75 protein-coding genes and 1 tRNA gene (2 of these 76 cut by a window edge) are annotated in these 52,031 nt (G+C 70.1%); 10 read left to right on the top strand and 66 right to left on the bottom strand.

The window, feature by feature from the left end:
* Nucleotides 1-351: the final stretch of a peptidoglycan-binding domain-containing protein gene (locus ACSYGN_RS29295; RefSeq protein WP_460400818.1), read on the top strand. The gene continues 684 nt to the left of window position 1, outside the view; the window shows 351 of its 1,035 coding nt (coding positions 685-1,035); its start codon lies off the left edge, out of view; it ends in the stop codon at nt 349-351.
* Between the two features lie 117 nt (nt 352-468).
* Here ACSYGN_RS29295 and ACSYGN_RS29290 read toward each other — a convergent pair whose 3' ends face one another.
* Complete coding sequence (locus ACSYGN_RS29290; protein ID WP_460400816.1) at nt 469-1,140, bottom strand: HAD-IA family hydrolase; 672 nt, start codon at nt 1,138-1,140, stop codon at nt 469-471.
* Nucleotides 1,141-1,332: 192 nt separating this feature from the next.
* Entirely contained in the window at nt 1,333-1,914 is a 582-nt protein-coding gene (locus ACSYGN_RS29285) for a TMEM165/GDT1 family protein (RefSeq protein ID WP_460400814.1), read from the bottom strand.
* 490 nt (nt 1,915-2,404) lie between these two features.
* Here ACSYGN_RS29285 and ACSYGN_RS29280 point away from each other — a divergent pair, with 490 nt between their 5' ends.
* The gene (locus ACSYGN_RS29280) at nt 2,405-3,058 is read left to right on the top strand and encodes an HNH endonuclease family protein (protein ID WP_460403807.1); all 654 of its coding nucleotides are present in this window, start codon (nt 2,405-2,407) and stop codon (nt 3,056-3,058) included.
* A gap of 245 nt (nt 3,059-3,303) precedes the next feature.
* Nucleotides 3,304-3,903, top strand: coding sequence for a DedA family protein (locus ACSYGN_RS29275; RefSeq protein WP_460400812.1), 600 nt, complete (start codon nt 3,304-3,306; stop codon nt 3,901-3,903).
* 66 nt (nt 3,904-3,969) lie between these two features.
* Here ACSYGN_RS29275 and ACSYGN_RS29270 read toward each other — a convergent pair whose 3' ends face one another.
* Both ACSYGN_RS29270 and ACSYGN_RS29265 read right to left on the bottom strand, forming a co-directional pair.
* Nucleotides 3,970-4,206, bottom strand: a complete 237-nt coding sequence (locus ACSYGN_RS29270; RefSeq protein ID WP_460400810.1) for a DUF2277 domain-containing protein — start codon at nt 4,204-4,206, stop codon at nt 3,970-3,972.
* A gap of 41 nt (nt 4,207-4,247) precedes the next feature.
* Nucleotides 4,248-4,913 (bottom strand): TetR/AcrR family transcriptional regulator, encoded by a 666-nt coding sequence (locus ACSYGN_RS29265; RefSeq protein ID WP_460400808.1) that lies wholly within the window; start codon nt 4,911-4,913, stop codon nt 4,248-4,250.
* Nucleotides 4,914-5,078: 165 nt separating this feature from the next.
* On the opposite strand from ACSYGN_RS29265, the gene ACSYGN_RS29260 reads away from it, so the two are divergent.
* The 3 genes from ACSYGN_RS29260 (at nt 5,079) to ACSYGN_RS29250 (ending at nt 7,445) form a co-directional block, all read left to right on the top strand.
* Complete coding sequence (locus ACSYGN_RS29260; RefSeq protein WP_460400806.1) at nt 5,079-6,113, top strand: NAD(P)-dependent alcohol dehydrogenase; 1,035 nt, start codon at nt 5,079-5,081, stop codon at nt 6,111-6,113.
* A gap of 69 nt (nt 6,114-6,182) precedes the next feature.
* Nucleotides 6,183-6,527: a hypothetical protein gene (locus ACSYGN_RS29255; protein WP_460400804.1), complete on the top strand. Its 345-nt coding sequence runs from the start codon at nt 6,183-6,185 to the stop codon at nt 6,525-6,527.
* Nucleotides 6,528-7,208: 681 nt separating this feature from the next.
* The gene (locus tag ACSYGN_RS29250) at nt 7,209-7,445 is read left to right on the top strand and encodes a helix-turn-helix domain-containing protein (RefSeq protein ID WP_460400802.1); all 237 of its coding nucleotides are present in this window, start codon (nt 7,209-7,211) and stop codon (nt 7,443-7,445) included.
* Nucleotides 7,446-7,568: 123 nt separating this feature from the next.
* Here the strand turns inward: ACSYGN_RS29250 and ACSYGN_RS29245 are convergent, their stop codons facing one another.
* From ACSYGN_RS29245 to ACSYGN_RS28945, 61 genes are all read right to left on the bottom strand, one after another.
* On the bottom strand, nt 7,569-7,970 hold the full coding sequence (locus ACSYGN_RS29245; RefSeq protein WP_460400800.1) for a hypothetical protein: 402 nt from the start codon (nt 7,968-7,970) through the stop codon (nt 7,569-7,571).
* Complete coding sequence (locus ACSYGN_RS29240) at nt 7,967-8,425, bottom strand: hypothetical protein (RefSeq protein ID WP_460400798.1); 459 nt, start codon at nt 8,423-8,425, stop codon at nt 7,967-7,969. The genes ACSYGN_RS29245 and ACSYGN_RS29240 overlap by 4 nt, the downstream gene beginning before the upstream one ends.
* 86 nt (nt 8,426-8,511) lie before the next feature.
* Nucleotides 8,512-9,360: a helix-turn-helix domain-containing protein gene (locus ACSYGN_RS29235; RefSeq protein ID WP_460400796.1), complete on the bottom strand. Its 849-nt coding sequence runs from the start codon at nt 9,358-9,360 to the stop codon at nt 8,512-8,514.
* Complete coding sequence (locus ACSYGN_RS29230) at nt 9,357-10,085, bottom strand: DUF6879 family protein (RefSeq protein WP_460400794.1); 729 nt, start codon at nt 10,083-10,085, stop codon at nt 9,357-9,359. The genes ACSYGN_RS29235 and ACSYGN_RS29230 overlap by 4 nt, the downstream gene beginning before the upstream one ends.
* A 210-nt stretch (nt 10,086-10,295) precedes the next feature.
* Entirely contained in the window at nt 10,296-10,592 is a 297-nt protein-coding gene (locus tag ACSYGN_RS29225; protein WP_460400792.1) for a hypothetical protein, read from the bottom strand.
* The gene (locus ACSYGN_RS29220; RefSeq protein ID WP_460400790.1) at nt 10,589-10,774 is read right to left on the bottom strand and encodes a hypothetical protein; all 186 of its coding nucleotides are present in this window, start codon (nt 10,772-10,774) and stop codon (nt 10,589-10,591) included. The genes ACSYGN_RS29225 and ACSYGN_RS29220 overlap by 4 nt, the downstream gene beginning before the upstream one ends.
* An 18-nt stretch (nt 10,775-10,792) precedes the next feature.
* On the bottom strand, nt 10,793-11,611 hold the full coding sequence (locus ACSYGN_RS29215; RefSeq protein WP_460400788.1) for a hypothetical protein: 819 nt from the start codon (nt 11,609-11,611) through the stop codon (nt 10,793-10,795).
* A 74-nt stretch (nt 11,612-11,685) separates the two neighbouring features.
* Nucleotides 11,686-12,183 carry a hypothetical protein gene (locus ACSYGN_RS29210; protein WP_460400786.1) on the bottom strand — a complete coding sequence of 166 codons (498 nt, stop codon included), beginning with the start codon at nt 12,181-12,183 and terminating at the stop codon, nt 11,686-11,688.
* 2 nt (nt 12,184-12,185) lie between these two features.
* On the bottom strand, nt 12,186-12,620 hold the full coding sequence (locus tag ACSYGN_RS29205; RefSeq protein WP_460400784.1) for a hypothetical protein: 435 nt from the start codon (nt 12,618-12,620) through the stop codon (nt 12,186-12,188).
* 9 nt (nt 12,621-12,629) lie between these two features.
* Nucleotides 12,630-15,116 (bottom strand): LamG-like jellyroll fold domain-containing protein, encoded by a 2,487-nt coding sequence (locus tag ACSYGN_RS29200; RefSeq protein ID WP_460400782.1) that lies wholly within the window; start codon nt 15,114-15,116, stop codon nt 12,630-12,632.
* Nucleotides 15,106-18,009 carry a hypothetical protein gene (locus ACSYGN_RS29195; RefSeq protein WP_460400780.1) on the bottom strand — a complete coding sequence of 968 codons (2,904 nt, stop codon included), beginning with the start codon at nt 18,007-18,009 and terminating at the stop codon, nt 15,106-15,108. The genes ACSYGN_RS29200 and ACSYGN_RS29195 overlap by 11 nt, the downstream gene beginning before the upstream one ends.
* A 952-nt stretch (nt 18,010-18,961) precedes the next feature.
* On the bottom strand, nt 18,962-19,522 hold the full coding sequence (locus ACSYGN_RS29190) for a hypothetical protein (protein WP_460400778.1): 561 nt from the start codon (nt 19,520-19,522) through the stop codon (nt 18,962-18,964).
* Between the two features lie 16 nt (nt 19,523-19,538).
* Nucleotides 19,539-20,048: a hypothetical protein gene (locus ACSYGN_RS29185; protein ID WP_460400776.1), complete on the bottom strand. Its 510-nt coding sequence runs from the start codon at nt 20,046-20,048 to the stop codon at nt 19,539-19,541.
* Nucleotides 20,049-20,054: 6 nt separating this feature from the next.
* Nucleotides 20,055-21,041: a phage tail tube protein gene (locus tag ACSYGN_RS29180; protein ID WP_460400774.1), complete on the bottom strand. Its 987-nt coding sequence runs from the start codon at nt 21,039-21,041 to the stop codon at nt 20,055-20,057.
* A gap of 3 nt (nt 21,042-21,044) precedes the next feature.
* Nucleotides 21,045-21,272 carry a hypothetical protein gene (locus ACSYGN_RS29175; RefSeq protein ID WP_460400772.1) on the bottom strand — a complete coding sequence of 76 codons (228 nt, stop codon included), beginning with the start codon at nt 21,270-21,272 and terminating at the stop codon, nt 21,045-21,047.
* 13 nt (nt 21,273-21,285) lie between these two features.
* Nucleotides 21,286-21,759, bottom strand: coding sequence for a hypothetical protein (locus ACSYGN_RS29170; RefSeq protein ID WP_460400770.1), 474 nt, complete (start codon nt 21,757-21,759; stop codon nt 21,286-21,288).
* On the bottom strand, nt 21,760-22,575 hold the full coding sequence (locus ACSYGN_RS29165) for a hypothetical protein (protein WP_460400768.1): 816 nt from the start codon (nt 22,573-22,575) through the stop codon (nt 21,760-21,762).
* A 6-nt stretch (nt 22,576-22,581) separates the two neighbouring features.
* On the bottom strand, nt 22,582-22,986 hold the full coding sequence (locus ACSYGN_RS29160) for a hypothetical protein (RefSeq protein WP_460400766.1): 405 nt from the start codon (nt 22,984-22,986) through the stop codon (nt 22,582-22,584).
* A gap of 11 nt (nt 22,987-22,997) precedes the next feature.
* The gene (locus tag ACSYGN_RS29155) at nt 22,998-23,405 is read right to left on the bottom strand and encodes a hypothetical protein (RefSeq protein ID WP_460400764.1); all 408 of its coding nucleotides are present in this window, start codon (nt 23,403-23,405) and stop codon (nt 22,998-23,000) included.
* A gap of 73 nt (nt 23,406-23,478) precedes the next feature.
* Nucleotides 23,479-24,951: a phage major capsid protein gene (locus tag ACSYGN_RS29150; RefSeq protein ID WP_460400762.1), complete on the bottom strand. Its 1,473-nt coding sequence runs from the start codon at nt 24,949-24,951 to the stop codon at nt 23,479-23,481.
* Nucleotides 24,951-25,997 carry an HK97 family phage prohead protease gene (locus ACSYGN_RS29145; RefSeq protein WP_460400760.1) on the bottom strand — a complete coding sequence of 349 codons (1,047 nt, stop codon included), beginning with the start codon at nt 25,995-25,997 and terminating at the stop codon, nt 24,951-24,953. Before ACSYGN_RS29145 ends, ACSYGN_RS29150 begins: the two co-directional genes overlap by 1 nt.
* Nucleotides 25,997-27,349 carry a phage portal protein gene (locus ACSYGN_RS29140; protein ID WP_460400758.1) on the bottom strand — a complete coding sequence of 451 codons (1,353 nt, stop codon included), beginning with the start codon at nt 27,347-27,349 and terminating at the stop codon, nt 25,997-25,999. Before ACSYGN_RS29140 ends, ACSYGN_RS29145 begins: the two co-directional genes overlap by 1 nt.
* Nucleotides 27,346-27,525, bottom strand: a complete 180-nt coding sequence (locus tag ACSYGN_RS29135) for a hypothetical protein (protein ID WP_460400756.1) — start codon at nt 27,523-27,525, stop codon at nt 27,346-27,348. Before ACSYGN_RS29135 ends, ACSYGN_RS29140 begins: the two co-directional genes overlap by 4 nt.
* Nucleotides 27,507-29,033, bottom strand: coding sequence for a terminase (locus tag ACSYGN_RS29130; protein WP_460400754.1), 1,527 nt, complete (start codon nt 29,031-29,033; stop codon nt 27,507-27,509). The genes ACSYGN_RS29135 and ACSYGN_RS29130 overlap by 19 nt, the downstream gene beginning before the upstream one ends.
* Complete coding sequence (locus tag ACSYGN_RS29125; RefSeq protein WP_460400752.1) at nt 29,026-29,301, bottom strand: hypothetical protein; 276 nt, start codon at nt 29,299-29,301, stop codon at nt 29,026-29,028. The genes ACSYGN_RS29130 and ACSYGN_RS29125 overlap by 8 nt, the downstream gene beginning before the upstream one ends.
* 317 nt (nt 29,302-29,618) lie before the next feature.
* A complete protein-coding gene (locus ACSYGN_RS29120) occupies nt 29,619-30,062 on the bottom strand; it encodes a hypothetical protein (RefSeq protein WP_460400750.1) in 444 nt (147 codons plus the stop codon).
* Between the two features lie 16 nt (nt 30,063-30,078).
* Nucleotides 30,079-30,435 carry a DUF6221 family protein gene (locus ACSYGN_RS29115; protein ID WP_460403805.1) on the bottom strand — a complete coding sequence of 119 codons (357 nt, stop codon included), beginning with the start codon at nt 30,433-30,435 and terminating at the stop codon, nt 30,079-30,081.
* A gap of 22 nt (nt 30,436-30,457) precedes the next feature.
* Nucleotides 30,458-30,670: a hypothetical protein gene (locus ACSYGN_RS29110; RefSeq protein ID WP_460400748.1), complete on the bottom strand. Its 213-nt coding sequence runs from the start codon at nt 30,668-30,670 to the stop codon at nt 30,458-30,460.
* Nucleotides 30,671-30,672: 2 nt separating this feature from the next.
* On the bottom strand, nt 30,673-30,963 hold the full coding sequence (locus ACSYGN_RS29105) for an HNH endonuclease (protein ID WP_460400746.1): 291 nt from the start codon (nt 30,961-30,963) through the stop codon (nt 30,673-30,675).
* Between the two features lie 13 nt (nt 30,964-30,976).
* The gene (locus ACSYGN_RS29100; protein ID WP_460400744.1) at nt 30,977-31,231 is read right to left on the bottom strand and encodes a hypothetical protein; all 255 of its coding nucleotides are present in this window, start codon (nt 31,229-31,231) and stop codon (nt 30,977-30,979) included.
* A gap of 151 nt (nt 31,232-31,382) precedes the next feature.
* A complete protein-coding gene (locus tag ACSYGN_RS29095) occupies nt 31,383-31,583 on the bottom strand; it encodes a hypothetical protein (protein ID WP_460400742.1) in 201 nt (66 codons plus the stop codon).
* A 64-nt stretch (nt 31,584-31,647) separates the two neighbouring features.
* Nucleotides 31,648-32,064, bottom strand: a complete 417-nt coding sequence (locus ACSYGN_RS29090; protein WP_460400740.1) for a PASTA domain-containing protein — start codon at nt 32,062-32,064, stop codon at nt 31,648-31,650.
* A 293-nt stretch (nt 32,065-32,357) separates the two neighbouring features.
* Entirely contained in the window at nt 32,358-34,475 is a 2,118-nt protein-coding gene (locus tag ACSYGN_RS29085) for an FtsK/SpoIIIE domain-containing protein (protein ID WP_460400738.1), read from the bottom strand.
* An 88-nt stretch (nt 34,476-34,563) separates the two neighbouring features.
* Entirely contained in the window at nt 34,564-34,884 is a 321-nt protein-coding gene (locus ACSYGN_RS29080; RefSeq protein ID WP_460400736.1) for a DUF6257 family protein, read from the bottom strand.
* Between the two features lie 3 nt (nt 34,885-34,887).
* Nucleotides 34,888-35,109, bottom strand: a complete 222-nt coding sequence (locus tag ACSYGN_RS29075; RefSeq protein ID WP_460400734.1) for a hypothetical protein — start codon at nt 35,107-35,109, stop codon at nt 34,888-34,890.
* A gap of 89 nt (nt 35,110-35,198) precedes the next feature.
* A complete protein-coding gene (locus tag ACSYGN_RS29070; RefSeq protein ID WP_460400732.1) occupies nt 35,199-35,393 on the bottom strand; it encodes a hypothetical protein in 195 nt (64 codons plus the stop codon).
* Between the two features lies 1 nt (nt 35,394).
* A complete protein-coding gene (locus ACSYGN_RS29065) occupies nt 35,395-35,715 on the bottom strand; it encodes a hypothetical protein (protein WP_460400730.1) in 321 nt (106 codons plus the stop codon).
* A complete protein-coding gene (locus ACSYGN_RS29060) occupies nt 35,712-35,885 on the bottom strand; it encodes a hypothetical protein (RefSeq protein ID WP_460400728.1) in 174 nt (57 codons plus the stop codon). Before ACSYGN_RS29060 ends, ACSYGN_RS29065 begins: the two co-directional genes overlap by 4 nt.
* Nucleotides 35,882-37,162, bottom strand: a complete 1,281-nt coding sequence (locus tag ACSYGN_RS29055) for a MerR family transcriptional regulator (protein WP_460400726.1) — start codon at nt 37,160-37,162, stop codon at nt 35,882-35,884. The genes ACSYGN_RS29060 and ACSYGN_RS29055 overlap by 4 nt, the downstream gene beginning before the upstream one ends.
* The gene (locus ACSYGN_RS29050; RefSeq protein ID WP_460400724.1) at nt 37,159-37,425 is read right to left on the bottom strand and encodes a hypothetical protein; all 267 of its coding nucleotides are present in this window, start codon (nt 37,423-37,425) and stop codon (nt 37,159-37,161) included. The genes ACSYGN_RS29055 and ACSYGN_RS29050 overlap by 4 nt, the downstream gene beginning before the upstream one ends.
* Nucleotides 37,422-37,814 carry a hypothetical protein gene (locus tag ACSYGN_RS29045; RefSeq protein WP_460400722.1) on the bottom strand — a complete coding sequence of 131 codons (393 nt, stop codon included), beginning with the start codon at nt 37,812-37,814 and terminating at the stop codon, nt 37,422-37,424. The genes ACSYGN_RS29050 and ACSYGN_RS29045 overlap by 4 nt, the downstream gene beginning before the upstream one ends.
* A gap of 103 nt (nt 37,815-37,917) precedes the next feature.
* Nucleotides 37,918-38,160, bottom strand: a complete 243-nt coding sequence (locus ACSYGN_RS29040) for a hypothetical protein (protein WP_460400720.1) — start codon at nt 38,158-38,160, stop codon at nt 37,918-37,920.
* Nucleotides 38,161-38,201: 41 nt separating this feature from the next.
* Nucleotides 38,202-38,825: a hypothetical protein gene (locus ACSYGN_RS29035; RefSeq protein ID WP_460400718.1), complete on the bottom strand. Its 624-nt coding sequence runs from the start codon at nt 38,823-38,825 to the stop codon at nt 38,202-38,204.
* Nucleotides 38,822-39,124, bottom strand: a complete 303-nt coding sequence (locus ACSYGN_RS29030) for a hypothetical protein (protein WP_460400716.1) — start codon at nt 39,122-39,124, stop codon at nt 38,822-38,824. Before ACSYGN_RS29030 ends, ACSYGN_RS29035 begins: the two co-directional genes overlap by 4 nt.
* A complete protein-coding gene (locus ACSYGN_RS29025; RefSeq protein ID WP_460400714.1) occupies nt 39,121-39,717 on the bottom strand; it encodes a hypothetical protein in 597 nt (198 codons plus the stop codon). Before ACSYGN_RS29025 ends, ACSYGN_RS29030 begins: the two co-directional genes overlap by 4 nt.
* A gap of 85 nt (nt 39,718-39,802) precedes the next feature.
* Nucleotides 39,803-40,069 carry a hypothetical protein gene (locus tag ACSYGN_RS29020; RefSeq protein WP_460400712.1) on the bottom strand — a complete coding sequence of 89 codons (267 nt, stop codon included), beginning with the start codon at nt 40,067-40,069 and terminating at the stop codon, nt 39,803-39,805.
* Nucleotides 40,066-40,572, bottom strand: coding sequence for a hypothetical protein (locus tag ACSYGN_RS29015; RefSeq protein WP_460400710.1), 507 nt, complete (start codon nt 40,570-40,572; stop codon nt 40,066-40,068). The genes ACSYGN_RS29020 and ACSYGN_RS29015 overlap by 4 nt, the downstream gene beginning before the upstream one ends.
* Nucleotides 40,569-40,835: a hypothetical protein gene (locus ACSYGN_RS29010; protein ID WP_460400708.1), complete on the bottom strand. Its 267-nt coding sequence runs from the start codon at nt 40,833-40,835 to the stop codon at nt 40,569-40,571. The genes ACSYGN_RS29015 and ACSYGN_RS29010 overlap by 4 nt, the downstream gene beginning before the upstream one ends.
* Nucleotides 40,832-41,014 (bottom strand): hypothetical protein, encoded by a 183-nt coding sequence (locus tag ACSYGN_RS29005; RefSeq protein ID WP_460400706.1) that lies wholly within the window; start codon nt 41,012-41,014, stop codon nt 40,832-40,834. The genes ACSYGN_RS29010 and ACSYGN_RS29005 overlap by 4 nt, the downstream gene beginning before the upstream one ends.
* Entirely contained in the window at nt 41,014-41,517 is a 504-nt protein-coding gene (gene ssb / locus ACSYGN_RS29000; protein WP_460400704.1) for a single-stranded DNA-binding protein, read from the bottom strand. The genes ACSYGN_RS29005 and ssb overlap by 1 nt, the downstream gene beginning before the upstream one ends.
* Before the next feature lie 2 nt (nt 41,518-41,519).
* Complete coding sequence (locus ACSYGN_RS28995) at nt 41,520-41,741, bottom strand: DUF6011 domain-containing protein (RefSeq protein ID WP_460400702.1); 222 nt, start codon at nt 41,739-41,741, stop codon at nt 41,520-41,522.
* Complete coding sequence (locus tag ACSYGN_RS28990; RefSeq protein WP_460400700.1) at nt 41,738-42,040, bottom strand: hypothetical protein; 303 nt, start codon at nt 42,038-42,040, stop codon at nt 41,738-41,740. The genes ACSYGN_RS28995 and ACSYGN_RS28990 overlap by 4 nt, the downstream gene beginning before the upstream one ends.
* Complete coding sequence (locus ACSYGN_RS28985) at nt 42,037-43,356, bottom strand: DnaB-like helicase N-terminal domain-containing protein (protein WP_460400698.1); 1,320 nt, start codon at nt 43,354-43,356, stop codon at nt 42,037-42,039. The genes ACSYGN_RS28990 and ACSYGN_RS28985 overlap by 4 nt, the downstream gene beginning before the upstream one ends.
* On the bottom strand, nt 43,356-44,156 hold the full coding sequence (locus ACSYGN_RS28980; RefSeq protein ID WP_460400696.1) for a hypothetical protein: 801 nt from the start codon (nt 44,154-44,156) through the stop codon (nt 43,356-43,358). The genes ACSYGN_RS28985 and ACSYGN_RS28980 overlap by 1 nt, the downstream gene beginning before the upstream one ends.
* Nucleotides 44,157-44,254: 98 nt before the next feature.
* The gene (locus ACSYGN_RS28975; protein WP_460400694.1) at nt 44,255-45,736 is read right to left on the bottom strand and encodes a UvrD-helicase domain-containing protein; all 1,482 of its coding nucleotides are present in this window, start codon (nt 45,734-45,736) and stop codon (nt 44,255-44,257) included.
* Nucleotides 45,737-45,814: 78 nt separating this feature from the next.
* On the bottom strand, nt 45,815-47,074 hold the full coding sequence (locus tag ACSYGN_RS28970; RefSeq protein ID WP_460400692.1) for an AAA family ATPase: 1,260 nt from the start codon (nt 47,072-47,074) through the stop codon (nt 45,815-45,817).
* Complete coding sequence (locus ACSYGN_RS28965) at nt 47,071-47,271, bottom strand: hypothetical protein (RefSeq protein WP_460400690.1); 201 nt, start codon at nt 47,269-47,271, stop codon at nt 47,071-47,073. The genes ACSYGN_RS28970 and ACSYGN_RS28965 overlap by 4 nt, the downstream gene beginning before the upstream one ends.
* Entirely contained in the window at nt 47,268-47,660 is a 393-nt protein-coding gene (locus tag ACSYGN_RS28960; RefSeq protein WP_460400688.1) for a hypothetical protein, read from the bottom strand. The genes ACSYGN_RS28965 and ACSYGN_RS28960 overlap by 4 nt, the downstream gene beginning before the upstream one ends.
* Nucleotides 47,657-48,241, bottom strand: coding sequence for a zinc finger domain-containing protein (locus ACSYGN_RS28955; RefSeq protein WP_460400686.1), 585 nt, complete (start codon nt 48,239-48,241; stop codon nt 47,657-47,659). The genes ACSYGN_RS28960 and ACSYGN_RS28955 overlap by 4 nt, the downstream gene beginning before the upstream one ends.
* Nucleotides 48,242-48,331: 90 nt before the next feature.
* A complete protein-coding gene (locus tag ACSYGN_RS28950; RefSeq protein WP_460400684.1) occupies nt 48,332-48,613 on the bottom strand; it encodes a hypothetical protein in 282 nt (93 codons plus the stop codon).
* Nucleotides 48,610-48,825, bottom strand: a complete 216-nt coding sequence (locus tag ACSYGN_RS28945) for a helix-turn-helix domain-containing protein (protein ID WP_460400682.1) — start codon at nt 48,823-48,825, stop codon at nt 48,610-48,612. The genes ACSYGN_RS28950 and ACSYGN_RS28945 overlap by 4 nt, the downstream gene beginning before the upstream one ends.
* A 207-nt stretch (nt 48,826-49,032) precedes the next feature.
* On the opposite strand from ACSYGN_RS28945, the gene ACSYGN_RS28940 reads away from it, so the two are divergent.
* From ACSYGN_RS28940 to ACSYGN_RS28930, 3 genes are all read left to right on the top strand, one after another.
* Nucleotides 49,033-49,536, top strand: a complete 504-nt coding sequence (locus ACSYGN_RS28940; RefSeq protein WP_460400680.1) for a helix-turn-helix transcriptional regulator — start codon at nt 49,033-49,035, stop codon at nt 49,534-49,536.
* A gap of 97 nt (nt 49,537-49,633) precedes the next feature.
* Nucleotides 49,634-50,041, top strand: a complete 408-nt coding sequence (locus ACSYGN_RS28935; RefSeq protein ID WP_460400678.1) for a hypothetical protein — start codon at nt 49,634-49,636, stop codon at nt 50,039-50,041.
* Nucleotides 50,042-50,069: 28 nt separating this feature from the next.
* On the top strand, nt 50,070-51,416 hold the full coding sequence (locus ACSYGN_RS28930; RefSeq protein ID WP_460400676.1) for a hypothetical protein: 1,347 nt from the start codon (nt 50,070-50,072) through the stop codon (nt 51,414-51,416).
* An 88-nt stretch (nt 51,417-51,504) separates the two neighbouring features.
* On the opposite strand, the gene ACSYGN_RS28925 is transcribed toward ACSYGN_RS28930, so the two are convergent.
* A tRNA-Val gene (locus ACSYGN_RS28925) sits at nt 51,505-51,576 on the bottom strand.
* Nucleotides 51,577-51,895: 319 nt separating this feature from the next.
* Here ACSYGN_RS28925 and ACSYGN_RS28920 point away from each other — a divergent pair.
* Nucleotides 51,896-52,031, top strand: partial view of a hypothetical protein gene (locus ACSYGN_RS28920; RefSeq protein WP_460403803.1) — the start only. Its footprint extends 1,151 nt past the window's final position; the window shows 136 of its 1,287 coding nt (coding positions 1-136); the start codon lies at nt 51,896-51,898; its stop codon lies off the right edge, out of view.

Genomic DNA, 52,031 nt, shown 5'->3' with positions numbered 1-52,031 from the left:
TCACCCTCGGCCTCGGCGTCGGAGTCGGCCTCCGCGTCGGCATCGGCACCGGCCTCCGCATCGGTCACCCCGTCGAAGACCGCCAACGGCGCTACGGCGTCCGCGCAGCCGCAGTACGGCAGCGGCTCGGCGGTGCTGCGTCGCGGCGACAGCGGCCCCGAGGTCGTCGAGCTCCAGCTCCGCCTCAAGCAGTTGTGGCTCTTCGCGGGCGACGCGGACGGCAAGTTCGACAGCCATCTGGACGACTCGGTCCGCTCCTACCAGTGGACCCGGGGCCTGAAGCAGGACCCCAAGGGCGTCTACGGCGCCGAGACCCGTGCTGCGCTGGAACGGGAGACGTCGGAGCCGTAGTTCCGCCGGTCCGCCCGCCTGCGCTCGCAGGTACGCCGGTACTCGGGTACGCCGGTACGCCACAGCCCCGGCCGCGTGCCGGGGCTGTGGCCTCAGTGGTCGTACGGTCGTACGGCGTCACCCGATGTGCAGCCGCAGCGTCCCGTCGGGCAGCGGCTCCACCCGGACCTGGCGCAGGTCGTCGACCGTCGCGTCGGGGTGGTGGAAGACGGCCCGGGGGCCGACACCGATCACCTTCATGCCGGCGGCCCGGCCCGCCGCGATGCCCGCGCCGGAGTCCTCGAAGACCACGCAGTCCGCGGGGGCGACGCCCAGTTCGGCGGCGCCCTTGAGGAAGCCCTCCGGGTCCGGCTTGCTCGCGCCGACCGACTCGGCGGTGATGCGCACCTCAGGCATCGGCAGCCCCACGGCAGCCATCCGGACGGTCGACAGGGCGATGTCCGCCGAGGTCACCAGGGCGTGCGGCCTGCCCTGGAGGGCGGCCATGAACTCCGGCGCGCCCGGGATCGCCACGACGCCGTCCGTGTCGGCGGTCTCCGCGGCGAGCATGCGCGCGTTGTCGGCATGGTTCTGCTCGACGGGCCGGTTCGGCAGCAGCATCGCCATCGAGGCCTGGCCCTGGCGGCCGTGCACGACCTTCATGACCTCGTCGCCGTTCAGCCCGTGCCGGTCGGCCCACTGCCGCCAGATCCGTTCCACCACGGCGTCGGAGTTCACGAGCGTGCCGTCCATGTCGAGCAGCAGGGCACGGGCGGTGAGGACGACGGGGGCGGCGTCGGTCGGCGTCATCGGCAATCCCAAGGGCAGTCGGACGGGCGAGGGGCGCCGGTGGTGCCCCGGAGGGGCAAAGCGCCCCGCCCGCCGGTCAGGGAAAACGGGCGGGAGCTACTTTGTTTCTCAACGATACAAAATGATCGCGTATCTCGCCACCGGGGGCGGCGACCGTTCACCTGACGTTCAGCTCACCGGTAGGCCGACTGCTCAGCCCGCCACCGCCTCCCACAGGCTCCAGGCGCCCAGCACCAGCATCACCACGGCCGCGATCCGGGTGACCAGCCTCAGCGGCACCCGTCGCATCAGCGCGCTGCCGCCGATGATCCCGAGCGCGGCCACCGACCACAGGGCGAGCACCGCGCCCAGGCCGACGGAGAGCGGGTTGTGGTAATGGGCGGCCAGGTTGGCCGTCATGATCTGGGTGAGGTCGCCGAACTCGGCGACCAGGATGAGCATGAAGCCCGTCCCGGCGACCTTCCAGAAGGACTGGTCCTCCGGCTTGCGGATCTCCTCGTCGTCGCCGCCCTTGCCCAGCAGCAGCATCGCCGCGCCGCCCAGGAAGAGCACCCCGGTCAGCGCGCTCAGCAGCCGCCCGGGCAGCAGGGTCAGCACACTGCCCGCCGCGACGGCGAGCGTGACATGCAGCAGGAACGCGGCGGCGACACCGGCGAACACGTACGAGGCCCGGTAGCGGGTGCCGAGGACGAGGCCGGCCAGCGCGGTCTTGTCCGGCAGCTCGGCGAGGAAGACGACGCCGAAGGCGACCGCCGCGACGGTGATGCTGATCAAAGTTCCTCAATCGGTCGGGGCCGCCCCGCCGAGAGTGCTGGACTTCTGTGAAGACACCTCGGCACGGCAGCGCACTCGGCGCCCGCGCCGTACGGCACAGGCGTGCACTGCTTGCCGAAGGTCTCGCCGGCCGACCACACGGTGGTCCGCCCCCGGGCGCCGGCCCAGCCGTAGCTGAGCAGTATGTCGACGGTCCGGCAAAGGGCTACTCCCCTTCTGCGCGCCCCATGGTACGGGACAGGCGCGCGAGGCGGAATTCCGGTCCGAAAACGCCCCGAGGCGTACGAATGCGCCCGACGGCCCCCTTTGCGTCTCCAAGCCTCCCGAACCGACCCGGCGCCAACCACGGGTCCCGTCATACGCCTTGGCATGTCATGCACGCGACATTACTTTCTTACCGAACGCACACCTGCCGGCAACACAGAGTCGCGAGCATTCCCCTGCTCACGCTCCAAGACCCCCACCCCACAAGGGAGTTCACATGGCTCGCATGGCTCGCACGTCCAAGGTCTACGCGCGTCGACGACTCGGCATCCTCGCGGCCCTCACCGGAATCATTACCTCCGCCGCACTGTTCAACTCCCCGAGCGCCTCGGCCGCCCTCCCCACCCCGGTCAGCGCCGCCACCGCCCGCACCTACCTCGCCTCGCTCACCGTGGCGACCGAGGACCGCACCGGCTACTCCCGGGACCTGTTCCCGACCTGGATCACCATCAGCGGCACCTGCAACACCCGTGAGTACATCCTCAAGCGGGACGGTACGAACGTCGTCACCAACTCCGCCTGCACCGCCACCAGCGGCAGCTGGTACTCCCCGTACGACGGCGCCACCTGGACCGCGGCCTCCGACGTCGACATCGACCACCTCGTCCCGCTCGCCGAGGCCTGGGACTCCGGCGCCAGCGGGTGGACCACCGCCCAGCGCCAGGCGTTCGCCAACGACATCACCCGGCCCCAGCTGCTCGCCGTCACAGACAACGTGAACCAGGCCAAGGGCGACAAGGACCCGGCGGACTGGATGCCGTCGGTCACCTCGTACCGGTGCACCTATGTACGCGCCTGGGTCCAGGTGAAGTACTACTACGACCTGTCCGTCGACTCGGCCGAGAAGTCCGCGCTCACGAGCTACCTGGCGAGTTGCTGACCCAGCTCGGCGGCTCGTCCGGTGGTTTGCCCGGCGGCCCGCGGGGCGCTCCGGGGATGCCCACAAGGCAGCCCGGGGGGCCCTTCGGGCCATCCTTCCATGTATTAATCGACAAAACGCCGAACACACAAGCCTCTTGTGACCCTTCTGTCACACCTACGGCGTAGGCTGTATCGCTGTTGTCGGCCCGCCCTGCCGCCCCTTCATGGCGGCACGGCCGGGTTTACGGGGGAACGGGAGTCGCGTTGTTCGAAAGTGTCGGGGCGTTGGCCGGCAGTCCTTGGATCTATGTCACGGTCGCCCTGTCCGTGCTCCTCGATGTGTTCCTACCTGTCCTGCCGAGCGGGGTTCTGGTCATCGCGGCGGCCACCGCGGCGGCCGCGGGCACGGCGGCGGGCCATGACCCGGACATCCTGGTGCTGGCCCTCTCCGCCGCCGTCGCCTCGGTGCTCGGCGACCTGGTGGCATACCGCGTGGGCTGGCGCGGCGGTGAGCGGCTGGACCGCGCGATAGCCCGTTCCCGGCGGCTGAGCACCGCGCAGCAGCGGCTCGGCTGCGCGCTGGCGGCGGGCGGCGGCGCCCTGGTCGTGATAGCCCGGTTCGCCCCGGCCGGACGGTCCATCGTCTCCCTCGGCGCGGGCGCCGCGCACCGCAAGGTCCGGGAGTTCCTGCCCTGGTCCGCCCTCGCCGGTGTCGCCTGGGCCGCGTACAGCGTGGCGCTCGGCTGGTTCGGCGCCCAGTGGCTCGGGGCGACCTGGGTCGCCACGGGGGTGTCCTTCCTGGCGCTGTTCGGCGCGGGGGCGGGGGCGGCGTACCTCATGCGCAGGGAACAACCGGCAGCGTGACGCAAGGCCGGCGGCCTGCCCGACCTCACCGGTAGCGCCCCCGGCCGCTCCGGTGACGCCCCCGGCCTACGCGGCGCGGCGCGTCCCCGCCCCTTGGCCGCGGATCTCCAGCCCGTCCAGCAGGGCCGCGGTGGCTTCCGCGACGGCGTCCACCGCCGAGTCGAACACCTCGCGGTTGTGGGCGGCGGGGGCGCGGAAACCCGAGACCTTCCGTACGTACTGGAGGGCCGCAGCGCGGATCTCCTCCTCCGTGGCCTCGTCCTCGAGCACGGGTGGGCGCAATGTCTTGATGCTCCGGCACATGCCCCCAGTCTCGCCCGCCCGGCGCCGACGCCGCCAGTTCCTCAGCCCGCCGCCCGCTGGAGGCCATCGAGGATGAGGTCCAGCCCGAAGGCGAACTCGTCGCCGTAGGCGTACCCGGGGCGCACGACGTGAGCGGTCGCGATCTCGGCCAGGTACGGATATTCGCCGTCGCCGAAACCGCTCATGATCGACTCCGCCAGCTCCGCGGTCTCCTCCGGGGTGTCGAAGGGCAGGGTCTTCTCCTGGAGGGCAAAGCCGTAGATGTAGCTGTCGAGGACCGAGACGGCGTGGGCGGTCAGGGGGAGGGAGAAGCCGCCCTGCCGCAGACAGCCGAGCACGGCATCGTGATGGCGCAGGGTGGCCGGTCCCGGGGTGGCCCGTGACTCCATCAGTCCGATCGCCCAGCGGTGCCGGGACAGCACGCGGCGCATGGACTGGGCGCGCTGCCGCATCGCCTGGCGCCAGTCGTCGCCCGGCGCCGGTAGTTCGACCTCACCGAAGACCAGATCGACCATGCCGTCGAGCAGGTCCTCCTTGTTGGCCACGTGGTTGTACAGGGACATCGCCTCGACGCCGACGGCCTCGCCGAGTTTGCGCATGCTGAGCGGCTCCAGACCGCCGCCGTCGGCGAGTTCGACGGCGGCGTCCAGCACCCGCTGCCGGGTGAGCGTCTCGCGGGCCTGCTGCGGAACGGTACGTCGGGTCACGGCGGACGGTCACTCTCCTCTTGTCGTCGCCCAGGTCTCGTCATCGCCCAAGCGCTCTCCCCGGGCGGTCTCCGGACGTTGACGAGCTTACGTCGTAAGTGCTGTACTTACGACGTAAGTACTTACGCCGTAAGTACGGGGAGACAGAAGCCCGGAGCAGTGACCATGCCGAACAAGAGCGAGCCGATCGCCACCACCGGCGGAACCAGGACGACGATGGCCGCCGTCGTGCAGGAGCGCTACGGCGCCGAGCCGGAAGCCGTGCTGCACCCGGCCCGGCTGCCCCGGCCCGGCATCGGGCCCGGTGAGGTACTGGTGCGGGTGCGCGCCTCCAGCGTGGACCGGGGCACCTGGCATCTGATGACCGGTATGCCGTACGCGGTCCGGCCCATGAGCGGGCTGCGCGCGCCGAAGCTCCCCAACCCCGGCCGCGCCATCGCCGGTGTCGTCGAGGCGGTCGGCTCCGGCGTGACCGCGTTCGCGCCCGGCGACGAGGTCTACGGCACGGCACCCGCCGCGTTCGCCGAGTACGCCGCCGCCCGTCCCGACCGGATCGCCCCCAAGCCGGCCGGGCTCACCTTCGAGGAGGCGGCGGCCGTGCCGGTCAGCGCACTCACCGCGCTCCAGGCGGTCCGCGACCAGGGCAAGGTCCAGGAAGGCCGGCAAGTCCTGATCACCGGCGCCGCCGGTGGCGTGGGCACCTTCGCCGTCCAGCTCGCCCACGCCTTCGGCGCCCGGGTCACGGCCGTCGCCAGCACACCCAAGCTCGACGCCGTACGGGCGCTGGGCGCCGACCAGGTGATCGACTACACCCGCGAGGACTTCCTGGCCGGGCCGCGCCGCTACGACACCGTCATCGACATCGCGGGCAACCGGAGTCTGCGGGATCTGCGCCGCGCCCTCACACCCCGCGGCAGGCTGGTCATCACCGGCGGCGAGACCGACGGACGCTGGCTCGGCGGCACCGACCGGCAACTGCGCGCCCAGCTCCTGTCCCCCTTCACCGGGCAGCACCTGGGCACCTTCATCTCCTCCGAGCACGCCGACCGGCTCCACGACCTGACCGCCCTCATCGACGCGGGCACGCTCCGCCCGCTCGTGGACCGCACGTACCCGCTCGCCGAAACCGCCGCAGCCGTCCGGCGGCTTCTCGACGGCCGTGTCACGGGAAAGCTGGCGATCTCCTTGCCCGGCGAGTGACACCGGAGGCGCCGAAGCCCTCACCGAAGTACCGCGCCCCGCAAAATCGAACAGGCGTACCATTGCGATGTGGGTGCGAGCTATGACTTCCCGAGTGATCTGCTCGCCGCCCAGGAGGAGCTGCACCAGCTGAGGGCCGAACTGTCGGCCCTGCTCAAGCGGCTGCCCTGGTCGGTCGAGCCGCTGGATGGCTTCAGCGACGACAACGGCTGGCGCAAGGTGGAGCGCCCCGCCTCGCCGGGCTGGACGGCGGACGAGCAGGCCGAGGTGGAGAAACTGCGGCAGCGGGAACACGAACTGGCGGTGTTCGTCAGCACCCACCGGTACTGGGAGCAGTTCACCGGCGCCGACCGGGTGAGCGCCCGGACCGGCCTCAAGCACGCCCACCCCCAGACACCTGAGAAGCGGGACTGACGAGACGCGGGCTGAAACGCCGCAGGACCCCGGCCGGGAGAAGCGGCCGGGGTCCTGCGACGTACCCGTGTATCCGAGTGGGCGCGGACGGTTTCGAACCGCCGACATCCTGCTTGTAAGAGCGGTTGTATCGAGTTTACTTGCCGCCGAACACAGAGAGCTGACCAGCGCCGGAGAGGTGAAACCTCCAGGTCAGAAAGGCGTAGAAGCATCGCCCGGCGCATAGGTTCCCACTCTCGCTACATGGTGACTACTACCTGAGTACAGCCTTGCTACTGCACTTCATCCCCTAAAAATCCCCTAAACGATCATGGCGTTTGCGCAGGTCACAGCAGGCAAGAAGCAACCCCCGCACCCATGGGATGCGGGGGTTGCTCGCGCCGGGAGGCCACCAGAGAGGGGGGCTCTATCAGTGACCCCGGCACGACCGGGGCGCTCCATGGGAGCGCTCCATTGCGTACTTCATGTCTATCAGGGCTGGTCAGACCACGAAATCACCCATTCGAGGGAACGCGCGTTCGAGTACAGACAGTACCTACGTGTATGCGGCATATGCCAATGCCGAGTCACGAAAACGGCGAAGAATGATAATGATCACGCTATGCCCGCCTGCAACCATGATCACACGGATGTAGGGCTACCGCTACAGACATCTTGATCACGGGCTAGGACTGTGGGCGGGTGCCATCTGCCTCGCCACAGCCCGACTGGGTCATCGCCCAGCGCCAGGTCATCGGCCAGGCAATCAGAGCCTCTCGCGCGCACGCCCGCCTCACGCAGGAGGCTGTCGCGCTGCGCTCGGGCATCGACCGAGCATCCATCGTCCGTATCGAGCTGGGCACGCAGTCACCAACCACGGACACCCTGATCCGGCTGGCTGCCGCCATCGGAGTGCCCGTCCCCGACATGATCAGGTAGGTGGCCCGCCGCAGCGCCCCGACGGGGGGCGAAGGCGCTACGGCAGGCCGCCCGGCGGCCCCCAATCGGCGAAGGAGCCGCCGTGTTCCCGGGACCGGCCGGGGGAGCCCGGCCCCGGGAGGCTCACAGCCGTGTGCCGATCGCGATCCGGTCGTTTCCTGCGATCTCGAGGATGGCCTGCTGGACGATCACGAGGCGGCGCTCGTCCAGGTCCTCCGCCGCGGCGATAGTGATGTGCCCGATCCCCACGATCGACAGGACCAGACCGAGGAACGCACGCTCGGTCTCGTCCAGACCGAGCGTGTAGAGGCGTCCTGACAAGTTCTCCCAGCGCGCCATCAGGCGGCTGCCGTCCTTGGTGACGAGGACACGGCGGACGTTGTCGCGGGAGAGGAGAGTCTCCTCGGCAGCAAGTGCCCGGATAGCGATCCGGCTGCGGTTGTTCGTCGCCGACGCGATGAGCTGCTCGGTGATTCTGGCAACGTTTACGTCGCGGGTGACAGGTCTGGTGCTTGTCGTCGTCATGAGCTCTCCGTGGGAGGTCGGATGCCGCCTGGCCCGAAGGCGGCACCGAGTAGTGCTGGATCGGTCAGGCGGCCCGTCCCGTCCGGACGCTCGAGCCACATGCGGCCGCCGGCGGAGTACAGGACGGGCGGGCACTTGAGGACCCATCCGGACGGGCGGACCGTCAGCTGTCGTATGTCGTCGAGCTCGTCATCGAGGCCGGGCGGAAGGAGCCACCAGGCGCGCTCGGTCTCGACGTCGGCGAGGACGGGGCCCAGACGCTCGGACCTGATGCGCTTCATCACCTGGACGGTCCGCAGGAGCGCAGCCTCAGCCACCCGCCAGCGGCTGCCGGTCGGGAACGGGGCGAGGTCCTCGCGGTCCCAGGCGCGGCGCACGTCGGTGGGTGTGACGGTGCAGGACAGGAGCCAGTCCTGGCCTGCCTGCCTCAGTGGCAGGGTGGGCTTTGCGGCCATGACGGGACCGTATGCAGGGCGATTGCGCCCCTGCGCGCCGATTGCGCGCGATTGCGCGTGCCGTTGCGAGGGCTGCGGGTGATTGCTTACGTGAGGTCGAGGGACGCCCGGGCGCGGCCGATAAGGCGGCGTGCTGGGGCACCGTACTCGGCGGACTCGGCGAGCCAGTCCCAGGCACGCTCGTACAGCTTGATGTCCTCGTTGGCCGTCAGCCAGAGTTCCTCGCTGATCGTCTCCACGATCACCAGACTGCGGTCGTAAATCCAGAACGCGTGCGGTGCGGTACGCCGCAGCTGGGTGGCGAACGGCAGGATGCCCAGCTCGATACGGCGCTGCCCGACCAGGCCGTAGAGCCTGTCGAGTTGCTCGGCCATCACATCCACCGCGCACGAGCGGTGGTACAGGGCCGCCTCGCAGACGAGGAACCGGAACGACTTCTCCGGGTCGTACAGCGACGCCTGCCGGCGCATGCGCGCCTCGACAGCCGCCTCGGTCGTCGGAGCGATCCCCCGGAACGCAGCGTTGGCATCGAAGATGGTGCGTGCGTACTCCGGCGTCTGGAACAGACCGGGGACACGGGACACCTCGAGGCCGCGGATCAGCGCTGTGTTCTCGGTCTGCCGCACGGCGATCTCCTGCCGCCCGCGGTGCCCTCCGGCCAACTGGCGGCGCCACGATCGGTTGCGCTGCCGCATCTCCAGCGCGGCCAGCAGCCCATGCAACTCGGCCTCGGCATCCGGCCGACCGACGGTGCGCGCCCACGCGCTCAGGTCATCGCGGCTGGCGGTCTGCTTGCCGGTCTGCAGGCGCGACACCTTCGACGTCTGCCAGCCGAGTGCCGCGGCGAGCGCCTTGCCTTCCAGCCCGGCCTCGGTGCGCAGCTCCCGCAGGCGCGCACCGAGGGCTTCCCGCGCGGTCTGGAAGTCGGTGGTCACATGGTGGAAGCTACCCGGTCAGCAGGGATGGCGTGGTGCCAGGCGGCATCGCGGGCCTGGCAGGCGGCCAGCACCTCGACCGGGTCCTCCGTGACGTATACGCCCAGCGTGGCGTCGTCCTCGTCGAACGCGAACCGCGCGAGGATCTTCGAGTCGAACAGCCAGAAGTCCTCACCGGGCAGACGCAGTTCCTCGGCCCGGCCGCGGGGCAGGACACGAACGTCCTCACCGGCCGCCATATTGCTGGGCGCGCTCGCAAGGAGGAACCGTTGCCCTTCAGTCAGTGGCTCGTCGACCAGGCGCACCCGCTCGAAACGCTTCCCGGCCGCAGTCTGCTCGGCGACGTTCTCCCGCCATGCGTTGGCGGGCTCGTGCGCGATGTCCTCACCCGCCAGCCACCTGGTCCACTTCGGGCTGCGCCGGTCGGAGGCGTAGCCGCGGCGGGTCTCCAGCCGCCAGGCGGTGTGCCGGAACTCGCGGAACAGGTGGGCGACGTCGCCGAACGGTCGCAGCTCGGGCAGCTCGGCCTGTGGGGCGTAGCGGGTGAGCAGGCTGCGGGGCACCCGGACGAACGACTCAGTCGGCTTCACGTCGCGCAGTTGGGCGAGGTGTTCAGGGTCGGTCTCGCGATCGCCCTGGACGAGGATCTCGTCCGTCCCCTCGATCTCGTACAGGGTGGGGCAGTCACCGTCATCGCTGGTCGTGCCGAGGAACCTCAGCGTCATCTCGCCCTCCAAGTCAGCCGGTTGGAGATCCAGAATGCGCGCCCGTGAATCAGCTCGTCGGACGATTGCAGCAGATTGCCGCTGACTGGGCACCGCCAACTGATTGCGCGCAACAGGACGGGCGGACCCGCCCCCCGTCTGACCGCGGTGAACCGCACTCGGGCATGACGAAACGGCCCCACCCCCTGCGCGGGGGTGGGGCCGTGGTGGTCAGGTGCTCGTGCTGCTGGGCAGCTGAGTCTCTACCCGGGTGATGCGGGTCTCGTGGGCGGTGAGCTGCTCGTCGTGGTCGCTGAGCCGGACCATCACGCCCGGCCGGGCCGGTATCCCCGGGCGCGCCTCGGAGCCCGCCCAGTCCTCCCATGCCTCGTCGACCCGGTCGGCGATCCGCAGCACGGCACGCAGGAGCCGCCACAGCAGGGTGCTGAGTCCGGCAAGTGCGGCGATGGCCACGGACCAGGCGACGAGGGAGTCGACTGCTCCGATGCCTGTCGCGCCCTCGCTCATCTGCCCGCTCCGGAAGGACGGTTGGGGACGGCCCAGGTGACGCCGTATGCGCCGAGGACGGCGAGGACGATGGTCACGCCCTCACCGGCCGTCAGGGTGCCGTCCTGCACCGCTGTAGCGGCAGCCGCAGTACCCGCGGCGAGCCCGCCGACGACCGCCTTCCACACCTTGGAGATCTTCATCAGACTGGTCCTTCCGGGTCACTTTTTGCGGAGGCCGTTGGCGACCTGCCAGGCGTACAGCCAGGTCTTGGGACCGGTGAGGCCGTCGGCGGGGCCGAGGTCGGCCAGGTAGTGCTGCTGCAGCGCCTTGACCTTCTGCAGGTCCAGGGCGGTCATGGTCCGGGATGGGCCGACCCTGTACGCCGGGCCCCAGCTGCCGCGCTGGAGCCAGGTCTGCAGCTTGAGCGCGTCGTCGTTGGTGGCGCCGAGCTTGAACTTGTCCCGGCCCGGGAACGCCGGCGGGGTCGGCGTGGACGTCCACCGCCAGGAGGTGACCGGTTTGCCGCCGCGCGGGTCGGCGGGGTCGGCGGTGGGCGGGCAGACGCCGTCCGGGAAGCGGGGCGCGAAGTAGCCGGTGACGCGAGTCGCACGGCGCAGCTCACTGTGGCTGAAGACGCCGTTGCCCTGGCCGTTGTCGGCCGCGCCGGCCGCGATGCTGTTGCCGCCCTTGGTGTAGATGCGCTGGCCGTCGAAGCCGATGACGGTCTCGGTGTGCGCGCCGTTGCCAAAGTTCACCCAGGCGCCCACGGACGGGTACTCGGACCACTGCCCGTGCTGCTGGGCCCAGGCGGTCATGCCCGCGACGGACGCGGTCTTGGGGACGACGGCGGCCAGGCCGACGTCGCTGTACATGTCCCAGTCGAAAATGGCGCACCAGGCGACGCCGTCCCAGCCGTACTGCTTGCCGAAGACGGTGTGGTTGTCCCAGCCGACGGCACTGCTCCAGCTCTCGTATATCCGCTCGGGCACGGCCATCACGTGGTCGACGAGCCGCTCCCAGTCCGGTGTTGTTGCCATGAGTCCTCCAGGGCATGAAGAAGCCCCGGGCCATCGGCGCGGGGCGGGCGGTGAAGAGAAGGGATGAGGAAGCGTCAGGACGCGGCTTCGTACATGAAGGTCAGCCGTACCTGAGCGCCTGAGGCGAGGGTTTCCGGGCGGGTCGCGGTGAGGAAGTCGGACCGCGTGTTCGTCGCGCTGATGGGGATGAACGCGCCGACGGTGGTCGCGGCGGAGCTGACGACGATCGTGCCGTTCCACCGGTCCGTTCCGAGGAGCATGGACGAGCCGACGACGCTGACGCCGCTGCTCGCTGCCGCCACGGGCAGGCTGAAGGAGTAGTTCCCGCTGCCGAACGTCGTCGTGCTGCCGGCGACGAGGTTGATGTTGCACAGGACGTTCCGGCCGATCTTCATGTAGCGGCCGGTCAGGGTCCCGTTGCCGATGACGGGGTTGGTGGTGGTTGCCGTCCATGCCGGGGTGTACGGCGTCCAGGCGGCGAACATGGTGTTGAGCTGGTCGCGGATCTCCTGGTTCATCAGCGCGGCGGACACCATCTCGCCGACGACCCAGGTGCGGGGCGAAAACGTCATGATCAGCCCTTCGTGCTCATCGGGCCCGGGTCCGGGACCGGGTCTATCGGCCGGTCCGGGTCGGCGGGGTCGGCGGGGTTCCACCAGTTCCGCAGCGCGGGCTTGAGCGCCAGGAGGCTCGCCTCGACGGCAGGCACGTCGGCCGGGTAGATGACCGCGCACCAGCCCCATCCGCATTCGACGCACGCGTACCGCGGGTCGTTCGGGGAGACGACCTGCGCGGACCCGCACAGGCAGTCGGCGATCCACCGGTTCTGGTTGATGCGCGCGTAGTACGTGTCGGCGACCGTGTCGGTGGGCGGGGTGACGCGGCGGCCCAGGCGTACCTCGTACCAGCGCCACACCAGCTCGGCGGCGGGCACTCCGGCCCACAGATCCGCAGGCTGGCCAGCCGGAGGGGTGTAGAACGTCTCGGCCCTGACCACGGGGATGGGCATGCGGGGCTCCTAGTAGGCGAGGCGGGTGGTGGAGTCGAGGACGGAGTAGGTGGGGTCGTCGAGCACCCACACGGTGTCGGTGGTCGTGGCGCTCGTGTGGATCTGGATCAAGTGGCTGTTGTGCTTGATCGTCTCGGTGTAGCCCTCGACTGTGACGCGGGCCGAGGAGGCGGGCGCCTGCGAAGGCATGCTGGTCACCGAGAAGTACGAGCTGATGTCGGCGGCCAGGACGGCCAGGTAGGAGGACATGGTGAACGCTTGTATCGGGGCCTCGCGCAGCTCGGGCTGCGGGTCGGCGTAGCGGGACACCCGCCAGTACGCGGCATCCAGCACCGAGTTGTCGTACGTCTTGAGGATGTTCAGCGGCTCCGGCTCGTACAGGCCGAACGCCAGGATCGAGCTGGGGGCGGTCACCCGCTGGGTGGCACCGCCCGGCCGGGACGCGGAGAGCGCGTTCACCAACTTCTGGTCATCGTCGGCCAACTCGACCTGCGTGGTCTCCAGGTCGGCGTAGGCGATGGTGAACGCCTCCCCCGCGGGGCTTGGGTTGTAGCGCAGGTCGCGGGACTGGTAGACGAGGCCGTAGGAGTCACGTGCGGCGAACAACTTGCCGCTCTCCGTGGACTCCACCTCCCGCATCCGCGCCACGACACCGGTGCCGGCCGGGCCCTGCGAGGCGATCGGATCGTGGGTGCTGCCGGAGATCGTCACCGTCGGGACGCCCGCGTACCGGGCGAGGCGCTGCATGCGGACGTCCGCAGTCTCGCCAGAGAAGCCGGTGGTGCCCGCCTGGTAGTGGAGCGGAGCGACGGTATCGGCGATATGGGCAGTGGCGAAGGTGACGGCGACGTGGGCCAACTGCCCGGAGAAGAAACGCCCGCCCCGGTAGCCGCCGACGTGAAGGGTGCGTAGCCCGCTCATCGCCGGGGTGAACACGCTGAAGCCCGGTGTGGCTCCGTCGGTGTAGTGCGTGACGCTCTGTAGTCCGTCGACGAGGACGTGGTGCCAGGCGCCATCGTTGATGGTTCTGAGGGTGTCGTGGACGGTGAGGGTGCCGCCGCCGTCGGTCGACTCGATGGTGAGCGTCCCGGTGGCGCTGATGCCCAGGACGAACTGGTGGTCCAGGCTAGGCTCGTACAGACCCAGGATGGCCCGGGACGTCACCGTCGTCTTCACCCAGAACTCGACGGTCTGCGCATACGGCCCGGAGTACATCTGGAACGCAGCGCCCAAGTCGGCGGTCAGGTACTTGCCGTTGCTGGCGCTGGCCGGGGTGAAAATGACCGAGGTCTCGCCGGTCTCCGCCAGGCCGTCGCTGCCGAAGTCCAGTGTGCCGCCGGTGCCGACCTGGGTGAGGGCGAGGGACCCGCAGCCGGTACCGGAGATGTCGCCGGCCGACGCCGACCCGGACGGCTCGCTCAGCGGGAAGTAGGCGCCGACGAATTCGCTGACGGCAGCGACGTCCTGGGCGAGGATCTCCTGCGCGAGCATGCTGCGCAGCGTGGGCAGCCGGTTGAGCCGCTTGAACAGGTCCGTGCAGCTCACCGTGACGGTGGAGACGAGGCCTTCCCAGTCGATCGGGAACTCATTGACCATCCCGTAGAAGCGCGGTCTGACTTCAGCGCCGACCAGGTCCCACTCGATGTACCCGCTCGTGCCGCCGGTGCGGGTGGTGGGGAAGTCGACGGCGTGGGTGTCGGCAGTGACCCAGGCCGGGGTGGCCAGGGTGCGGCGGACGGTCCAGACGTAGCCGTCCGGGCTGGTCTCCCAGTAGACGGTGCCGGCCGACTCCCGCACCCGCAGCCACGCATGGTCGATGGCGCTGTAGGTGAGGGTCGTCGGGGTGCCGTCCGAGAACCCGGTCTGGGACATGGCAGCGAGGACGCCGGTGAGGGCGTCGTAGCGCCAGCCGATCCGGGTGCCGGACGTCGCCGACAGCACCCACATCGACGCGGCGCAGTTCGATGAGCCGTTCGCCGTGGGCACCGTCGTCAGCTTCGCGGTCAGCTTGCTGGAGGACAGCTTCCACTGCCGGGCAGATGTGAAGTTGGTGTCCACACCAGGGGCGACCGTGATGGCCAGGCGGCCCGCGCCGGTCTCAAGGCCAGCACCGCCCGTGTTCGTGATCCATCGTGTGGTGTCGACCCGGCCGTCGTCGAAGTCGTCCCCGAGCATGGCCATCGGGTAGGGCGCCGACCCGGACACCGTCGGCATCACCGCCACGCTGATCCGGATCGGCGCGTTGCGCCGCACGAACGGGTAGTACGACGACGAGGCGTTGCCCGGCGTGAACCGCCCGTCGGTGTTGTCCAGGCGCAGGGTGGCCGTGCCGGGCTGAGTCTCCGACAGCTCGTCGGACGCGCCCCGGGTGATGGTCACCCCCGCCTTGACCACGTCGACGTAGGAGGTGATGTCCGTCCAGGTGATGGTGGCTGGGAGTTGGACGAGGCCACCCCAGCCCATCTCGACGAGCAGCGGCATGAGCTCACCCCACATTCAGAGAGACGGTGCCGCCCTGGACGCGGCCGAACTGCAGGAGAATCCGCTGGACTTCGCGGCCGACGGCGACCGGGTCCATGGCGTCGCGAATGTCGACGTTGATGTTGTAGGTCAGGCCAGCACCACCGGGGGCTGCGACTGCGGCCCGCCCGAGGACGGGCCGGACTCCGGACACCCGGGCGGACACGGTGTCCAGGGCCCGGTCCAGGGCGGGCATCCCGTCGACCAGGCCGCGCGCCAGCCCTGCCGTGGTGAACACGCCCAGGCGGGCCATCACCGTGCTGGGCGATTTGATACCGAGGGCCTTCTTGATCGCGGCCTGCATGCCCTTGGCGATGGACATCATCAGCTTCTCAATGTCCTTCTGCTGGCCCTCCAAGCCCTTCAGGAAGCCGCGGCCTGCGTTCTTCCCGGAGTCGTACAACAGGTCCGCGCCCTTGCGGCCCAGCGCCTTGGTCTCCGAATCGATGGCCTTCTGCGATTTGTTGACCGCGGCCAGGGTGGCCTTGTCGGCGCCCGCCAGCGCGGACGCATACGCGTACCCGTCGACCGGGCCCATGTCGAGGATCTGCCGCAGCAGACCTTTGTTGAGGCCGCGCTTGGCCAGCATCGAGATGTAGCGGGAGAACTGGCGGATCTGCGCGAGCTTCGCCGCCAGGCCGCCCTTGATACCGCCCGCCGTGACCTGCTCGGCGTCCATGCCCAGGCTGGACAGGGCGGCCTGGCCGCGCCCGGTCTTCGTGGTGCCCTCCGCGTACTGCTTCGCCTCGGCGATCTTCGCCACGAGGGCGTCCCGCTTCTTCGCCGCCGCGAGCAGCTTGTCCGTCTGCTTGTCGACGTACTTGAGGAGCGAGGCTTCCGTCTTGCCGGAGAACGCCGTCCGGATGTCCTTGGCCAGGTCGGCCGACACCGACTTGATCTTGTCGCGGGAGCCGGTGAGCCCGACGATCAGGCCCTTGCCGATGTCGGCCGCGAGGGCCTTGGTCTTCTTCGACGGAGACGCGATCTGCATCTCGCCCTTGATGCCCGCGGTGATGGCGGCTGCAAGGAGGACCGCCGCCGCGGTGACCTGGCCGGTCGACCCGGTCATGCCCTCCGCCAGGCCCGCAGCCACGGCCGCGCCCGCCCCCGGCATGCCGACGCCCGTACCGAGCCGGTTAGCGTTGATGGCCTCGATGAGGCTGCGGTACCTGGCCGTCGACTTGGCGTTGATAACGTACTCGCCGTTCGACGCGTTGATCGGCACGCTGTCTGACGTACCGGTCCCCGGACCGACGACCGGGCCACCGCCCGGGAACCCCACCAGACCGCCGGTGGCGTAGTCACGCTTCGCGACCGGAATACCCCCGCTGCCCGGCGCCCCGACCGTGGAGAACTTGGTGACCTTGTTCGTGGTGATGGTGATGGACTTGTTCCGCAGGTTGGCCACGGCAGCCGCGACGCTCTTGACCCCGGCCAGCGCCCCGCCAGTCTTCGCGCTGACGGTGACCGAACCATCCCGCAAGTGGGTCACTTTGTAGCCGAAGCTCTGGAGGATCTGCTCCGCTGCCTTGGACAGCGTCTTCAGCGTCACGCTCTTCGAGCCTGGCGACTTCGCGACAGCCGCGTTGAAGGCGTTCAGGTCCGCCGTGGCATCACCGGTGTCCATCTCGACACGGGCCTTCTTCAGATCCTTGATGTTCAGGATCTGGTCGGCGAGCTGGCGGGCCTGCTTGCTGGTCAGGCCCATCGCCTCGGCGCTCCGGAGGAACGCATCGCGGCCGCGGCTGTAGATGCCGTTGACGGTCTCCCACGAGGCGCCTGACTGGCGGGCGTCCGCGGCCGCTTCCTCGGTCTTCGACGCCAAGTCGTTCAGCGCGGTGGCCGCGTTCCGGGCCTTCTCACTGTTCAGGTCGAGCTGACCGTGCGACATGGACAGCGCGCCAGCGTTGTCCTTCGCCGCCTTCGCCGCAGCGTCGATGCTCGCCTCGAACCCGATCATCCCGGAGAGGCCCTGGCGCTGCACGTCGTTGAGGGCCTGGATCGACTGGCGCAGCCCGTCCGCGCTCTGCTTCTGGGCGTCGAGGTGCTTGGACACGGACTGCGCCTGGGCCCCGAACACGCCCATGCTGTCGGCGGCCAGCTGCTGCTCGAACTTGCTGTCGGCGACGGCCGACTTGTAGTCGTCGAGCTGCTTGGTGAACTCCTTGGTGTCGCGGCCGCCCTTGCCGTACTCCGCCGTCAGCCGCTTCAGCGCCGCGGCCGCCAGGTCGGACTGGCCGGACTGCACCAGGTTGGCGAGTGCGTCGTCGACCGCGCCGATGTTGTCCTTGGCGTTCTTGACCGGCGTGGAGTCCCAGCCCGTCCACCCCACCAGGAACTGCTGGATCTTGTCCGCAGTCGACGGGTCGGTTAGAGACCGAACCTTGCCGTACAGGCCACCGAGATCCGAACCGAACGCCTTCGCCGCCTCGCCCGTGGTCCGGCCCGTGCTGCCCAGTTGCTTCAGCGACGACGTCAGCTTGTCGACGTCCGGCGGCGCCGACTGGCTCTTCTCCGCCAGCATGGACAGGCCCACGATGAGCAACCCGATACCGGTGCCGGCCATTGCGACCTTCGCGGACCGCGACATGGCGCCGATCGCCGCACCCACCGCGCGCAGCCGGGTGGGTGCCGCGGCGGCCGCCGTCTGCATGGCGAGCAGTTGCACAGCGAACCCCGCGATCGCGGAGCGCGCGGCGGCGAGCCCGAACGCTGCGGCCTTGGTCACCTTAAGGGCGACGGCCAGCTGCAGGAACAGCGCGATCGCGCCCGGTGGTACAGCCGACACCAGATGGGCGAGGACCTCCACCACCTGCAGCAGGCCGACACCGACGCCGCTGGCTCCCGACAGCAGGTGGATGAGTGCCATGGCCACGTCCTTGAGGACGGCCGCCACGGTCGGGCGCCCTGCGCCTTCGCCCAGGCCATGAAGTCCTTCGCGGGTCCGCCCACGTTGACGCCTTGGCCCGCACGGAGCAGGTGAATGATCTCGTTGTTGACGTCCCGCAGCGTCTTCTGCGCGAAGTTGGTGAAGCGGCCGTTGAGGCGGTCCAGGCCGGGGGAGGCCATCTCGCCGCCGACGATCGTGATGAACCGGTCCGCCTCAGCACTCGTCACCTTGACCAGCCCGCTGGTCTTGGGCAGCAGCGCGTTGACGAGCTCGACGCCCTTGGTGAACGGGGCCATCGTGTTGCCAGCCAGGCTGTTGGACCACTGCTTGTAGTTGTCCTTCAGCACGCCGACGGCGGCGGCTGCCTTCCTCGTCGCCGGAGGCAGCACGGCCATGGTCTCGGCGTACAGAATCTGCGCCTGGATCGCCTGCTGGGACGACGCACCGTTCTTCTTGACCGCATCGTCGTACTTCTTCTGTGCGTCCGCGGCATCGCTGAGCGCTGAGATCTGAGGAACGAGGGCCACGCCCATCGCGGTGACCGCGGCCCCGACCGTTGCCGCACCGGCGGCGAGCGGAACGAGCGACGCGGCGGCCGGGATCGCCGCCGGCGCGAGGAGCATCGTGGCTTTCTTCAGCTCACCGAGCGCCTTTTCCCCGGCCTCGCTGTCCCGCTGCATCTGCGACAGGTTGCGGGTGGCGTTGTTGGTGAAGCGGCGCATGGCCGCGTCGCCGTTGATGGATGTGGTCAGCAGGCGGCGGCCGAGCCGGTTGCTGGCGTCGCCTGCCCGGTCGAGGACGTGGGAGAGGTGGTCGCGGCCGACGAGGACGAAGTCGAGGCGCATCAGTCACCCACCGCCTTCCGTCTGCTGGGCCTGTTGGGCCTGGTGGCGGTCGATCCAGGCGGTGAGCGTGTAGAAGTCGACGACGGTCAGGTCGTCGACGACGGGAGGGGGGAATTTGAAGAGGTAGGCGAAGAGTCCGAGGTACTGGTCTCGGCAGAGTTCAATGTCGGGCTCGGGCTCGGGGACTGGTCCGGTGTCCCCTGCGGGCTGTCCTCGGTCGGCTCTTCGGCTTTTGGGCCGGTGAGCTTCGCGTCGATCAGAGCGTGAGCGCGGTCGGGGTCGATGGAGGCTTCGGGCATCCGCGAGCGCAGCACCTCGGCGACCTCGTCGGGGGTGAGCTCACCGCTGCGCTCCCCCAGCACGAAGTAGCTGTCGATGTAGGCCTCGGTCTCACGCATGTCCATTCGTGTCGTCATCTCGCCAACGCCCGGGTCGAAGTCACCGAACCGCAGGGTGGGCTGAGTGCGCTTCTTGAGGGCCCAGACGACACCGCGCATCGCGTCGAGGTCGTCGACCTCCAGGCCCTTCAAGATTTCCTGCCACTTCATGTCGATGGTGCGCTGCACGATCGACGCCTCGGAGACCTTCAGGCTGGTGGCGTCGTGGTGCTCGGGCGCACCGTCCGTCGGGGTGTAGACAACGATCACGGGGTTGCTCCTGTCGCTATTCGATGCGTCGGCGCACGTCCTCGCGAATGCGCTCGACCTCGCGCTGGATACGGTCGGTGTGGGTGCGGATGGGCTTGTCCCACCACCCGGGGTCGGCCCACTGGGTGGCCCACCGCCGCCGGTTGCCGTACACGGGGTGGCGGATGCGGCCCTGGTTGATGACGTCCGGCATGCGGCGCAGGTCGGGCGGGAGACGGCCTTTGTCGACCCACACGCGGGCGCCCGGGTCTCCGGTGGTGCGGACCGAGATACGGATGGCATCGGCGATGGTCGCGCGCAGTGGGCGCGTGGTGGGTGAGATGCCGCCGCGGCGGCCGGAGCCGCCACCCTGCGAGCGGATGTTGAGGCTGCGGATGGAGTCCTGCAGGTCGTCACGCAGGGGCTCGGCCGCTCGGCGGATACGGCGCTGCATGCTGGATCGGATGTTCTCGTGCCCGGCCCGGCGCAGCCGCCGCTGCAGCTCCAGCAGCTGGCCGGTACCGATGATCCTTACGTCTCCGGGCATGCCGACTCACAGGGTGACGTCGGTCGACATGTACTCGATCTTCGGCAGGTTGGTGCCGTCGTACAGGCCGACGTAGTTGAAGCTGGGCTTGACCACGCCGAAGCCGTCGACGACGGGCGGGCCCTCGTCGAGGCGGATCGCGGGCAGCGTGATCCGGAACGTCTCCGCATACGTGGACGCGATGATGGGGCCCACGAACTCCCACACGAGCGAGGTGGCCCCGTCACTGGTGTGTAGGTCGTCGAGGGTGGTCGCGACGTAGTCCGTCTCCAGCGTGCCGCTGATCTTCACCAGGTCGTTCTCGATCGGCTCCTTCTTCAGGCCCGACGCCCCCGCGTAGAACCGCTCGACGTCCTGCGGGCGCTCCACCTTGCAGCTGACCTTGCGGATGCCGTCGAGGGCCGTCTCCGTGCCGTAGGTGCCGGTCTTGACGGACATCTGCATGAAGTGGAACGGGGACATGCTCGGGTACGACGCGGCTGCGAGGGTCTGGGTCTCGTCGCAGTCCTTGCCGTCGACCTCGAACGAGCCGGTGAGCATGCCGCCCACCTCGCACGAGAACTCCCCGCTGGTCACCTTGCAGCCCAGGAAACTTTTGTCGGTGACCGTGCCAGTGGTGAGCGGGACGCCCTTCTGAATCGTCAACGACTTGCCCGCGACCGACGCCAGCGTGTGGGTCTGCAGGTAGGCGGTCGTCGTCGCCTGCTGCACCGGCGTCACCGTCGTACCCATGAGGGCTTGGAGCAGCAGCCCCATGCCCTTGTTCGTGACCTCGAAGTCCACCGACCCCGACGCCTCACGGCGGGTCAGGACACGTCGCGCGGACAGCGGCAGCAGCCGCCCCGCCGCGATGCCCGCGCTCGTCGCCGTCGTCTTCTTCAGGACGAGGCTTTCCTTGGTGAACTCGATGAACTTCGCCGGGGCGACGTAGGTGCCGTAGGTGGTCTCGGCTGCGATGCCCAGCTGCGCACCGAGACCGGATCCGATCGCCATGGATCAGCCCTCCTTCTGCGGCGCGCTCTTGGCCGCGGTCTTCTTCACAGCCACAGCCACGGGCTCAGCGGCCTTCGGCTCCTCGACCGGCTCCCAGGCGGCTGGCTGGCAGACGTACCCGTCGAAGCGTTGATCAGGGACTTCGACCACCTCGTCGGGGTGGACGACTCGTTCGGGCCCGAGTTCCGGCACGGTCACCGGCTCCGGCCCCAGATAGCGCACACGCGCCATGTCGGATTCCTCCTCAGATCCGGGCGTGACAGGACACCGTGAAGGCCAGGGCCACCCGCGCACCCTGGTCGGTGAAGTACTGGCGCATCTGGGTGCGGGTCAGGTGCGCCCACAACACAGCGCCGTTCAGGTTGGGCGCCTCGGGCTTAGCGTTCGTTGCCCTGATCGCCTGCTCGACGACGGCGAGGATCTCGAAGGCCCGGGTGCGCACTGCGGAGAAGTCGTCGTCGCCGGACCACACATCGAGGACGGAGGCGATCGTGAAGTCCTCGTCGCGGGTGCGGGCGCCGGCCGCGTTGAAGTCCTGCACGGACTCAGCGGCCTGTGCCTGGTCCTCGCCGCCCGGCCAGCCGACGGCCAGAAAGTCGGCATTGGACACGTCGTCGACGGGTGGCCCGTCGATGATGTCGACACCGGCGAGGCCGTTGTCGGCGCGCAGGATCTCCAGCAGCGCGGCTATCGCGCGGGGTACGGCGGAGCTGGCCATTCACCCTCCCTGGGGCGGGAGCCGGTCCGGCTCCATCAGCTGTACGGCCCGGTTGGGGATCGCGAATCCCAGCCCCGGGAGTGGCTCAGTGACGTCGTAGTCGTCGACGCCGCGCTGGGGGCGGCCCGGGCCCTGCCGGGTGCGCCACAGATGCTGAAGGATGATCTTCGCGGCGGCCTGGATGTTGTCGCCCACGATCAGTCGGCCGACCCGGTAGGTGATGTCGAGAGGCCCGTACAGCAGCCCGCCGCTGACCGCTTCGACCAGGCCCGTGTCCGGGTCCAGGTCGAGGTCACCGACGGTGTACGACGGGCCTCCCGGGCGCCGGGAGGTGACGGACACTAGGCTCAGGCAGGGAACGAGCGTGAGCGCCACCGTGCGCGCGCTGGTGAAACGCACCCGTTCCGTGACGGTCCGCACGACCACCGGCCCCACGAACATCTCGACAGCCCGGGTGCACGCCCCGATCCAGTTGCGGATCTCGTCGTCGTCCGAGGTGTCGGTCTTCTTCAGGTGCTTGCGCCCGTCGGCCAGGGACATGATCGCGGGCGAGGCCGCCTCACGGACGTCGAACATGTCCGTGTAGGCGTGCGCGGGCGAAGTCCACACCCAGCGCACCGTGTGCCGACCAGCGACCGTGGTGACGTAGTCCGCCCGGTAGCGGCCGGGCGTGGTGGTCTCGACAGCTGCAGGGCTGGCCGTCGTGCCGTCCGGCAGAGTCACCGTCACGGCCGCGCTGGCAGCTGTCGCGAGGGTGCCGCCCGGATCGAGGCAATCAGCGGTGAGGCGCACCGTGGCGCCCAGATCGAACGGCACGCCTCCTCACTCCTTGGCGAGGTCGGCGGCGAGGATGCTCTTGCGGTTCTTCCCGTCCGCCTCGGCGGCCAGAACGCGGGCACGCTCCTCCTCGTCGGCGGTCCTCAGGTACTCGATGACCTCGGGCGCCGTGTGCTCGCCCGGGTCGAACTCGCCGCCGCCGGTGGGCGGGGTGAGGGTCCTGGGCTCGCCCGGGTCGGCCGTCGCACGCTCTACGACCGCTCCGGCAACTGCCGCCCGTCGGGCAGCCTGCTGCCCCACGTGGACGGCCACGTCCTCGAAGTGGATGCGGGTGCCGCGGTTGTACACCGGGTCGTCCGTGGTGACGAGGTCACCGGCCGCGATGACGCGGGTGATGCCGTCGACCTCGGTTGCGAAGGGCTCGCGGCACCGCTTGATCTCTGCTGCCATGGGTCTGCTCCTCAGTGGGCTGCCGGACGGCGCCGGGCCCCGGACATGACGCACGTGGCGCCGAACGTTCCGCCCGCCGTCGCACCCGACGTGGTGGCGACGATCCGCACGTAGCGCTGCGGACCGACGTAGCCGACCTCGAACGTCTTGTCGTCATCGGTCAGCGCGATGGTGGGCAGCGAACCCTGAAGGCTCGAGGTGTCCACCGCGGTCCAGGTCGAGTTGTCCGGGCTGTCCTGCATGGTGATCGCCACCGAGCCGTCGGTCATCGTGCCGGTGTGGATGACGAACATGGCTGAGCGGAAGGCGTTGTTGTTGTAGTGCCGGTCGACGGTCAGGCCGTTGACGGCCCCGTTGGTACGGATAGCTACCGCCAGTGCCGGCCGGGCCACGCATTCGCTGTAGACGCTCCTGCGCATGTGGTCCTCTCTCTCTGGAAACGGGTGGGGGCCGGAGGAACACCTCCGGCCCCCACGCCAGCTCGCCCGGCTGTCAGCCGACCTTGTTCATGCGGAACGCGCCGTCGTTCACGCTGTCGGCGCCGACGCGGTAGTACGCGTACCAGCCGCGCTGCCCCGTGGGCCTGCGGTTCGCGCCGACCAGATGCGGGATGAACTCCACGGTCATGCCGACCCGGTCGGCGATCACGTAGTTCGAGAAGTCGCCGTAGATGAGGTTCCGGGAGCCGGTGGTGACCGTGCTGGTCATGGCCTCCGCCTCGTAGGTGTTGCGCCCCAGCAGCTGGGAAGGCTGGTCGCCCTGCAGCTGCACCCACATGCCGGCACCGCCCGCGGTGTCGAACTGCCGCACCACGTTGTAGATGGTGCGGTGACCGAGCCAGGACGCGCCCATGCGGTAGCGGGCGGGCAGGCCGTTGTCGAGGCCGTAGACGGAGGTGATCGGCAGGGTGTTGGTGCCCTGCGTGAGCTCCGAGCCGGTACCGGTCAGGGCGGTGACGATGCCGAACGGCTCGCCCGAGCCAGAGCCCGAGATGAACTTCGTGGCCTCCAGCTCGTCACGGCCGAATGCGAGCAGCCGCGCCACCTCCTGGGTGGCGTTCGCCTCGTCCTCCATCGCCTCGATGCTGATCGGCACGAAGCCCTGGGCCTTGAACAGCTGGACGGTGGGCTGCGCGAACGCTGGCGCGTTGTCGCCGGCCTCGGTACCTTCCGCCGCGAACGACCAGGACACCGATCCGGCGGACACGCCGTTCCACACGTCGCCGGTGGCGACAACCTTGCGGGCGACCTGGCGGATCTCGTTCAGCGACCCGTTCGCCGTGATGATGACGGTGGGGTCCATCTGGAACGGGACCAGGTAGCCGCCCTGGCTGTCGGTGAGCGACATGGCGCGCTCGAGGGCCTGCTGCTCCTCGACGTTGATCATGTGGCCGCGGCCGGTTGCGACCTTCGCCCAGCCGCGCAGGTACTCGGGCGAGGAGGTCGCCAGGCACATGCGGGCGATCTTCGAGTCGCTGTCGTCCCAGCGCTCGATGATCTGCGTCGCGGCCTGACGCACGGTGTCGTTGGCGCCGCTCATCTTCTCCACGGCGCACAGGGCCCGGGCCCGCAGTTCCTGCCCGATCTGCCCCTTGGAGCGGGCGAAGGTCCGGACCTCGGACAGGTCCCACGGGTTGCGGAACCGGCGGTCCTCGACGGAGTCGGGGTTGAGGATCGGGTCGAGGTCGTAGGCGCCGCCGCGGCTCTGCGGGGTGCCGCCCTCGATGCCGAGGGCGGGCGGGCGTCGCTCGGTGGCCTGGGTGGCCGCGCGGACCCGTTCGAGGGCGCTGCGGCGCTCCAGCTGGCGGCGGTGGTCGTCGACCTCGGCGAACTCGGTGGTGAGTTCGTCGAAGTCGCGCTCGTCCTCGTCGGTGAGGGCGTCGCGCTGCTCCAGCTCCTCGAGCCGGGCGCGGATCTCGCGCAGGCGGATGACCGCCTGCTGGTGGGAAAGCTGCAGCTGAGGCATCAGCTCGTCTCCTTGCTGTCGATGGACGCCAGTACGCCGTCCATCAGCCCGCCGATCTCGGCGAGCTGGGAGCGCATGCGGACTGTGCGGGGTGATGGCGACGGGTGCCCATCGGCGGGCGGCGCGTCAGTGGTGCTGGGGTTCGGCGGGTGCCCTTCAGCAGGCGGCGCGCCGGTGGAACGGTTCGGGGCCGGGTGCCCGGGTGCGGGCGGCGCGGCTCCCTCTTTGTGCTGGCGGAGTGCCTCGCGCACCGCGGCGGCGAGTTGCTCCGGGTCCGTGGCGTCCGCCATGTCGATGACAAGACGAGGCGGTACGGCTGCCCGCTGGTACAGCAGGGCGGTGGCGACCTCGCGGCGCAGCTCCGGGTCGTCCGGGACGGCCGGGGCGGCAGCGTCGCGGGCCAGGGAGTGGCGGATGCGGCGGGTCATGTCGTCGTCGTGGACCAGGCCGTCGGCAACGTCCCGGGCTCGCACGGACACGCTGGTGCCCGCGTAGGCCGGGAAGACGACGGGCCCGAGCTCGCGGCACTTCAGCTCGATCAGTTCGCGCTGCAGCGGCCCGCGATCGCCCGGCATCCACAGCAGGTCGTAGACCTCCTCGGGCTTGACGAGCTTGCCGTTGACGTCGCGCCACTCCTCGCGAACGACCTCGAAGCGGAACGACATGCCGTTCACGGACTGCTCGGAGATCGCGTCCCTGACCGGCTGCATCAACCAGTTGTCGGTGATGCGGCCCTCGACGTAGAGGCCCTGGTCGTCCTCGCGGAGGTCGGTGATGGAGCCGATCGGGATCGAGCCGATGAGCGGGTGCCGGCCGTGGTCGAACTGCATGACCGGCGTCTGCTCGCGGATCGTCTTCTTGAAGGCGCCCTTGCGGATCTTCTCGGTGAAGGTGCCCTCCCACGAGTTGATCTCGGTCGGGTTGTCGAAGAGGGCCGCATACCCGGTCAGGGTCCGTCCGCCGCCCTCTGCGTCGCCTTCGGCGCGCAGCAGCTGGAACGGTACGGACCTCTCCAGGTCGCGCGTCATGGCGGACAGGACGGGCATCAGGAACCCCCTTGGGTGGGTGCGGGCGGTGTGCTCGGGACCGTCGTGCCGGGCGCTTGCAACTGGACGGAGAACAGGCCGGTGTGGACCAGCAGCGACCAGTCCGAGGCCCTCACCGCGTCCATCACGGATGCCGGGGTGTAGCCGGCGTCGACGAGCGTGCGGATCGTGCGGGACTCGACGCCCTGGATCTCCGCGGCGTCCTTGGCGTCTTCCCGCAGGAACGGAACGTGCCGGGCGTCGTACCAGAGGCGGACCCCGCCGGAGCCGCTGCCGGGCGGCGTGACGAGCGGAGCGAACGAGCCTGCGACGTTCTGCCACAGCGGATGGATCGTGCCGTCCGCGAACCGGCGCCTGGCCTGCCCGTAGTTCGAGTAGGTGGCGGCCTTCAGCCCCTCAGACAGGCCCACGATGATCGGAGGCACACCGGCCGCCGACGCGATGCGGGTCTCACCGGCGCCCTGCACGGCGCTGAAGTCCATCTGCTTGAAGTCGCTGCCGACCACGGTCACATCGGCGCCGCCACCCAGGTACAGCGTCTTGTAGGCGTTCTCCACGCCCCGATGGCCGGACTCCATCTTCGCCTTGAACTTGGCGAACGCCTCCGGGGTGACCTCGCGTGCGAGGCGCACGACGATGTTCGGGGTGGCCGCGTTCTCGAAGTACTTCCGCTTGTGCGCGGCCATCAGGTTGTCGTTCTGCGTCTCCCTGATCACCGGAGTCATCCACGACATGCCGCGGAACGTGGCCAGCGGATCCGGAACCGGCGCGAAGTGCGCGACCTCCTCGGACCACAGGAACACCGGCTCGGCATCCGGCTCCTGGTACAGGTAGCCGTACCGCCGCCACCCCAGGTCACCGCCATGCGGGTGCCGACGCCGCTCCAGGACGATTTTCACCCAGTCCGGCCGCAGCCGCACCGCCTCGTTGTCGTGCCGCGTCCAGTACGAGTTCCCGGCAAGGTCGGCGTCCTGGATGACGCGGGCAAGGAGATCCTGCGTCGTCCCGCCGGGCCACGGCGTCTCGAGCAGTTGCAGTTCCTGCGTGCCGAACATCTGTGACGGGGTGCCGTTGTTCAGCCGCTGCCACGTGAACCGCGGCGCGGAGAACACCGCCATACGGGCCGTCATGCACGACCAGATCACCGGGTTCGTCGCGAACAGCTGCGCGTACCCGGGGAGGTCTGAGGGCGCCTTTTCGGTGGCCTGTCCGGGCTGCGTCTGGGTGATCCCCAGAGCGGAGAACCCGCCGTACCCGAGGGACTGCTGAAGGGCGGCCACGTAGTCGTCGATCGTCGCGATGTCCCGGCTCTCCGCCCGCACGCGCCGGGAGCGCTGCCACAGGCTCGTCACGGGCTGCTCCCGTCCGTGTCAGCCAGGAGCAGGCAGTACGCCACCAGCAGCACCCCGCCCACGACCAGGCCCAGGGCGAGCCCCAGGCGCAACCCCGTGCCGGACGCCACCATGGCGCCGCCCGTGAGGACGCCCGCCCGGGCGCGGCCCGCGCGGGTCAGCCGAATTCGGCCCACGGTTCCACCTCCTCCTCCGGCTCCTCGATCTCCACGAACAGGCCCCAGCGGGCGAGCGTCACCCCGACCAGCGGCGTGATGTCCACACCCACGCCCTTCCGGGCCCACGCCCACGCCTCGCCCAGCTCCCGTTTCCGCGCGCCCGCCAGGGCCGTCGACATCGGCGCCTGGTCCAGGTGCGAGATGCGGCCCGCCGCCACCGCGTCGTAGAACTGGCCGGTGGCCTGGACGATGTCCCGCGTCTTCGTCTGCACGACCGGCACCAGGAGCCGCGGCTCTTCGTCCTCGCCGACCTCCTCGTCCGGGTCGGCCTTCAGCGCGTCGGTCACCTCGGTGATGAGCGAACCGGCCGGGCTGCCCGGGTCGATGACCACGCAGCGTGGACCGTGACGCTCGGTCAGCTCCCGCAGCCGCCCGGCAACCCAGCCGGTGCCGGGCCGGTTGTCGACGACCTCGATGTGCACGCCGTCACCGCACCGGCCGGCCACGCAGATCGACGCGTGCGAGCGCTCCGGCGTGACGTCGATGGCGAAGGCCACCGGATCGTCTGGCTGGCTCTCGTCATCCGCTAGGGCCTCCCACACGTCCCGCCCGATGACCGCCCAGGAGTCGCCCTCCTCCGACGGGTAGGCGCCCACGCCCAGGCGCTCGCGCGCGTAGCCGTCCGTACTCAACGTGGCCCGCTCCTTCGCCGCCTTCTCCAGCGTCATGCGGTAGCCGACCGCCGGATTCGCCTTCAGGACCGCGGCGTCTGACGAGGTGTCGTCGTGCACGGTGCAGTCCTTCGGGCACTCCTTGACGTGCGGGGTCACCGACCACTCGAAGTAGGCCAGGCTCGGGTCCGGCCGCCCGGCCTCGATCGCCGCCAGGGCCCGCTTCCGCAGCCGCGCGAGTTGCACGGACAGGGCGCCGATGCCGGCGCTGCCGAGGTACCAGATCTGCGGGTCCTCTACTGCGGCCATCGTCGGCAGCAGCGCGTCCATCTCCGCGTCGCCGAGGATCATGTCCTCGTCGAGGATGTTGCAGTGCCCGGTGAAGCCGCGCCCGGAGCCCTTCGACCGGGCGATGAAGCGGAGCTGCTGCCCGGTGTGGAGTTCGATTCCCTCCTCGCCCACGGTCTGCCGGTACGTCTTGACGCGTTTGTGCAGGTCAGGGCACCCGCGAATCAGGCGCTCGATCCGTTTGAACGCGGACTTCGCCGTCTTGAACTCGTGAGCCGAGTGGAGGATCAGCTCCTCGCCGCCGATGAACAGCCCCCACAGTTCGCGGGCCTCGATGATCCCGCCCTTGCCGTTCTGCCGCGGCACGTTGACCGCCACCTCGAACGACGCCCAACTCCCGTCCGGCTTCTCCCCCATGCCGACGCGCAGGATGTGCTGCTGCCACGGGTCCAGGACCAGCCCGGCCCGGGCCGCGAGGTCGATCGCCTCCTGGCCCGCCGTGGAGACAGCCGGGGACGCCGTCTGGATCGGCGGATCCTGCCAGCCGTATACGCGCTCCTCAGCCACCGGCGGCCTGCTCGCGGGCAGCTGCCCGGCGCTTCGCTCGCTGCTGAGCAATGTCATCGACGGCATCCCCCTTCACCTCGGCGGGCGCCAGCCTGCGAAGGTCGGCCATGATCGACCGGAGTTCGTGAGCGGCCTTGGCCTTGACACCCGGCACCTCGGTGCCATCGATCGCCTTGGCCAGATCGAGGGCGACGGCCGCCATTCCGGGCGAAGTCTCTTCGGCGTGAAGATCTTCGATCTCCTGAGCGATCTTGTCAGCGACAGCCATGATCACCACCGCCCGTCACACAGCGTTATGTCACCCAGGGTGACCGGCGCTAAATCGCTGGAGTTCGCTTCGCCGGATTAGGGATTGAAAATGGCCGCGCAAAAAATCGGGCGACAAGGGCGTTTGGGTCGCCCGGGAAGACAATTTCCACGATGGGGTCGGGCCCCCCTCCCACCCCGGACTGATCGCCGTCCGACCTGCCCGTCACCCGGTCGGTCACCCTGGGCAGTGCCGTCGGCCTGCCTGCCGCAGCCGCCATCGACCGGGTGCGGGGAGCTGCTCGTGGGTGCGCGCCAGCCGCGCCGCCGGGGCCGGGGTCACCAGGTGCGGGAGGCCTGCCGGGTGACTCTGCGTTCGCTCCGTCGCTTCGTGTGCTGTGCGTACCAGCGCGTGGCCACAGCCTGTAGTCCTGGCGAGCGCATGTCGGCGATGCGCTGCATGACGATGTCCTTGCCGGGGTCCACCGCCACCACCTCCGCCCCGTGCCGCCGGTAGCGGGCCAGCCACTTGGGGCTGGGCATGGTGTGGATGAGGTAGACGTCGGTCTGGTCGAGGTGCTTCACGGCCTCGTCGATGGCGGCGTAGCGGGCTCGGTGGGCGACCTTGAGGGCGATCCCGTCCTGTGTCCAGCTCGGGGCGCCTGGTCCGGAGAGGGCGGCGGCGAGGCGGTCGAGGTCGATGACGACGTCGGTGGGGCGGGCGCGTGCCTCGATCCACGACGACTTGCCCGCGGCGGGCGGGCCGGTGACGACGTACAGCACGCTGCGTCACCTCCGCTCAGGGGCGCCACTCATCGCGGTAGCCGGGCCGTTCCGCGTAGGGCAAGGCGAGCCGCTTCAGCGTCCGCTCGCACGAATCTATGCCATCCAGGTAGTCCGGGCCCTTGCGTGCGCCCCAGCGGATTTCCTTAGCGAGGTCGTCCACGATGGCGCGCTTCGCGTCGATCTCGCGCAGCACCCGAGCAGGACCATGGCGGATGATGTGGGCGCGATCGCCGTCATGCACCACCAAGGCGACGCGGTTCAACGGTGGAGCGCTCACCCAGTTCTTCGGGTGCTCCCACCACTCCGTGCCGCTGCAACCGCTCGCGATCCGCTCGTCCTCGTCGAGTTGCTCGCCGAGCCACCTCACCATGTCGTCCACGGATGCCATGTTGTCACCACCACTCCCGCTCGATCACCTGAGCTCCGTGCAGCGGGTGTCCGGCGGGTACGTCGAGGAGGTGCTCCATTGAGGTGGCGATGGTGCACACCGTGGGCTCGTCGGGGTGGTGGAGGCAGACAAAGCCCTCGGGGAACTCGGCTCCGCCCCAGGCTCGGCCGTCGGCGAGGCGCAGGGCGAACGGGATGGAGCGTGCGGGGACGGTCATGGTCACCACCTCCGTGAGGCACGGACGGGCTGGCGTGCGACGTCGGTGCGGTTGCCGCGGGCGCTGTTGCAGCGGCGGTGCGCGCTGCGGGCGTTGGCGGGGTCGAGGAGGTCGCCGCCTCGGCTGAGGGGGACGGCGTGGTCGAGGGTGAAGGCGTCGCGGTGGCGGCCTGATAGGGGGCCGGTGATGTCGTAGCGGATGGGCTTGCCGCACCACCAGCAGGGCAGTCCGAGGGCGCGCTGTTGGTCTACGAGGCGGCGGTAGGGGCGCCCGTTGCGGGGGTTGCTGGCCACGGGCGCCTCCTCGCTATGCGTCGTCTCCGAGGACCTCGCGGCGGGCGGCGAGGGCCTTGCGGTTGAGGGCTCCGGTCATGCGGAAGAGGGCGACGGTGAGGGCCAGGAAGACGACGACCAGGAGTACCTGGGTGATGACGCTGACGATGTGGATGTCCTTGGTGCCGTTGGCGATGATCAGCATGATGAAGTTGCCGGTGATCCAGGCGAACCAGATGCGGAGTTTCTCGACGCGCACGGCGGTCTGGACGGCTTTGTAGTCGCTCACGTTTCCCCCCACGGGACTGCTTGGTGTGGGAGGCATCTTGGCACGGCGAAGCCCCTCGGGTCTGGGCACCGAGGGGCTTCGCCGTGAGTTGTGTGAGGCCCTTTGCGGGCACAGTTGTACACCGAGATCGTGACACGGCGCTGACCTGCGGTCAAGCGACCTTGGGCAGCGTGCGTCTGGCGGCGAGGGCGGCCACGTCGTCGGCGGGGTACCAGGGTTGGCGGGGGCTGCCGCCGGACCGCTGGAGCTTGCCGCGGCGGACGAGCTGGCGGACTCCGTCGAGGGTGATGCCGAGGACGCGGGCGGTCTGGTGTGCGGTGAGGTAGCCGGGGCGGATGTGCTGCTGCTCCATGCCTCCATGATGCGGCAGCGTCCGGCCGCGCACGGGCGCAAGCCGGGCCGGTCAACGGGGTGGGTCAGCAGGTCTCGTTGTCCTTGACCGCGTACAGGGTCACGGGCGTGTCCGTGGGGTGCGTGCCGGCCTCGGGTTCCTGGCTGCACACGGTCCAGTTGCGGTCGAAGACCTGTAGGCGGTGCTGGCCGCTGGCGTCCTGGTCGTCGAGGACGTAGAACCCGGCGGCCTGCGCCTCGTCCTGCGCGTCCTGAAGGTCCTTGCCGACGAGGTTGGGCAGTGTCGCGGTCTCCGGGGTGGCCTTGTCGGTGGTGGCGCCGTCTGCGGGCGCCTTCGTGGTGGCCTCGGTGGTGCTGTCGTCCTGCTTCGTCGGGCTGCTGGTGTCCGGCTTGCTGGGGCTGCTGTCGTCGGCACTCTCGCAAGCGGTTAGGGCAAGCAGGGCTGCGGCGGTGAGTGCGGTCGCAATGGTGCGGGTGCGCATGATGTCCCCTTAGATGCGGATACGGCGGGAGCCTAGCGCCGGGGCTGCTGCGGCGGGCGGGAACTGGAAAGGGGCTCACCGCATTGGGGGATGCGCGGTGAAGCCCTGAGTCTCAGGGTGGCAGCTGTGTCGCCTGCGGGGTGTGTCCGGAGGTGCCGTTTCGGGCCCGAATCGAGATCTGGCGACCAGGCTCGAAACTCGAAACTTCGCAGCTCAGCCCCGATATCGGGGGCGAAACCGGTTTCGGGCCGGGGTGAAACCACAGCCCCTTCCCGAAACCGGATTCGGGGCCTCTATTCGGTGTCCTCGTCGGCGGGCAGATCGGTCTGCCGGAGGCCCTTGGCGCCGCCGCAGCAGTCCCGAATCGTGAGCTGCTTGGTGCTCACCTTGAACGGCTTGAGGGCTGCGCTGAGGGCGGTGGAGGAGGCGGCCGGGTCCATCTCCGTCCACGGCCCGTACAGGTCGGTCCGGTAGCGGACGAGCGCGTCGACGAGGCGATGGGAGTGGACGGTCTCGACGCCGTCGGGCCAGATGGCGCGCAGGTGGTCGACGATGGTCTCGACGTCCTGTTCCTCGACGACGGCGCCGATGGACTGGCCGGAGAGGGTTCCGGCGGCGGTGCGCAGCGCGAGGGCGCGTTTGGCGATGTCTTCGGCTTCGGTCTGCTTGATGAACGCGGCCCGCACGGTCAGGCCCTCGCGGCCACGGGCGAGGATGCCGGTGCCCTGCTCGTCGACACTGATGTCGGTGGCGCGCAGGCCCCGGTCGTAGGCGCCGGTGCCCAGCACGTTGTTGTTGGCCCGCCAGTCCATGACGGCGAGGCACAGCCGTGTGCCGACCGAACTGGACACGGACGTCGGCAGCGATGGGGCGTCGGGGTTCTGTGTGAGCAGGATGAGGATGATGCCGTAGGCGCGGGCCTTCTTGATGAGCCGGGTGGCCAGCGCGGCGGCTTCCTCCTTGTAGTCGGCGTGGGTGAACAGCTCCTGCACCTCGTCGATGATGATGACGCGCGGGCCCAGGTTTTGCTCTGGGTACTTCTCGGCGAGGGCGCGGGTGACCTTGCGGCCTTCGGGGACCTCGGAGGCTGGCAGGGAGCGGATGAAGGCGGCGCGGCGCTGGTATTCGGCGATGCCGGAGCGCATGCCGCCCATGGCGGCCTCGAGGTCGTCGTCCTCGTCGCCGGACACGTAGCGGTGGCAGATGGGCTTGGCGGAGTCGAGGTCGCCGGAGCCTTTCAGTTCGTAGATCCACAGTTCGGCGGTGGGGTCGAGGGCGACTCCGAGGACGATCGCCAGGGCGCAGCTGGTCTTACCGCTGCCGGGGATGCCTCCGACGAGGAGGTTGGAGTACATGAGGGTGATCTCGACGAGGTTGCCGCGCGGGTCGAAGCCGAAGGGGAGCGGCTCGTAGACGTCGGCCTGGCCGGTCTTCATGAGGGGCCAGAGTTTGCGGCCTGCCTTGGCGGGGTCGCGTTGGGCGACCCACAGGACGAGGCGGCCGGGGTGGGCGGTTCGGTCGCCTTCGGGCCACACAGTGCTGATGGGGCGTCGCATGGCGGCGGCGAGGGCGGAGCGCTTCTCCAGGACTGCGGTGGCCTCGATGCCCGGGGGGAGGTCGATCTCTGCGCGCCAGCCGGGGCCGTCGCGCATGATCTCGGATGCGAACTCGACGCCCTTGCGGCCCTTCTTGCCCTCGATGCCGATGGCGGCGAGCGCCTCGAACACCTCCGTGCTGTCGAGGCGTCGGAGGATGTTGGTGGCGACGTAGCGGGTGATGAGGGGCTTGCCGTCGTTCTTCTTCCCGGCCAGCCCTGCCAGGGCGGCGGCGCCGAGGGTGGCGGTGAGGGTCCAGCCGGGTTCGGTGAGTACGCCGGTGAGGGTGGTGAGGCCGGTCGTGCTGGCGACGGTGAGGGAGGTGATGCGGCGCGGGCGGACACGGCGGGAGTGCTCGCGGGAGAGCGTCACCCATGCGTCGATGTCAGCTGTGGCGGCGGCTTTGGCCTCGACGGGGCGGGCCTCGGTGTCGGCGACCCAGCGGACCCAGCGGACGAGGAGCCGGCCGGTGCCGCGGGGGGCTCGGACGAGGAGGCGGAGCACGTAGACCGGGGTGCGGAGGGTGTGGAACGCGCTGATGTGGGCGTAGTAGGAGGCGGTCCAGCGGGCGGCGTCCGCGAACTCGGCGCGGTTGCGCAGGACGGTGGGGACGACCGGGGGCGCGTCGGCGAGGTAGGCGCGCTTGTCGGCGAGCCATGTGCCGTCGGGCAGCTGCTCGCCGGGCTTGTCGACGGGCTTGGGCTGGGCGTCCTGGATGACGTCGATGATGGTCTCGGTGAGGACGTCGGGCGGGGGCAGGAGCGTGTCGCCGGGCTCCGTGGTGTCCTCGAGCGGGGGCAGGTGCAGGTCGGTCATGCTGGGTTTCTCCGGTCGTTCCTTTGGGGCGTTCCGGGGCCCGGGGACGGCGGCAGCTTGGCGGTTGGACGCCGTCCCCGGGGCGGGACTACTGGTAGCGGCGCAGGGCGCGTTCGAGCTGCTGCGCGGTCCGCTCGTGCTCGCCCATCTCGCGGCGGGCGGCGGTCCGTTCGGGGCCGCGGGCGGTACGCATGGCGGCCTTGGCCTGCGCGGCGGCGGTGCGGGCCTGGCGGAGGCGGTTGGTGAGGGCGTCGGCCTCGGCTTGGCCGCGCTCGGCGGCTCGCTGCTCGATGCGTTCGGCCTCCGCCTTCAGGCGGGGGTCGATGGTGTCGGCCATGCCCTGTTTGACCGCGCGGGCGGCGAGCCAGGCCAGGCGCAGCTTCTCGCCGCGGGTGTACGAGGCGGGCACGGGTCAGGCCTCCAAGGCGGTGTCGTCGGCGAGGGCCTGGGCGATGGCGGCGTTGGCGAGGCCGATGTGCGCCCATGCGGTCGCCACGGTGGCCAGGGGCTGGGCCTCGTGCTGGCGGGTGCTGCTCATGGCGGCCTGGTCGGCCTGGCGGGCGAGGCCGGCGGCGCGCATGACGGCGGCCTCGGCGAGGTCGACACGCTCCTGGTACCGGGTGCGGTTCTCCATGGTGTTCTCCTGGTCAGTCGGGTGGCAGGCCGGGCTGTCCGGCCCCACCGCACCCCCACGGGTGAGCCGTGGGGGACGGAAGGGCCAGGTCAGTCGGCCTTGCGGAGTTCGTGGCTGTGGCAGAGGACCGGGCCGATGAACAGGCCGACGGCGCGCACCGTCCACCGGCCGCCGGTGAGCGGGCCAGGCGGCACCTCGTCGACGATCCGACCGGTCCGGCCGACGGCCCTCGGGTCGTCCTCGCAGGAGGTGATGAGCACCTTGTCGTTCGCGTGGAAGGTCACGTCACTTCCCCTTCTGCAGGTCCTGCCACAGGCTGCGCAGGACGAGGAGGCAGACGGTGGCGCTGACGGCGCCGACGGCGACGGCGACGGCGAGCAGGGCGGCGGCCATGGCAAGGAAGGTGAGGGCGACGGCGCCGCCGATGCCGGCGGCCACGTACAGACCGAGCGGTCGCGGGTCCGGCTGACGGACCGGCGCGGGTACCGGGGTCTGCTGGCGGGTGATTTCCTGGGCGGCGAGGACGGCGGCGACCAGGCGGACCATCTCGGTGTCCTGGGCGGCGTCCTGGGCGTCCTGGCGGGCCTTGTCGAGGGCGTCGCTCACCGTACCCACCTCCGGGCGTGTCTGGCGACCGTGCCGAGGGCGAGGACGCTGAGGACGGCGGTGAGGACGGCCGGGTGGGTGAGCGTCCGGGCGGCGGTGAGCGTGAGCGGCAGCGCGGACGGCCAGGTGATGAAGAGGCCGATGACGGCCCCGAAGAGGATGGCCTTCATGACGCCACCAGGTTGCTGTCGGGCATCTCGGACGGGTGGAACAGGTTGTGTCCGCGGTTGTCCTTGGAGTGGACGGTGAGGCGTCCGGAGGCGACCCAGTTGCGGATGGTGGACGGCTCGACGCCGCAGTAGAAGGCGACCTGTGAGGTCGTCATCAGGGGCGGCTCGGGAGGGACCGCGTCCTGCCCGTCCTCGTCGTCCTGGGGCGCGTCCTGGCCGGTCGGTGCCGCGGTTGTCGGGCGGGCGACGAGCGGGAGGAGGCGGGCGCCCGGCGGGACGGGGAAGGGGAAGGGCGGGACGGGGCGGGACACGGGGGCGTCCTGGGCGTCCCGGGTGTCCTCCGGGGTGGGAGTGGGGCGGGCGATGACCGGCAGGAGCCGGGCCCCGGGCGGGACGGTCCACGGGTACGGGCGGACGCCCGGGACGGGTACGGACGCTTGGGCGTCCTCGCCGTCCTCGGGAGCGTCCTGGGCGTCCTCCCACGGGGAGGGCAGGGCGATGGTGGCGAGGGAGGCGGAGTTCCGGCGGGCGGCGAGCAGGTCGAGGAGCGTGTCACGCTGCTGCTCGTCGGCTCCCGTCAACGCCTTGCCGACGGCGACGGACAGGCGCCGCTCGACGCGGGCCCTCCCCCGTCGGCCGGGCTTCATGGCGGCCAGCTTGGCGGCCAGATCGACCGCGCGCACGGTGGCCCGGTCGCGGGTGATCTGCTCGGCGGTGCGGTCGCGGACAGCGAGCCCGAGCCGGGACAGGAGCCGTTCACGGGCCTCGCGGGCGATCAGGGCGGGCAGGCTGCCGGACTCGGCTCCGGGCGTGCGGTGCCGGAGTTCGATGCCCATAGCGAGGTGCCACAGGAGTGCGGCAAGGACGGGGCCGACGACGGCCCGGACGGTACCGCCGACCGGCCCGGACTCCGAGTAGGCGGGGATGACCTGGACGCCGGTGATGACCCAGACCAGGAGTCCGGGCGCGCCCGGGGCACCGTCGGTACGGAGGTTCTGCCGAGCCATCAGCGCGCAGGCGAAGAGGGCGAGTTCGGCGGCGCCGAACATGGCGGCCCGCTCGCCGCTGCTCGTCATGCCGAGGTAGTCGGCGGCGAACCGCCACGACGTGTCGGCGCTGTAGGCGGTGCACGCCATCGCAGCGACCGAAGCGACCAGGACGGCGGCCGGGGTGCCGCGTAGCTGCCGCAGCAGCAGCCACAGCCCGGCCGCGGCCAGCACGATGCTGGCGGCGGCCGTGAGGGGCTGCTGCTGCGCCCAGGTGGTGAGGGTGCTCATCGAGTCTCGCCCCGCTCGGCGTCGAGGGCGGCGAGGAGGGCGCGGACGCGGTAGTCGAGGCCGACGGCGGCCTTCACCATCGCGGTGTGGTCGTGGATGTTGGCGGTGGCGACCTGGTCCAGGTACTGGCGGATGGTGTCGAGTTCCTGGGCGAAGGTGCCGTGGTACGGGGGCGTGTCGGTGGGGCCGTGCAGCGGGTCGTAGGAGGCGCTGCGGGGGCCGGGGAGGGCCGGGATGGCGCGCTCGTTGGTGTCGTTGCTCATCGGCCGTTCACCGCCTCGGCGGCGAGCGCGAGGACGTCCGCGTGGTCGCTGTGGTCCTGGGCGGCCCAGGAGGCGCGGGCGTCGGCAGCCTGCTCGTAGTCGGCGTGGGCGAGGCGGTGCAGCTCGGCGACGCGGGCGTGGGTAGTGGTGCCGGGGTCGGTCCAGGAGCCGCAGCGGTCGCACACGTACTGGCTGCCGTCGCGGCGCATGAGCTGCCCGCAGCAGACGGGGCCGCCGGACGTGGCGGGGGTGATGCGGCCGGTGACGCCGGCCTCCGTGACGCGCACCGCGAGGGTGCGGCCCGAGAGGCGGCGGATGAAGCCCGCGGCGACGAGCCGCCGGGCGGGAACGGTTCCGCGTTCGGGTGCGGGCATGGAAAGATCGGTCATGCCGACTCCTGCTCTGATCAGGATGTTCGGTAGAGGGTCGGGCGGCGCGCGCGCATCCCTGGTGCTCCAACACCGGGGAGAGCTGTCGTCCGGCCCTCGCTGCCTATTCGGTTGTATTGGCGTCCGTGCTGGACGCGGTCTTGCGGTCTTGCTTCTTGAGCGCCTTGTCTACGGCGTTCCAGCTCCGCCCGAGATCGCGAGCGACCTCGGCGACGGAGCCGAGATCCTTCACGCCGTCGCGAAGGGCTTGGGCTCGTCGTGTGGCGGACTCGGAAGCGAGGATGCGCAGCTGCTCCAACAGCTGTTCCTCCTCGCGGACCCGTTCCCTCCAGGGTTTGGCGTCCATCGAGAGAACTGTATCCAACCCCAGGGTGGGACGCAAGCAGGTCACGCCGACTCGCGCGGCTGGTAGTACCGCAGCAGCAGGAGATCCGTCTCCGTGCGGTACGCGGTCCGGCATACCCGGCAGCGCACGGTTTGCCCGGGGAGGCGGGTGAGGGCCGCCCCGCACACGGTGCCGCGGTGGTCGACGACCGCGACGCACACACCGATCCGCTGCGGGCGGGGCGCCGGGTCGCCGACGATCGCACGGGTGCGGTGCTCGAGGGCGCGTACCTCGCGGGCGAGGTCGCCGGCCGCCGGGTACTGCGCGGTGATCCAGTCGAGTTCCATGGCGAGCCACCGGCAGTCGGCAGCGAGCCCGGCCGGGGCCGGGGCGGTGTGCTGGGGCCAGCGCACCCGCTGCACGTCGACCCGCCAGGAGTGGACCACCTCCCCCATGGTGTGGCTGCTCATCTCGTCGAGGACGTCCTCGTCGAGCGGGGAGCGCGGCCCGGCGGCGCCCTTGGTGGCGATGATCTCGCCCCAGGTGGTGCGGCGCGGCACGAGGCACTGGAGGAGCTCGTCGTGGAGGGCGGGCAGTTCGGCGAGGCGTTTGGCGAGGGTGATGGTGTCGCGCTCGCACAGGTACCGGTTGCCGGCGTCGGCCGGGCAGATGGTGCAGGTGGTCACGGCGTGGCCCTTCGCTTGCGGTCCTGCTCGTTGGCGGGCGTGCCGTACCCGGTGGGGATGCTGAGGGCGTGGCAGCAGGGGGTGCAGCGGCGGCGTCCGAGGCGGGAGAACAGGCCGGGCATCCACCAGCGGCGGCGGATCCCGCAGGCCGCGCGGGCGGGCACCGGCTGCACATCGTCGATGGAGTCCCGCATCTGCTCAGGGCTGATGAGCGGTCCCGGAATGGCGTGCAGACGCCGCCACTTCCCGCACACCAGCCACCAGTGCTCGGAGTTCTCGGGGATCGGGTGCGCGGTCACTGACCGGCCCCGTCCTGCTGCGCCTCGCCAGCCAGGCGGCGCAGTTCGGCCATCAGTTCCTCGGGCAGGACGAGACGCGGGTAGCCGGGCATCCGCTCCAGCGTGGCCGCCGCGTCGAGGATGATCGCGGCCCGGTCGGCGTGCAGCGCGGCGATCACCTTGTCGGCGCGCGTCAGGTACGCCTGGTAGGCGGGGCTCCGGTACCGGTCGAAGTCGGCGGCCCAGGTCCAGCCGTCGGCGTCGGCGAGGACGTCAGCGATCCGCTCACGGAGTCCGGCCGGGGCGGGGGTCGGGGCCGACGACACAGGCAGCACCGCGGCGCGCGTCTCCTGCGGGGTAGGCCCGTGCCGCTCACCGAACGGGAACCGGGGCCATGCCGTGTGGTCGGCCATGAACGCGTGCGCCCAGTCCTGCCGGTAGTCGCAGCCGGGATCGGAGCAGTGCCAGCCGTCCCGGTGAGCCATCAGGACGACGCTCACGTCGTGGCTGTCATTGCCGCAGGTGAACGGGTGCGTGCCGCCGCGCTCTTGGAAGGCGTTCAGCGTGGCGACCTGCTCGGGCGTCCACGGCGGGCGGATTCGGTCGGTGGTCATGGTCTGCTCCAGGTGTGAAAGGGTCGGGGCGCCCGGCCGGCCCGCGCGGTTGCTGCGCGCGGGACGGCCGGTGCCATGGGGTGGGTCACGCGGTCTCGTCGTCGGCGGTGCTGATGCCGGGGTCCTCGCCAGCGGCGGGAATGACGAGCCAGTGGCCGTGCCGGTCCTGGCCAACCCGGTCGCCGAACAGTGCGGTCTTGAACTGGCTGCCGTCCTCGTAGGCCATGCCGTCCGGTAGGGGCAGGTCGACCCCGATGACGCGCATGTTGTCGTCGAAGTGGGCGATGGTTTTCGGGTCGGATACGAGGATGTCGCCGAGCCTTTCGGGGGTCAGGCGCTGCGTCTTGGTCACGCGCTGGTACCCCCGTCCTGGGTGGTGGCGGCCGGACGGGCAGCGGCGGTCTCGCAGCCGGGGCAGTCGTCGATGTGCTCGGGGTCGTCGCTGCTGTCGGCGACGACGTGCGTCTCCTCGTCGTCGGCCACGCTGATGCCGGGGCACCAGATGCCGGGCCGCTCGTGCCAGGGGTGGGGGTCGTGGTAGTCGTCGTGGCCGCACGGGCGGCTGCCGGTGAAGTCGGCGGTCTCGTCCCCGTCCGGGTCGGCGGCAAGGAACTCACGCAGGGCCTTGTCGGCGTCGCCGGACTTGGCGTCCTTGGCCGCGAGCGCGCGGAGCAGGAAACCGTTCTGCCGGCGGAGGCGGTCAATCTCCTCCTTCAGCCCGATCGCGATCTCGTGCAGGGCCTTCTCGGTGCCGTCGTTGTAGGTGGCGGTGGACCATGTGCTGGTGCGCTCCCCGTACTGGGCGAGGCGGATCTCGGCGGGGGTGAGCTGCTGGGTGGTGAGGGGCTCGGTCATGTGGTCTGGTCCTTTCGGGTGCAGGTGATCGGGTCGTGTTCGGCGCGCAGCCGGGCGGCGCGTTCGACCCGCCGGGCGGCGGCGCGGACCTCGTCGGCGGCCAAGTACTCGCGGCCGACAGCAACGACCAGGAGCAGCGCGGCGGCGGCGAGTCCGGCCGCGTCCCAGGCGGCGCCGTGGCGGGCGTAGTCGGTGGCGCAGGAGGCGGTGACCCCGGCCCCGGCCGCGTACAGGAGCCACAGGCTGCGGGCGGCCCGGGTCACAGCCAGCCCCCGGCGACCTGCACGGTGGCCATGCGGTGGAGGCGGCGCCTGGGGACGCCCTGCCCCCACAGGTCCGCGGGCACCCGGTCGTAGGTGGCGCCGGGGTGCGGGCAGGGCTGGCCCGGCGCGGTGCCGGCGGGCAGGAAGTGGCCACGGTCGCAACGCGGACGGCTGGTCATCAGAACGGCGGCTGATCGCTGTAGCCGTTGGCCTGGTCGACAGCCCAGGGGTCGTCCACGGGCGGCGGCCCCTGCCGGCGCTGCTGCTGCCCCCGCTGCTGCTGACCGCTGCCGCGCTGACCGTTCTGTCCGCCCTGCTGGCCCGCCGCGTCCTTCGACACCTGCGCAATGGCGTGAGACAAGTTCGGAGCGATGCTGCGAATCAGGAGGGACGCCTGGCTGTGCTTCTGGCCGTCCTTCTCCCAGGACTCGGTGCGCAGTTCGCCGGTGACAAGGACCTCCATGCCCTTGGCGAGGGACTCGGCGGCGTTCTCGGCGAGGCGCTCCCAGACGGTGCCCCGGACCCAGAAGACGTCACCGTCCTCCCACTCGTTCGTCTGCTTGTTGAGGCGGCGGGAGTTGAAGGCGAGGCGGATGGACGCGACGGCCTTCCCGGACTGGGTGAACTTCAGCTCGGGGTCGTCGACGAGGCGTCCGACGCCGGTCATGGTGGGAAGAGACACGGTCAGTTCTCCTTCGGGAGGGTGGGCTGGATGGGGATAACCGTCTGGCCGGGGTGGACGGCGGTTGGCGTAGCGGCCATGACGGGAGTCGTGGGGAGAGCGCGGCGGGGTGTCGGCGGCGGGATGAGGCCGCGTCGGCGCCCGCAGACCGGCCCGTAACCGCGTGCCTGCGACTGCGGGGTCAGGAGGAGCTGCGGGCAGTACCGGCAGCGGACGGCGCTCACGGTTCACTCCGCGGGAAGGACAATTCGTGCTGGACGCCAGGCATTCCGTCCCAGGGACGCGCGCTGACGTACACGCCTCTGCTCCGGGTCGTGGAGTGGTAGAAGCGGTAGCGGCGGCCGTAGATCCAGCGGGTCCACTGGGTCACGAAGCCGTCGAGTACGCTGCTGCGGCCTTGCTCCCGCTGCACGGGGTCGGGGTTGAGGCGGTAGACCGGGTAGCGCATGACGTCGGCGGTCTGGGAGCGGGGGCCGATCATGCGGTTGGTCTGGTCCGGGCTTACGGTCGGCTGGTTGGTCATGCGGTGGCTCCGGTGGAGGAGTAGCCGCGGACGTCGGTGTCGATCGGCGTGTACGGCACCCACGGCCAGGAGCCGCTCTGTCCTTGCCGGACGAACTGCGGGAATGCACGGTCGTCACGGAGGCCCCGCCATGGGACGAGTCGTCGGGCCCGGTCCTCGTCGGCGGACTTCTCGTCTTCGACGGGGCGGAGACCGAAGCCGAATTCGGGCCACCTGAGCCACAGGCTGCTGCCGGCGGGGCGGAGGGCACGGGGGCCGAACCCGGAACCGTGCGGGGCGTGCGCCTCCAGGACCATCGCGCAGTTCGCCGTGATCCGGGCTTCGTTGAGGGCAGTGGTGACGCGGCGGGCGTGGTCCTCTGAGGAGGGGTCTCCGGTGTGCAGCTGATAGATAGGGCCGATCACCAGCATGTCCGGCATCACAGACTCCACTCGCCGCATCAGCCAAGCCCGTCCGGCTGCCTTCGTCAGGTCCACGCCTTCCGGGCGGCAGTCGATATGGATCTGGCCGCGCTTGACCGGCATGTGCACGCGGGCGGCAGCGTTCATCAGCGGCCGGTAGTGGCGCCGGTTCTGGGGCTCGCTGTTCTCGCAGTCCAGCACGAGGACCTTCTGCGGCCCGTATTCGGATGGGGCGATCGTGAAGGGGTTGACCCCGGCCGCGGTTGCTACGGCGATCTGCCGCAGCAGCACGCTCTTGCCGCCGCCTTCTCCGGCGGTGAGGATCAGCCGGTCGCCGTGCTCGAGCAGGCCGGGGATGACCCAGTTGTAGGTGTCCTGCACGGTGAGGAAGTCGTGCATGTCGGTGACGGGGGCATCTGTGGCGGCCCGGCCCTGGTCGCGGACGTCGCGGGTGAGGGCGACGGCTTCTTCTGCAAGGTCGGCGGGGTCGCCAGCGGTGGGGTCGTAACCGCGCTGCATGATCTGCTGTCCGGCGGCGATGAGGGCGCGGCGCTGGGCGAGGTCACGGATGCGTTCGGCGTAGTGGTCTGCGGCACTGACGGTTGGGACGGAGCTCGCGAGTTGGTGCAGGTATGTGGGTCCACCGGTCCTGGAGAGGGCACCAGCGGCCTGGAGTGCGGCGGTGAGGGTGATCGGGTCGACGGGCTCGCCGGAGTCGATCAGCGCCCCCGCTGTGGCGTGGATGGTCGCATGGGCCGGCTGGTAAAAGTCGCCACTGGCGACGAGCTGGTGGACGCGGCGGACGTCCTGTTGGGCGAAGCAGAGCGCTCCGAGGTAGGCCTGTTCGGCGTCGACGTCGTGGGGCTGTGTACGGGCGAAAGGCTCAGCGTCCTCGGGGATGTGGTCGTGCGTCATCAGAAGATCCCTCGGTCTGCGTAGGTCTGGTGGGTGGGCTGCTGGTGGCCCGTGGTGCCGGTGGGGGGCAGCGGGGAGGTGGGGAGCTGGTCGTCGTCGTAGCGCTCGCCGTTGAGCCAGGTCGCCGGGTAGGGGATCCACTGCCGTTCGGTGCCTGCTCGGCTCCAGGCGTCGGCGTGTTTGGTGGCGGCGGTGACGATCGCGCTGGGGTCGGCGCCGCGCTTGAGCGCTGCCGTCCATGCCCTGCGGGCGGTTCCCTTGCCGACGCGCTTCGGGTAGGCGGCCCAGAAGTCATCGAACGGGTCGGCGGCCGTGGCCGGCGTTGGCTCGGGTGAGGAGATTGATGAGGAGGCTGAGGTGATTGAGGAGAAGGGGCCAACGGTGGTTGCTTCAGAAGCAACCGTGGTTGTCTCCGAAACAACCACGGTTGGCCCTTGAGACAACCGTGGTTGGCCCTTGTCCTCCGAAGGGCCAACGGTGATTGGCTCTTCGCCGACAGGAAATGGAGGGACCTTGAAGACGGTCCGCTGACCCGGGACGGCGTAGAGAACGCGGCCGTCCTTGCCCTTGCCGATCGGGACCCGGAACTCCCACCCGGCGAGCCCCAGCTTGCGCAGCGACTCCCTGACGACTCTCTCGTCCTTCGCGGCGGTCCAGCGGGCCAGAGTCTCCAGGGTGACGTAGCTGCAGCGGGTCTCGTCGTTGGCGTCGTCGGCGATCTCCAGCGCGATGGCACGCTGGAGTCCGGTGATGTCCGGCCCCAGTGCCTCACGCAACTGGCGTCGCAGCTCGTAGCCCATCGGTTCAGGCCTCGCTCGTCTCGTGCAGTGATCGGGGTGTTCGGTGCGATCGGTGGTCACCCGCCGGGCTACCGGCAGTCAGGAAGCGCCAGGCCACGTCACGCGCTCACCGCCCCGACGGTGGACACCCACGCCAGCGCGCGGTCGTCCAGCACCTCCCGAGCCCGCGTCACCGCGACATACGCCAGCCGGGCCTCCTCACGGCGAATCACCACCACACCCGTCGACGGGTCCGGCGACGGAGCGCGGAAGTCCGTGTGGATCCGCACCCGGGGCCACTCCCGGCCCTTCGACCGGTGTGCCGTCGAGACGACGAGCCGCGCCTGGTCCTCGCTGACGAGCTGCTCGGTCGCCGCGATGATGACCGCGGGCCCGTGGCTGTCGACCAGGCGGACCAGGACGCGCAGGTCCTGGCCGTCGGCCTCTTCCTCGGCGTACTGGCGGACCTGGTCCCAGGTGGCGAAGGCCATCAATTCGGGGTGGTCGGTGTCCCGGCCGGCCTGGAGCGCGGCCGCGGCCTCGGCGAGGCGACGCATGTCGGTGCCGCCGCCGACCAGCGCGACTTTCACACCACGGGCCAGGGCGTCCATGACGACTTCGACCGATCCGGCGTTCGTCCGGCACAGGACCGCGTCCGGGTCCTCCAGCTCCCCGAGCCGGGAATCAGCCTGCTCGAAGCCCTTCAGCCGCAGGTCGGTGCCGACGATGTACAGCCATTCGTTGGCGGCCTCTGCGATGGCCGGGCCGAACCGGAACGACTGCGACAGCATTCGCTCCTGCGCGCCGGCCGCCGCGAACTTGGCCAGGGCATCGTTCGCGCCGCGCCACTCGTAGATCTGCTGGGCGGAGTCGCCGACCACGATGCGCTGCGCGTGCTCCTGGCCCTGGATGACGTCCGCCACGACGTCGTTGGTGTCCTGGGCCTCATCGAGGAGGACGACGTCCGTGTCGAGTCTCGGGCCCCCCAGCTGCCACATCTTCAGGTAGTGGTCGTGCTGGAACTTGAGGACGCCGTCCGTCTTCCGCAGGTCTTTCCAAGCGGCCCGGGCCACGGGCAGCACGAGTTCAGCGAGCTGCTGGATCGTCGCGGACCTCTTCAGGTTCGGCTTCCTGGGGATGTGCCGGGCGGCGACCTCCGGGTCAGCCGAGTAGCACCAGTTCGTGAGGGTCTCCAGCGCGTACCGCATGATCCGCTTCGAGGGCATGGCGACGATGTCACCGAGGTCGCCTTTGATCTTCGCGACGCCGGGGCCGACCAGATCGGACACGCCGATGAGCTGGGCGGCCTGGTGAGCGGTCTGCCGGGGCCCGCGCAGTCGATGCGCGTAGTCCTTGCCGATCCCCTGGAAAGCGAGGCTGTGCGCGGTGCTGCACGCCGCGTTGGCGGGGAAACTGCGGGCCGCGTCGGTCGCGATGGACTTGTTGTAGGCGACGTACAGCATGGTCGCGCGCGGGTCGGCCTTAGCGATCATCTTCAGCGTGGACGACTTGCCGCATCCGGCGCCGGCCTGGAGGACGAGGTCGGTTCCGTCGCCGTAGGTGTCGATCGCGTCACGCTGTTCCTGCGTGGGGTTCACCACTGGGAGTGCTCTCCTTTCTTGGGTGATGCGGGCCCACCCCGGGGGGAGGGTCGGGGCGGGCCCGCGGTCAGTGGTGGATCAGGCGGCGGTGTGGTGTGCGTTCTGCTCAAGGCCGTTGACCATGGCGGCGAAGTCCCCGGCCGCGGTCTCGCCGCGGTCGCCGTACGCGCTGAGGGTGTCGAGCAGCGTCTTCGCCTCGGCAGCCGTCAGGTCGTTCGCCGACGGCACGTTGCGGCCGACGATCAGTGACGTGGCGCGGAGCCGGTCGTCGCGGCCCGTTACTCCGAGCTGGTTGAAGACGGCGTGCATGAGCCGCATCTGCGGGGGCGTCGCCCGGCCGGGGGCGCGTGTCGGCTCAGGCTCCGCAGCACGAGCCGTCGCAGGGGCCTCCGGCGTGCCAGATCCGGCCGTGGAGGCCGGGGTCGTAGGACCCGCCGTGACGGGCGCCGCCGCCTTGACGGCCTGCCCGTAGGCCACGATCAGGTCCCCGAGCGTCGTCGGCTCACCCGTCACCGGGTGCATCAGACCGGCGTTGAGGAGGTGCCGTCCCTTGGCCCGGGCGTGCAGCTCCAGCGCCCGCTCGTACGTCAGGTCCTCGCCGGTCAGCTCGTCCACGATCGCCTGGACGGGGTCGACGCCCTGCCCGAGCTGTTCCAGGATCAGCTCCGCAACGTCCTCGCCGGGGTGATGGATGACCTGGCCGTTGAGCGGCTCGTAGCGGGTCTTCGTGACGGTGGCGGTTCCCTCCACCATGTCCATCACGACGTCGAGCTCGTATTCGGCGCCCTCGCGCTGGACGGCCTTGACTCCGACCTTCGTGACCTTCTTTCCCTCGATCACGTAGTCGCCCTTGGTCCGCATGGTCACGATCAGGTGACCGCGGAAGTTCAGCAGGGCGTCGAGCATCTCCTGCTCGATCGGGTTGCCGGTGCGCCAGCCGCCGAAGGTTCCGCCGGCGCCCTTCTGGGATCCGGCCTCTTCGACGATCTCCAGGAGTCCGCCGCGGCCGTTCCAGAAGTGGCTCCAGGAGTCGACGATGAGGACGGCCAGGCCCGCTTCCTCGGCGGCCCTCACGACCTTGATCAGGTCGCGGGGGTCGTGCCGGTCCATCGGCAGGTGGCCGAAGAAGTGCCCGCCCAGTTCGGGCTTGCCCGGGACGGGGGCGTACTTGAGGGCGGAGCCGCGCTCGGTGTCGGCCAGGCCGACGGGGCCGCCCTGGGCGAGGCCTTCGGCGAGACGGAGCGCGGTTTTGGTCTTGCCGGATCCGGCCGGGCCCTGGAGTCCGATGCGGGCCCGGGCGGTTTCGCGGGTGGCGGGGGTGAAGCTGAAGGTCGTCATGACGTGGTGCTCCGGTTGAGCTGAGGCGTCGGCTGGGAGGTGGTGTTGAGGCCGAGGGCGTCGAGGAGGAGTCGCAGGTCGGCCAGGTTGCGCGCGTGGCGCAGGACGAGGCGGGAGGCGGCGGCCCGCTGGGCGCGGGTGGTACCGCGGTCGGCGGTGACGAACTGGTCGCTGCCGCGGTCACGCCCGGCGCTCACCGGTCGACCTTCCGGCGGAGGGTGTAGTAGCGGCCGTCCCGCGGGCCGTTCTGGTCCAGGTGCCCGCGGCGGTGGAGTTCGGCGAGGTCGCGGCGGGCGATGCTGCGCTGGGTGGCGCCGCCGGTCAGGCGCCGCAGGTCCTGCACGCGTCCGGCCGGCCACCGGCCACCAAGGGTGCGGATGGTGTCGAGGAGTTGGGCGAGGCGCCGTTCGCTGACGGGCAGGGCCGTGCGGATGGAGGCCGCGATCGCGTCCTGCTCGTCGCTCTGGTGCTCGTCGAGGAGTTTGCGGACGTCGGCGATGTCGCCGTGTTCGGCGACGGCGCGGATGGTGGCGATGAGGCCGCGCAGCATGTCGAGCTGGCCGGGGTAGTCCTCGTGGGCAGTCACGACGCGGCGCCCGGCTCGCTGAGGGCCTGGGTGGGGGCGATGCGGCGGGTGATGCCGTCCGCCTCGGCGTTCTTCCAGGCGAGGGTGCGGTGCCGGTGGACGTCCTTGCGGCGGGGCCGGGTGCCGCTGTGCGAGGTGCACAGGTCGCCGGGCTTCGCGGCGCAGTACGGGCAGGCGACAGCGAGGGCGGGCAACTGGCGCGCGGGGGCGTCGTCCACGATGGCGTTGGCGGCGTCGGTGAGCGTGTAAGCGATGGGGTCGTCGGCGGGGTGCCTGCCGGTTGCGGCGGCGCGCACGGCCTCGATGGTGAGGGGGCCGCCGGTGGTGATGCCGTGGGAGTCGGCCTTGTCGCAGATGGCGAGGACGGCGGCGAGCTGCTGGCGCATCCGCTCGAACTCGGCGGCGTGCTCCGGCGAGTTGAGGAGGATCGCGGAGTCGAGCGCGATGGCGACGCCGATCGGGAACTGCTTGCCCTGCTGCTTCGCGGCGAGGAGGACGCCGGCGGCGGCGTTGATGGCGCGGCTGTGCATGCCGGAGTCGCTGCGGCGCGGCAGCGGCTGGGCGGTAGTCTCAGTGGTCACGGTGACCTCTGCTTTCTCTGCTGTAGGGGCGCCGGTTGAGGGGTCGCCGGGCCTGGCAGTCGGGCGGCCCTTCGGCGCGTCATGGGTGGCTCAGGCGCTCAGCGGCTGGACGGCTCCGGCCTCGTTGTTGAGGCGGATGTCGCCAGCGGTGAAGGTGATGCGGCCACCGTCGCGGTGGCAGAACAGCTGGCGCCGGTAGCACTTCTCGCGGATCATCCGGGCGCTGTACGGCAGCCACTTCTTCTCGGCGACCTCTTCCGGCGTCCAGCGTCGGAATTCGGCCTCCGCCGAACTGCCCTGCATGGTGGACGAGTTGTGCATGTTGGGGGCCTTTGCGGCGACCCGGCGCGGCTTCGTGGCCTTGGCGGTCACGGTGTCGACTCCTCTGCGTCGATGAGCAGGCCCTCGGGAACATCGAAGGCCTCAGCTACCCGACGGACCTGCTCAGAGCCGACGTCCTGGATGTGGCCCCTCTCCAACCGGGAGAGGTAGCCGCGATTCAGTCCGGTCTTGGCTTCCAGCTCACGAAGGCTTAGCCTCCTGCCTGCTCGAACGCCCCTGATCATTGGTCCGTTGGGCTTCACGCCAACATTGTCACCACAGTCTGCCTACACATTGCAAGCAGTCTGCCAACTTTTTCCCTCACCAGAGTTGGCAGACTGCCTACCGATATGAGCAGAGTGCAAGGGGTTCGGTGCAACCCATGGTGCGCACCCTGCCGAATCTCGCCCAGGTCAAAGGCTCGAATCTGAGCTATGGGCATGCAGCAGGGTGTGCCAGGATGTGGATTTATGGATGAGGGAACCAAGAGGCTGGGCACTCGGCTCCAGGTTGCGCGCGAGGCGCGCAGGCCTCGGCTCACCCAGCCCGCCGCTGCGGAGCTGCTTGGCGTCAGCCGCACGACGGTCCAGAACATCGAGGCCGGCCAGTTCGTAACGGTCAACCACAGAGTCCGGGAGTACGCCAAGCTGCTCGGCTTCGCCGACGGCGAAGCCGAGCGCATCGTGGCAGGCGAGCCCGAACCGACGCTTGCCGATCTCGCGCAGGTACGCCCGGAGAGTTCCCCCCTACCGCTTCCGCCGGCAGTCGAGTACGAGCTGAGGTCGTCCCAGACCCTCGAATCGGCTGTGATCAATTTGGGCCCGGACGAGGATGACGGGCATGTGATCTTCGTCCTCCAGGGGCGTAAGGACGCTACGCCGGAGGAGGTGGCCCGCATCGCTGCCCGCTACCGCAAGGTGCGCCGGTATCTCCAGAATCTGGCGGCTGATGACGATGAGGTTGCAGAGTCCTGATTGACCCGTGCGAGGTATGTGCAATGCAGCCGATCGTATGGTTGCATTCACTTACCGTCACCGAGAGGGGGGCACCGCTCGGACCGGGAGCTTTACCATGCTCACGATTGAGGTGAAACGACACCCCCAGGGCCAGCCGTACTTCACGCCCTGGATCGAGTACGAAGGCGGCGACCGCTGCACGTTCCACCTGCACTGGGACGACGTCACCGCCGAAGGTGTTGACGTCCTGCGTCAGCTTTTCACCGAGCTGGCCCGGCGGTGGCACCCGCGGCCTCCCGGTGCGCCACGCGGCCGCATCGTTCCCGTCATCATGGAGCGCAAGACCGTCATGCCCGACGGCGTGACGATCGCCGTCGACGACCTGGAGGACGGCATCGTCTACACGCTGCGCGCCGACCTCCTCTCGGAACGCGGCGCCGCCGGCCTCGGCCGCGCCCAGACGGACATCTCCCCCGGCTGGACGCGCTACCCGCCCGGACACTGGGACATGGGCACCGTGTGACCGCCGGGCACTGAGGAAAGGGGCGGACGTGGCCTACGCAGAGAAGGTCTACAAGGTCAGGAACGGCAAGCAGACAAAGCAGTTCACGTGGCGGGCCCGCTACAAGAAGCCGGACGGGACGTGGGGATCCGAACCGGGGTTCCCGACCAAGAAGGTTGCTGAGGACTGGGGAGAGCAGCAGGAGGCCGCAATCCGGGCTGGCACCTGGATCGACCCGGAAAAGCTGCGCACGCCGTTCGGCAAGTGGGTGGGGATCTGGAAGACGTCGGTGCGCAAGCGCCCGCGGACGCACAGCAGCCGCGCGTACCTCCTGGACAAGCTGCTGCTGCCGGAGTGGGAGCACAAGCCGCTCATGGAGGTGAACAACGTCTTCGCCGTGCAGAGCTGGGCCACGAGGGCGTCGAAGCCCGTCGGCCCGCACGACCCCGACACCGTGGCGCAGGCGCGCAGCCTGCTCAGCACGATCCTGGCCGGAGCCGAGGACGCCGGGTACATCCCGGTGAACAAACTCTTCGGGCGCCGCATCCTCGTAGGCGCAGACCACGTCGACGAGGACGACGAGGAAGAGGTGTGGGCGCAGCCGGACGAGGCATGCCGGATGAACCAGCGCATCGGCGGCGTGCACGGGCTGATGATCCTGACCGATTGCTTCCTCGGGTTGCGCTGGGGCGAGCTGGCTGGCCTGCACAAGGACAACTGTCTGCTGAAGCGCGAGGACAGGGTGGGCGGCAGGACGTTCGTCCGGCATGTGATCCGCATCGACCCGAAGGTGGGCTCACTCCACGAGGACCCGGTCGAGCTGGACGACGATGGTCTGGCGGCCTGGCACGCTGCGGAGGACGCGCGGCTGGAGATGTGCCGGGAGAAGGGGTGGAAGACGAACCGGCGGAAGGCGCCAGCGAACCGGCTGGACGTGTACCTGGGGCCGCCGAAGAACAAGTACTCGGCTCGTGAGGCCGACGTGCCGGAGTTCCTGGTGCGGCTGCTCGCCGACCACATCGAGTCATGGCCGCACGATTATCCGTTCACCACGCCGTCGGGGACGTGGTGGCTGCGAGGGAACTTTTCCCGGGCGTTGCGGCCGGTGGCCGACGGGCGCGACGCGATCCCGCGGAAGCGCGGCTTCGCGGGCCGGGAGGGGTGGGAGCCGATCCTGCCGAGGTTCACGATGCGCGGGGCCCGGCACACGGCGGACACGTGGATGAAGGAAGACCGGGTGGACCGGGCGCTGCGGTTCGCGACAATGGGATGGGTACCGAAGGACATCGAGGGCACCTACGAGCACGTGACGCCGGAGATGCGACGGCACCGGCTGGACTGCCTGACCGAGCGGTGGAAGCGGGGCCAGCAGGTGGTGGGGAACGCCGCCGCCTGAGACGCCCGGGAGGGTTGATCTCCCGAAAATCTCCTAAACGATCTACCAGAGGCCCCTTACGGATCATGTAAGGGGCCTCTGACCTGCGTGGGCGCGGACGGTTTCGAACCGCCGACATCCTGCTTGTAAGGCAGGCGCTCTACCCCTGAGCTACGCACCCGAGAACGAGTCGACAGCCTACATTGCCAGAGGCCCCGCACCGCAAACCCGTATCCCGGCGGTCGTGACACAACCGCACGTCACGCGAACCGACCGGCCCATGTGTTCGTCCTCATACGGGTGGGAGAATGGCAGCATCGATGGCCTGTTTCGGACAGGTCCCGCACGGACAGCACACGAGTGCACAGCAAACAGCGGTACGAGTACACAGCGAACAGCGGCGACAGACAGCGGACAACGCACGGGAGAGGGATGTGACGGCGACGCCCCGAGGGACCTCCGGTCCGGTCCGTGACACCCTCACGCTGCTCGCCCTGCCCATGCTGGCCGCCCTGACCGTCGTGAGCCGGCCCGCCGCGTACACCGGCGGCGGCACCCGGCGCTGGTTCGGCGGCCGGGCGGAGAGCCAGCGGGTCGAGGCGCAGGCGGCGAAGGACGCCGCGGCGGCCGCGTTCT

Source organism: Streptomyces sp. YIM S03343 (assembly GCF_054729195.1).
Note: the sequence above shows the minus strand (reverse complement) of the source record. Positions and strands in the feature narration are given on the sequence as shown.

Excerpts from the sequence above, each read along its gene's own strand:
- ACSYGN_RS28985 (WP_460400698.1), bottom strand. The coding sequence starts at position 43,356 with ATGACGCACGACCACATCCCCGAGGACGCTGAGCCTTTCGCCCGTACA.
- ACSYGN_RS29160 (WP_460400766.1), bottom strand. The coding sequence starts at position 22,986 with ATGGCAGCAGAGATCAAGCGGTGCCGCGAGCCCTTCGCAACCGAGGTC.
- ACSYGN_RS29175 (WP_460400772.1), bottom strand. The coding sequence starts at position 21,272 with ATGGCGCGTGTGCGCTATCTGGGGCCGGAGCCGGTGACCGTGCCGGAA.
- ACSYGN_RS29240 (WP_460400798.1), bottom strand. The coding sequence starts at position 8,425 with ATGGCCGCAAAGCCCACCCTGCCACTGAGGCAGGCAGGCCAGGACTGG.
- ACSYGN_RS29095 (WP_460400742.1), bottom strand. The coding sequence starts at position 31,583 with ATGGAGCAGCAGCACATCCGCCCCGGCTACCTCACCGCACACCAGACC.
- ACSYGN_RS29145 (WP_460400760.1), bottom strand. The coding sequence starts at position 25,997 with ATGCCCGTCCTGTCCGCCATGACGCGCGACCTGGAGAGGTCCGTACCG.
- ACSYGN_RS29015 (WP_460400710.1), bottom strand. The coding sequence starts at position 40,572 with ATGACCGAGCCCCTCACCACCCAGCAGCTCACCCCCGCCGAGATCCGC.
- ACSYGN_RS29245 (WP_460400800.1), bottom strand. The coding sequence starts at position 7,970 with ATGACGACGACAAGCACCAGACCTGTCACCCGCGACGTAAACGTTGCC.
- ACSYGN_RS29210 (WP_460400786.1), bottom strand. The coding sequence starts at position 12,183 with ATGACGTTTTCGCCCCGCACCTGGGTCGTCGGCGAGATGGTGTCCGCC.
- ACSYGN_RS29185 (WP_460400776.1), bottom strand. The coding sequence starts at position 20,048 with ATGCCCGGAGACGTAAGGATCATCGGTACCGGCCAGCTGCTGGAGCTG.
- ACSYGN_RS28940 (WP_460400680.1), top strand. The coding sequence starts at position 49,033 with ATGGATGAGGGAACCAAGAGGCTGGGCACTCGGCTCCAGGTTGCGCGC.
- ACSYGN_RS29170 (WP_460400770.1), bottom strand. The coding sequence starts at position 21,759 with ATGGCCAGCTCCGCCGTACCCCGCGCGATAGCCGCGCTGCTGGAGATC.
- ACSYGN_RS29270 (WP_460400810.1), bottom strand. The coding sequence starts at position 4,206 with ATGTGCCGGAGCATCAAGACATTGCGCCCACCCGTGCTCGAGGACGAG.
- ACSYGN_RS29045 (WP_460400722.1), bottom strand. The coding sequence starts at position 37,814 with ATGACCGATCTTTCCATGCCCGCACCCGAACGCGGAACCGTTCCCGCC.
- ACSYGN_RS29215 (WP_460400788.1), bottom strand. The coding sequence starts at position 11,611 with ATGGCAACAACACCGGACTGGGAGCGGCTCGTCGACCACGTGATGGCC.
- ACSYGN_RS29150 (WP_460400762.1), bottom strand. The coding sequence starts at position 24,951 with ATGCCTCAGCTGCAGCTTTCCCACCAGCAGGCGGTCATCCGCCTGCGC.
- ACSYGN_RS29230 (WP_460400794.1), bottom strand. The coding sequence starts at position 10,085 with ATGACGCTGAGGTTCCTCGGCACGACCAGCGATGACGGTGACTGCCCC.
- ACSYGN_RS29205 (WP_460400784.1), bottom strand. The coding sequence starts at position 12,620 with ATGCCCATCCCCGTGGTCAGGGCCGAGACGTTCTACACCCCTCCGGCT.
- ACSYGN_RS29110 (WP_460400748.1), bottom strand. The coding sequence starts at position 30,670 with ATGACCGTCCCCGCACGCTCCATCCCGTTCGCCCTGCGCCTCGCCGAC.
- ACSYGN_RS29005 (WP_460400706.1), bottom strand. The coding sequence starts at position 41,014 with ATGACCAGCCGTCCGCGTTGCGACCGTGGCCACTTCCTGCCCGCCGGC.
- ACSYGN_RS28980 (WP_460400696.1), bottom strand. The coding sequence starts at position 44,156 with ATGGGCTACGAGCTGCGACGCCAGTTGCGTGAGGCACTGGGGCCGGAC.
- ACSYGN_RS29225 (WP_460400792.1), bottom strand. The coding sequence starts at position 10,592 with ATGAGCGAGGGCGCGACAGGCATCGGAGCAGTCGACTCCCTCGTCGCC.
- ACSYGN_RS29280 (WP_460403807.1), top strand. The coding sequence starts at position 2,405 with ATGGCTCGCACGTCCAAGGTCTACGCGCGTCGACGACTCGGCATCCTC.
- ACSYGN_RS29075 (WP_460400734.1), bottom strand. The coding sequence starts at position 35,109 with ATGGAGAACCGCACCCGGTACCAGGAGCGTGTCGACCTCGCCGAGGCC.
- ACSYGN_RS29260 (WP_460400806.1), top strand. The coding sequence starts at position 5,079 with ATGCCGAACAAGAGCGAGCCGATCGCCACCACCGGCGGAACCAGGACG.
- ACSYGN_RS29085 (WP_460400738.1), bottom strand. The coding sequence starts at position 34,475 with ATGACCGACCTGCACCTGCCCCCGCTCGAGGACACCACGGAGCCCGGC.
- ACSYGN_RS29290 (WP_460400816.1), bottom strand. The coding sequence starts at position 1,140 with ATGACGCCGACCGACGCCGCCCCCGTCGTCCTCACCGCCCGTGCCCTG.
- ACSYGN_RS29050 (WP_460400724.1), bottom strand. The coding sequence starts at position 37,425 with ATGAGCAACGACACCAACGAGCGCGCCATCCCGGCCCTCCCCGGCCCC.
- ACSYGN_RS29200 (WP_460400782.1), bottom strand. The coding sequence starts at position 15,116 with ATGTGGGGTGAGCTCATGCCGCTGCTCGTCGAGATGGGCTGGGGTGGC.
- ACSYGN_RS29125 (WP_460400752.1), bottom strand. The coding sequence starts at position 29,301 with ATGGCTGTCGCTGACAAGATCGCTCAGGAGATCGAAGATCTTCACGCC.
- ACSYGN_RS29115 (WP_460403805.1), bottom strand. The coding sequence starts at position 30,435 with ATGGTGAGGTGGCTCGGCGAGCAACTCGACGAGGACGAGCGGATCGCG.
- ACSYGN_RS29040 (WP_460400720.1), bottom strand. The coding sequence starts at position 38,160 with ATGGACGCCAAACCCTGGAGGGAACGGGTCCGCGAGGAGGAACAGCTG.
- ACSYGN_RS29090 (WP_460400740.1), bottom strand. The coding sequence starts at position 32,064 with ATGCGCACCCGCACCATTGCGACCGCACTCACCGCCGCAGCCCTGCTT.
- ACSYGN_RS29195 (WP_460400780.1), bottom strand. The coding sequence starts at position 18,009 with ATGGCACTCATCCACCTGCTGTCGGGAGCCAGCGGCGTCGGTGTCGGC.
- ACSYGN_RS29025 (WP_460400714.1), bottom strand. The coding sequence starts at position 39,717 with ATGACCACCGACCGAATCCGCCCGCCGTGGACGCCCGAGCAGGTCGCC.
- ACSYGN_RS28990 (WP_460400700.1), bottom strand. The coding sequence starts at position 42,040 with ATGACCAACCAGCCGACCGTAAGCCCGGACCAGACCAACCGCATGATC.
- ACSYGN_RS29060 (WP_460400728.1), bottom strand. The coding sequence starts at position 35,885 with ATGAAGGCCATCCTCTTCGGGGCCGTCATCGGCCTCTTCATCACCTGG.
- ACSYGN_RS29055 (WP_460400726.1), bottom strand. The coding sequence starts at position 37,162 with ATGAGCACCCTCACCACCTGGGCGCAGCAGCAGCCCCTCACGGCCGCC.
- ACSYGN_RS29155 (WP_460400764.1), bottom strand. The coding sequence starts at position 23,405 with ATGCGCAGGAGCGTCTACAGCGAATGCGTGGCCCGGCCGGCACTGGCG.
- ACSYGN_RS28970 (WP_460400692.1), bottom strand. The coding sequence starts at position 47,074 with ATGACGACCTTCAGCTTCACCCCCGCCACCCGCGAAACCGCCCGGGCC.
- ACSYGN_RS28935 (WP_460400678.1), top strand. The coding sequence starts at position 49,634 with ATGCTCACGATTGAGGTGAAACGACACCCCCAGGGCCAGCCGTACTTC.
- ACSYGN_RS29220 (WP_460400790.1), bottom strand. The coding sequence starts at position 10,774 with ATGAAGATCTCCAAGGTGTGGAAGGCGGTCGTCGGCGGGCTCGCCGCG.
- ACSYGN_RS29180 (WP_460400774.1), bottom strand. The coding sequence starts at position 21,041 with ATGGCGATCGGATCCGGTCTCGGTGCGCAGCTGGGCATCGCAGCCGAG.